Here is a 55,319-nt window from a genome sequence, read left to right as displayed (position 1 = left end):
TGACCCGGCGACCATCCTCGGCGCCGTTACGCCGGTGCCCGACAGCCTGTCCGAGTACGCTTTCGCCGGCCTGTTGCGCGGTAACCGCACCGAGTTGGTGAAGTGCCGCGGCAATGACCTGCAAGTGCCGGCCACCGCTGAAATCATCCTTGAAGGGGTGATTCATCCCGGCGAGATGGCTGATGAAGGCCCCTACGGCGACCACACTGGCTACTACAACGAAGTCGACAGCTTCCCGGTGTTCACTGTCGAGCGCATCACCCACCGGATCAAGCCGATCTACCACAGCACCTACACCGGCCGGCCGCCCGATGAGCCGGCGATCCTCGGCGTGGCATTGAACGAAGTGTTTGTGCCGATCCTGCAAAAGCAGTTTCCGGAAATCACCGACTTCTACCTGCCGCCCGAAGGTTGCTCGTACCGCATGGCCATCGTGACGATGAAGAAGTCGTACCCGGGCCACGCCAAGCGGGTAATGCTGGGTGTGTGGTCGTTTTTGCGACAGTTCATGTACACCAAGTTCGTTATTGTCACCGACGACGACATCAACGCCCGGGACTGGAACGACGTGATCTGGGCCATCACCACGCGCATGGACCCCAAGCGCGACACGGTGATGATCGATAACACGCCGATCGACTACCTCGACTTTGCCTCGCCGGTATCGGGCCTCGGCTCGAAAATGGGCCTGGATGCCACCCATAAATGGCCGGGTGAAACCACCCGCGAATGGGGCCGCGTGATCGTCAAGGACGAAGCGGTCACTGCCCGTGTGGATGCGCTCTGGAAAGAATTAGGAATAGATTGATGCGTGTAACCCTGCAGCCTTCCGGTGCGGTACTTGAACTGACGCCTGGCGAGCGGATTCTCGAGGGCGCGCGCCGCCTGGGCTACGATTGCCCCCAGGCGTGCCGCAATGGTGTGTGCCACGTATGTGCAGCGCTGCTGGTAGAAGGCCGGGTGCAGCAAGCCGGTGAGGTGCGTGACCATGGCGAGTTCTATACCTGCATTGCCGAACCGCTGGAAGATTGCATTGTGTTGTGGGATGGCGTGCTGGCGCCGGGAGAATTGCCGGTGCGCAAATTGTCTTGCCAACTGAGTGAGTGCGTTGAAGTGGGCGGTGACGTGTGGCGCGTGCGCCTGCGGGCTCCGGCCGGCAAGGCCGTGCGCTACCACGCCGGGCAATACCTGATGATCGAACGGGAAAACGGCGAGAAGTCGGCGTTCTCCCTGGCCTCCGCACCCCATGCCGGGCGCGAGCTGGAACTGCACGTACTGGCCCGGGAAGACAGTGCCCGCAGCCTGCTGGAGCAGTTGCAGCGTAACCAGATGGCCCGCATCGAGATGCCGTTTGGCGACACCCACCTGGCCGAACTGCCCGACGGGCCGCTGGTGCTGATCGCCGCCGGTACCGGCATGGCCCAGATGCACAGCCTGATCGAGCATTGCCGCGCCAGTGGTTTCAAGCACCCGGTGCACCTGTATTGGGGTGTACGTCGACCGGAAGACTTCTACGACATCGAGCACTGGGACCAGTGGCTGCAACTGCCCAACCTGTTCCTGCACAAAGTGGTCAGCGACCTGTGCGGGTGGGAAGGGCGCTGCGGGTTGCTGCATGAAGCGGTGTGCGAAGACATCAGCGACCTCAAGGCCGTGCACGTCTACGCCAGCGGTTCACCGGCGATGATCTACGGCACCCTGGATGCGCTGGTCGAAGCCGGCATGGATGCACACCAGATGCGTGCCGATGTGTTTGCCTACGCACCCCGCCCGTAACGTGTGGCGAGGGAGCTTGCTCCCGCTGGGCTGCGCAGCAGCCCCAAAACAGTCGCTGGGTTCTATCTCAAAGACCGCAAGAACTTCAGGGGCCGCTTCGCGACCCAGCGGGAGCAAGCTCCCTCGCCACAGCAGCCCTTCAGCGGCTCAATCAGAAACGAACGCCTGTCGTCACCATCGCCGCATTGAACCCCAGTAACACCAACTCGGCGGCGACCGGCCCGTAGTGAGTACCCACGGACGGGATGATTACCGGCGCCACTCCCAGTCCATTCAGTGGAATCTTGTCGCGGTACTTGCCGCGATAGCCCTGGATCAAGCCGCCCGTCAGCTTCAAGTACACCGGGTAATCGGTCATGTCGTAGCGTTTGCCGGCATAGGCGTAGTACGAACGCTGGCTGAACGAGTTGCGAAACGTCGCCCCGCCATACACCAGGCCTGACGCTTCATTGCGCTCCAGGCCGATCAGGTCCTGATTGTTGTTGTGGTCCTTGTCCGGCGAAAAATGCCGGGTGTAGACGCTCGTCTGGGCGTACCAGAAGCCTTTTTCGTCCTGGGGCGGCGCTTCCACCGCCAGGGCGGTGGTGGCCTGTGCCAGGAACAACAGGCTGGGAAGTCGGTATTTCATGGTGTGACCTCGATAGTCGGTTCGGTTGGCGGCTAAGTGGGTCGTGACAGGCGCCTAGTTTGAAGGCTCAGCGTGCCTCCAGGCTGAACCTGCGCTGAAACTACAGGGATTGAGGCGGCCAATCCTGATGAGCGGAGCGGCCCGGGCTTATGCATTCGCTTATTCTTTAAAGGTATTTAATTTGTTACGTAAATATCATTAGGCTATATGACAACGGACTACCGACTTTTTGCCAATAACCAACAAATGACCGCCACCGTCCGCCACACGGATCGATCGTATGAGCTCAGAGCATTGACGTTCTGGCTTTTGATTCCAAGGGGAGCGGTATGGGGAGCAACAAGCAGCACCTGCTGTACACGGCGATTTTGTCGGCTAATTTGCTGACCGCGGTGGGATTCAGTTCAGTGGCAGCCGCCGAAACGGCCACTGCCGATGTACCCAAACTCGATACAGTCATCGTGACCGGCACCCGCGCCCAAGAGCGCACCGCCAGTGCTTCACTGTCACCCATCGATGTGATTTCCGGCGACACCTTGCGCAGCACCGGCTCGGATGAATTGGGCGCGGTACTTGCCCGTTTGATTCCGTCCATCAACTTTCCACGCCCCAGCCTGGTAGACGGCGCCGAACTGGTACGCCCGGCCCAGCTGCGCGGCCTTTCGCCGGACCAGGTATTGGTGCTGGTCAATGGCAAGCGCCGCCACACCAGCGCCTTCGTCAATCTCGGCGGTGCGGTTGGGCGTGGCTCGGCGCCGGCGGATTTGAATGCCATCCCGTTGTCGGCGGTGGACCACATCGAAGTGCTGCGTGACGGCGCGTCGGCCCGCTACGGCTCCGATGCGATTGCCGGGGTGATCAACGTGATCCTCAAGCATGACGACCACGGCGGCTCGATCACCAGCAAGTTCGGTGAGTACAAGAAGGGCGACGGTATCCAGCGCAACCTCAGCGGCAACACCGGTGTGGCGCTGGGGGATAACGGCTTTATCAACCTCTCTGCAGAAGGTGCCGACAACGATTACACCAACCGCGCCGGCAAGGATTTCCGTCCGGGCAGCGTCGGGTCGACGACCTACGGCCAGCGGGTATTCCGCCAGGGCGAACCCGCTACCGACCAGGGCAAGCTGTTTCTCAACTCGGCCTATTCCTTCAACGAAGCGGCTGAATTCTACGCGTTCGGCGGCTACAGCAAGACCCGCGGCGAGACGGCGGCGTTCTACCGGGCCAGCAACGCGAGCAACAATATTCCTGCGCTCAACCCCAACGGTTACCTGCCGCTGATTCGCGGCGACGTGGAAGACACGTCCCTGGCGGTCGGTCTGCGCGGCCTGTTGGCCTATGACTGGCACTACGATGTGTCGGTCAACTACGGCAAGAACCAGTACCAGATCGGTACCGAAACCATCAACACTTCGCTGGGCCTGGCGACGCCGCGCAAGTTCGACAACGGCACCCTGGTCAATGACCAGAAGCAACTCAGCCTGGACCTGTCGCGGGAATTCAGCCTGGGCTGGTTGCCGTATCCGGTGTCGGTGGCGTTCGGTGGCGAGTACCTGGACCAGGGTTACCAGATCAAGGCGGGTGACCCGGCGTCCTACTACCAGACCGGCAGTTCGGGCCTGGGTGGCTTCCGTGATTCCGACGCCGGCACCAGCACGCGCCACAACTGGGCCCAGTACCTGGACCTGGAAACCAACTTCACCGAAAAACTCAGTGCCTCCGCCGCCGTGCGTCACGAGGACTACAGTGATTTTGGCTCCAACGTCAGCGGCTCGCTCTCGGCCCGCTACGACTTCACCCCGCAAGTGGCGTTGCGCGGCAGTGTTTCCAACGGTTTCCGCGCGCCGTCCCTGGCGCAGCAAAACTTCGCCTACACCTCGTCGCAACTGATCGGCAACACCATCCAGGAAGCCGGTACGTTCCCGGCCAACAGCCAGGTGGCGCGCCTGCTCGGTGCGCAGGACCTGAAAGCCGAGAAGTCCCGCAACTACAGCCTCGGCCTGGTACTGGAGCCGACCGACAACCTGACCGTGACCGCCGACGTCTACCGTATCGACATCAGCGACCGCATCAGCTTGTCTTCCAACCTGGACCTGAGCAAGAACCCTGCCGCGCTCGCGTATCTGCAGGCCAATGGCGTCGGCAACATCAACTACACCACCGTGCGCTACTTCACCAACGCCACCGACACCACCACCAATGGCGTCGACCTGGTGGCCAACTATCGCTACCAGCTGGATAACGGGGTGCGCTGGAACAGCACCGTGGGCTACAACTACAACCACACCAAGGTCACCGACGTAAAAGCCAACCCGGCTGTACTGAATAGCCTGGGGGCGAGCCTGGTTCGGGTGGACCGTCGCGAGCGCATCGGCCTGCTGGGCGACACCACGCCCCAGCACAAGTTGAGCCTGGGCAATGACCTGAGCTTCGGTCACTGGGCGTTGCACAGCAACTTGGTGCGCTATGGTTCATTCACCAGCTACCAGGCCGACCCGACCAACGACCAGAGCTTCAAGGCCGCCTGGCTGTTGGACCTGTCAGCCGACTACACGCTGAAAAACTGGACCTTCACCGTCGGCGGCGACAACGTCACCGACAAGTACCCGGAAAAACTCAATGCCTACGCCAGCAGTGGTGGCAATTTGGCCTATAGCACTTTTTCGCCGTACGGTTACAGCGGCGCGTTCTATTACGGTAAAGTTGCTTACAACTGGTAACAGCTTCTCGTAACAACAAAGGAGACCTAAGCGATTTGCCATGACCGCCATTGAATCTGATCTTTTGCAATTGGCTTACCCTCCGCGGCTCGATCTGGGGCCGCAACTCACTCACGAACAGTTGATGAGCTCGATGCAAGCCACCATGGCTCTGCATAAGGGGGGGCCGGTCTGGCTATTCGCTTATGGCTCGCTGATCTGGCGGCCTGAATGTTCGTCGACCCAACGGATGCGGGCACGGGTCCACGGTTATCACCGCGGCTTGTACTTGTGGTCCCATGAGCACCGGGGCACGCCGGAAACACCGGGGTTGGTGTTTGGCCTGGATCGCGGTGGTTCGTGCAGCGGGTTTGCCTACCGCTTGCCGGAAGATCAACTGGAGGCCTCGCTTTATGCCCTGTGGCAGCGCGAGATGCCTTACCCGTCCTACCGGCCACACTGGCTCAGCTGTCGTCTGGAAGATGGCAGTCAGGTGCAGGCATTGGGATTTGTCCTTGAGCGGCACCTGCCCAGCTATGCCGGTAACTTGCCCGACATCGTGCTGAATCACGTGTTGCAAAGCGCTTGCGGGCGTTACGGTACCACTCGCGATTATGTCGAGCAGACCGTCAACGCCCTGCGTAGCCACGCCATGCCAGACAAGAATCTGGAGGCGCGGCTCAAGCGGTGTTCCAAAGGCTGTGCCGACGATTAACGCGCAGCACTGACGCTATTGGTGTGCCACAAGGTGGGGATCAGGAACGCGATTGCCAGCAGGCACGCGCCGATCAGCAGCACGAAACCACCGTCCCAACCGAAATGGTCAACGGTGTAGCCCATGGCCGCACTCGCTGCCACTGAACCACCCAGGTAACCGAACAGGCCCGTAAAGCCCGCGGCAGTGCCGGCGGCTTTCTTCGGCGCCAGTTCCAGCGCCTGCAGGCCGATCAGCATCACCGGGCCGTAGATCAGGAAGCCGATGGAGAACAGCGCGATCATGTCGATCATCGGGTTGCCCGGCGGGTTGAGCCAGTAAACCAGGGTCGCGACCGTGACCAAGCCCATGAACACAATGCCCGTCAGGCCACGGTTGCCACGGAAGATCTTGTCCGACATCCAGCCGCAGAGCAGCGTGCCCGGAATGCCTGCCCACTCGTAGAAGAAGTACGCCCACGAGGTTTTATCCACGTCGAAGTGCTTGGCTTCCTTGAGGTACGTCGGTGCCCAGTCCAGCACGCCGTAGCGCAGCAGGTAGACGAAGACGTTGGCGAAGGCGATGTACCACAGCATTTTGTTGCGCAGCACGTACTTGACGAAGATTTCCTTGGCGCTGAATTCGTCTTCGTGGCTGGCGTCGTAGCCTTCCGGGTAATCGTTCTTGTACTGCTCGATTGGCGGCAGGCCCACCGATTGCGGGGTGTCGCGCATGGTGATGAAGGCAAATGCCGCCACCAGCAGGGCCACGGTGGCCGGGACGTAGAACGCCGCGTGCCAGTCGTTGAACCAGGCCATGCCCAGCAGGAACAGCGGGCCGATCAAGCCGCCGCCGACGTTATGCGCCACGTTCCATACGGAAACCACGCCGCCGCGTTCCTTCTGCGACCACCAGTGCACCATGGTGCGCCCACTTGGCGGCCAACCCATGCCCTGGGCCCAGCCGTTGATGAACAGCAGAATGAACATCATGGTCACGCTGGACGTGGCCCAAGGTGCGAAACCGAAAATGAACATCACCCCGGCGGACACCAGCAGGCCGAAGGGCAGGAAGTAGCGCGGGTTGGAGCGGTCGGACACCAGGCCCATGAGGAACTTGGACAGGCCGTAGGCAATTGCAATCGCCGACATCGCCAGGCCCAGCTGGCCGCGGGTGTAACCCTCGTCGATCAGGTACGGCATGGCCAGGGAGAAGTTCTTGCGCAGCAGGTAGTACCCGGCGTAACCGAAGAAAATACCGGCGAAGATCTGCCAGCGCAGGCGTCGATACGTGCTGTCTATTTTTTCTTCAGGCAGGGGCGCCTGGTGTGCGGCAGGGCGGAAGAAAGCAAACATTCAAGAGCTCCAAATTTCTTGTTTTGACTGCGGATGCGAATGTTACAGTTTCGTTACCGAAAATAGCACCGCCTCTTATCTGCGGGCATAGGAATTGAGTGCAATTGCATGTTCTTTTACGAACATGTCGCTTGGAGGCAAGTGAGGGGCGTTTTCAGGCGGGGTATCACGAACGTGTGGCGAGGGAGCTTGCTCCCGCTGGACTGCGCAGCAGGCCCATCTTTAGGGGCCGCTTCGCGACCCAGCGGGAGCAAGCTCCCTCGCCACAGACAGTGATTCGGTTCAGTTGCCGTTGGCGGCAGCGATATCGCCCGGAAGCAGGTGTTCCTGGACTTTCTGGCTGCGGGACTCCACCAGTTGGCCTTGTTCGTCGAAGCGCAACACGATCAGCCAGTCATACACATTTTCCGGCCATTTCTTCATGCCGGTGAGCGCCGGGCCGTCACCGCCAAAGGCTTCGATCAGCTTGTCGATATGCCCGTGGTGCCAGGCGATCAATACGGTCTGGGCTTGGTTGGACTTGCGCAGGGACTTCACCAGCTTGCCGACTTGATCGTCGGAGTAGGGTGTTTCAAGCGGGAGCTGCAGGCGCTGGGCCAGCGGTGTGAGGGTCAGGCGAGGGCGGGAGCTGTCCTTGCTGTCGCTGGTAGCGATCAGCCGCTGGGGCACCACGGAGATGCCGTTCAACAGCAGCGGGTCGAAATAGCTGGCATAGGCTGCCGCCCTTTGTTCACCTTTGGGGCTTAGCAACGGGCCTTCATCGGGTTTTTCCGCGTGGCGCACGATCAGCACCGTCACATTGCTCAGCCCACGTACATCCTTGTCTTCTTTATGGGCGAGGGCTTGGGCCGACACCACCATCAAGACTCCCAGAAACAGTGCGCGCAGCCGTGTGACCATTTTTCTTCCTGCCAATCAATGAGTGCCTCGGCCGATCATGGGCCCAGGCACCTCGCGGACAAAATGAAACAATCGTCAGCGTAGCTGCACCACGACCTTGCCGACAGCCTTGCGCTGGCCCAGGTCATTAATCGCCTGCGCGGCCTGCTCCAGCGGGTACACCTGGGACACCAACGGCTTCAGCTTGCCTTCGGCAAACCAGCCGAACAGTTGCTGGAAGTTGGCGGCATTGTCCTGCGGCTGGCGCTGGGCAAACGAGCCCCAGAACACCCCGACCACCGCCGCGCCCTTGAGCAGCGCCAGGTTCACCGGCAACTCCGGAATGCGCCCGCTGGCAAAGCCCACCACCAGCAGCCGGCCATTCCAGGCGATGCCGCGAATGGCCTGGTCAAACAGGTCGCCGCCCACCGGGTCGTAGATCACATCCACGCCGTTGCCGCCGGTCAGGCGTTTGATTTCGTCCTTGAGGCTGGCTTCGCTGTAGTTGATCAACTCATCGGCACCCGCCGCCTTGGCCACCGCCAGCTTGTCGGCGCTGCTGGCTGCGGCGATCACCCGGGCGCCCATGGCCTTGCCGATCTCCACTGCGGCCAGGCCGACACCGCCGGAAGCACCGAGCACCAGCAAGGTTTCCCCGGGTTGCAGGTTGGCCCGTTGCTTCAGGGCGTGCATCGATGTGCCGTAGGTCATGCTGAACGCAGCGGCGGTGTTGAAGTCCATGCTCGGCGGGATCGGCAGCACGTTGTAGCCCGGCACCGCGACCTGCTCAGCGAAGCTGCCCCAGCCGGTCAACGCCATCACGCGGTCACCGACGTTCAGGTGGCTGACGTTCTCACCGACTTGGCTGATCACGCCTGCCGCTTCACCGCCCGGCGAAAACGGGAAAGGTGGCTTGAATTGGTACTTGCCCTCGATGATCAGGGTGTCCGGGAAATTGACCCCGGCGGCATGCACGTCCAACAGGATTTCGTTCTTCTTGATCGCCGGGCTTTCGACGTCTTCCAGCACCAGGGTTTCGGCGGGGCCGAAGGCTTTGCACAGCACAGCTTTCATCGGACTATTCCTTTTGGCGTGTTGGCCGATAAGTGTAGGTGGGCAGGGCGACGGGTCAACGAGCATGCCCCGGCCTGATAAGTCGCCATAAGCTTGTGCTCAGGGCTGCTAGCGTTATGCTACTGGGCAACCGAATTGAGGAATGAACTGTGAAAGCGTGGATCCTGTTGATGCTGGCCCTGACACTGCCGACGGCAGCCCTGGCCGAAGAAGCCAAAGAAGGCGAAGCGCCGAAGGTCAGCTATATCAGCCTGACCCCGCCGTTTGTCGGTAACTACGGCCTGGATGGCACCGCGAAGCTGAAGGTATTCAAGGCGGATATCGCCCTGCGTGTCACCGGCCCCGAGGCGGCGGCCGCCGTCAAAGCCAACGATGCGTTGATTCGCAACCAGTTGGTGGCGCTGTTTACTCAGCAAACCAGCGACGCTATGAGCAGCGTCGACGGCAAGGAAAAGCTGCGCCAGGAAGCCCTGAAGCAGACCCAGCAAGTAATGAACGACGAGACCGGCAAGCCGCAGGTTGAGGATCTGTTGTTCAACAACCTGATCATCCAGTAAGCCGGTCGCTTCGCGCCCTTCGCGAGCAAGCCCGCTCCCACACTTGACCGAGTTCTAACATGAGAATGCGGTTGAATGTGGGAGCGGGCTTGCTCGCGAAGAGGCCCTGACAGGCACCTCAGGAAGCCAGGCTCTTCCTGAACCGCGCCAACGCCACCGCAAAGAACAACAACCCGATCCCCGCCAGCGCCAGCAAGTCCGGCCACACCACGCTCACGCCTGCATCCCGGAACAGAATCGCGGCACTCAGGCTCACAAAGTGCGTCGACGGCGAGCCCTGCATCACCCACTGCAACCACTGCGGCATGCTGTCCAGAGGCGTGCTGCCGCCGGACAACAGCAGCATCGGGATAATCACCGGGATCGCCAGCAGGCCGAACTGCGGCGTTGAGCGGGCGAGGGTGGCGAGGAAAATGCCCAAGGCGGTGCTGGCAAACAGGTACAACGCCGTCACCAGCAAAAACAAAGTCAGCGACCCGGCCAGCGGCACACCGAGCAGACCTTTCACCACCACTTCCAGCGACAGCCAGGTGCACAGCACCACCACCAGCATGTTGCTCCAGATTTTCGCCAGCATGATTTCCAGCGCCGTCAGTGGCAGCACCAGCAGATGGTCGAGGGTGCCGTGTTCCCGCTCACGCAGCAGCGCGGTGCCGGTCAGCACGATGGCGAGAATGGTGATGTTGTTGACGATCTGGATTACGGCGAGAAACCAGCCGCCTTCCAGGTTGGTGTTGAACAGCGCCCGGGTGGTCAGCAGTGCAGGGGCCTTTTGGGCGGCATCAGCCTGGCCGGCATAGGTCAGCAGTTCTCGCTGGAAAATCCGCCCGATATACCCGGCGCCCATGAATGCCTGGCTCATGGCCGTGGCATCGACGTTGACCTGCACCCCCGGCTGGCGCCCGGCCAACAGGTCGGCCTGGAAGTTCGCCGGCACGTTGATCACGAAGGTGTACTGGCCGCTGTCCATCACCTTGTCCAACTGGTCATAGGGCAATGGTACCGCCGCCTGGAACTCCGGCGGTTGCAGGGCTTCGGCCAGTTGCCGGGACAGCGCGCTGTGGTCTTCATCCACAAAGGCCACGCTGGCGTTGTGCACGCCGATCACCGAACCGGCGGCGGGCATATAGATGGCGACGGTGAAGGCGTAGAACAGGAACAGCAGCAACACGCTGTCGTGGCGCAGGCTGGTCAGTTCCTTGATGCCGAGGCGCAGGATATGGGCGAACTTGTGCATCAGGCCTCCTGCTTCTTGAGCATGATCAGGCTAAGCCCGGTGAACCCCAGGAAGAACCCGAACAGCGCCAGGCACTGCGGCCACAACTGGCGCAGGTCGAGGGCCTTGGTAAAGGTGCCCACCGCAATGTCGAGGAAGTAGCCCGCCGGGAACAGCATGCCCATCAACGCGGCGGCGCCTTCCAGGGACGAGCGCGGCACGATCAGCCCGGAGAACTGGATGGTAGGCAGGCTGGTGATGATCATGGTGCCGAGGATCGCCGCGATCTGGGTGCGGGTGAACGCGGAAATCAGCAGGCCCATGCTGGTGGTGGCCAGCACATACAACAGGCCGCCGAAGGCCAGGGTCACACCGCTGCCCTTGAACGGCACGCCGAACAGCCAGCGGTTCATCGCCACCAGCAACCCCAGGTTGACCAGGCTCACGGCCAGATACGGCGCCTGCTTGCCCAGCAGGAATTCCAGGCGGGTCAGCGGCGTGGCGTAGAAGTTGGTGATCGAGCCCAGTTCCTTTTCGCGCACGATCCCCAGGGCCGTGAGCATCGCCGGGATGAAGGCGAGGATCAGCGCCATCACGCCCGGGCCGATGGCGTTCACGCTGACCACGTCCTGGTTGTAGCGAAAGCGGGTTTCCAGCTTGGCGGCGGCTTGCTGATTCAGTGGCGTGCTGTTCAGTTCGGCCAGTTGTTGGAGATTGGCTTGGTGCACGGCCTCGACATAATTGCGGCTGGTTTCCGCACGGAACGGCATGCCGCCATCGAGCCAGGCGGCCACGGCGGGTTGGCGACCGGCGTAGAGGTCACGGCCGAAACCCGGCGGAATCTCCAGCGCCAGTTTGATTTCCGAGCGTTGCAGACGTTTGTGCAGCTCGCTGGAATCGGTGATCGGCGGCTGTTCGGCGAAATAACGCGAACTGCGAAAGGCTTCCAGGTAGGCGCGGCTTTGCGGCGTTTGATCCTGGTCGTAGACAGCGAAGGCGAGCTTTTCCACGTCCAGGGAAATGCCGTAGCCGAAGATCACCATCATGAAAATCGCGCCCAGCAGGGCGAAGGCCATGCGCACTTTGTCCCGCAGCAGCTCCTTGCCTTCGCGGCTGGCGACGGCCAACAGGCGGGCGACGCTGAACCCGCGCTTGCTGACGGGCGGCGTCATGGGTTCGCTGACGGTTCCGGTGGGCGCGGTGGCCGCTTCGGGCGCGCCTTGGGCCTGTTCCAGGCAGGTGACGAACGCTGCTTCCAGGGTCTCGCCATGGAATTGCTGTTGCAGCGCGTCCGGCGTGTCGCAGGCCAGTACCTTGCCCGCGTGCATCAGCGAGATCCGGTCGCAGCGCTGGGCCTCGTTCATGAAGTGCGTGGACAGGAAGATCGTCACGCCCTGTTCCCGGGACAGCTCGATCAGCAACCGCCAGAAATCATCCCGCGCGGCCGGGTCGACGCCGGAGGTCGGCTCATCGAGGATCAGCACTTCCGGGCGGTGCAGCACCGCCACCGCCAGGGACAAGCGCTGGCGCAAACCCAGGGGCAATTCGCCGGAAGGCTGTTCGGCAACGTCCCCCAGGTCAAAACGCTTGATCAACTCATCAATGCGCTGGCCGCTTTCAGCCTTCGGCAGGTCGAACAACTGCGCATGCAACACCAGGTTCTGGCGCACGCTGAGCTCGCCGTACAGCGAGAAGCTTTGCGACATGAAACCCACGCGCTTGCGGGTGGCCAGGTCCTTGGCGTTGACCGGGTTGCCGAGCAGGGTCGCGGTACCCTCGGTGGCCGGCATCAGGCCGGTGAGGACTTTCATGGTGGTGGTCTTGCCGCAGCCGTTGGAGCCGAGGAAGCCAAAGATCTCGCCCCGGCCAATGGCGAAGCTGACCTTGTCCACCGCCGTGAAATCGCCGAAGCGCAGGGTCAGGTCGTGGGCTTCGATGGCGATGTCGGTGCTATCGCTTTCCCGTGGCGGAATCACCAACGGTTCGTTGTTATGGGCGCTGTCGCCCTGGAAATGGGTGAAGGCTTCGTCCAGTTTGCCGCTGGGCGTTGCGGCGGCGAGTTCGCTGCTCAGGCCGTCGGCGATCAGCTTGCCGCGGTCGAGCATCAGGCAGTGTTCGAACTGCTCGGCTTCTTCCATGTAGGCCGTGGCCACCAGCAGTGTCAGTTGCGGGCGTTCACTGCGTACGGTTTCCACCAGTTCCCAGAAGCGCCGACGGGACAGGGGGTCGACGCCGGTGGTGGGTTCGTCGAGGATCAACAAATCCGGGTCGTGGATCAGTGCGCAGCACAGGCCGAGTTTCTGTTTCATGCCGCCGGAGAGTTTGCCGGCGGGGCGCTCGGCGAAGCGCGCGAGGTCGGTGGCCAGCAGCAGGTTGTGCATGCGCTGGTCGCAATCGGCTTTCGACAGGCCGAACAGTGTGGCGAAGAAGCGGATGTTCTCGCTGATGGACAGCTCGGGGTACAGGTTACCGCCCAGGCCTTGGGGCATGAAGGCGATGCGCGGGTACAGGCTGTTGCGATGGCGGCGGTCTTCGATGGAGCCGCCGAGCACCTCCAGTTGACCTTGCTGAAGCTTTTTAACCCCGGCAATCAAGCCCAGCAAACTCGACTTGCCGGCGCCGTCCGGGCCGATCAGACCGCAGCGGGTGCCGGCGGGCAGGCTGAAGGCGATGTCGATCAGCGCCTGCTGCTTGCCGTAGCGGTGGTTGATGCCTGTGGCGTGCAGCGCCAGGCCGCTCATTGCAGGTTGGCCGGCCAGTCCAGGTCAGCGGTGCGCACGTAACCGGCACCGGGCATGCCCGGTTTGGCTTGGGGCACGGCGCTCGGTTGGGTCAGCCGCAGTTTGACCCGGAACACCAGCTTCTGGCGCTCGTCGCGGGTTTCCACTTCCTTGGGGGTGAACTGCGACTTGGCCGCGACAAAACTGATTTTCGCCGGCAGCGGTTGCTTCGGCAGGGCGTCGAGGACAATCCGCGCCTCACTGCCGACGGTCAACGCGCCGGTTACCGAAGCGGGCAGATACAGGTTCATGTATTGGTCGTTGGGGTCGATCAGCAGTAACACGCGGCCACCGGCACCGAGCACTTCGCCGGGTTCGGCCAGGCGTAGCTGGATGATGCCGTCGATGGGCGCCCGCAGGCTGCTGTCTTCGATTTCGCTGGTGAGCTGGGCGACCTGGGCCTGGGCGGCGCCAATGGCGGCCTTTACCGAGTTGACCTGGGCTTGGGCGGCGACCACGGCAGCGTTGCCGGTGTTTTGCCGCGCCTGTTGCTGGTCGATCAACTGGCCGCTGGCGAAGCCGCGCTTGTACAGTTCCTGGGTGCGCCTGAGTTCCTGGCTGGCCAGCAGTTGTTCGCTCTGGCGCAGTTGCACATTGGCTTGGGCGGCGGCGAAATTTTCCCTGGCCCGCAGCACTTCGGCTTCGGCCTGGGCGCGTTGGGCTTCCAGGGTGCGGGTGTCCATGCGTGCCAGCAGTTGGCCCTTGAGCACCTTGTCGCCTTCGTCCACCCGCACTTCGGCGAGGCGCCCGGGGATCTTGGCGGCGATCTGCACTTCAGTCGATTCCAGCCGGCCATTGCCCATGCTCAAGCCTTCGGGCAGGCGGTCCTGAGTGGATTTCCAGTAGCCAAAGCCGCCGGCGGCCAGCAGCAAGACAATCAATGGAATGGCGAAAAGATGAGAGGTGCGGTGATTCGTCGACATGGGTGCATCCTGCGGCGTTAGCGTCCTAGTTTGACCGATCCTGCCCGAAGGCCCTTGATGCGGGTCAAATGAAGCGCCAGCCTAACCCGGTTGACGCGCAGATGCATGCGCCATGGGCGTGACCGCAGGGTTCTGCTGTTCAGCGCAGGCCGAGTACGGCGGCCCACTGCTCGGCGGTGACCGGCATCACCGAAAGACGACTGCCTTTTTGCACCAGGGGCAGTTCGGCGAGGGCGGTTTGCTGTTTCAGATAGCCCAGCCCCAGGACCTTCGGGAAGGTCTCGACGTGGGCGACGTTGATCGCGCTCCACGGGTTTTTTTCAGGGCTGGCCTTGGCGTCAAAGTAATGGCTCTCAGGCTCCAGTGCGGTCGGGTCCGGGTACGCCGCCTCGAGGATTTTACCGATGCCGGCAATCCCCGGCTCCGGGCAGCTGGAGTGATAAAAGAAGAACTGGTCACCCACTGCCATCGCGCGCAGGAAGTTACGCGCCTGATAGTTGCGCACCCCGTCCCAACGGGCTTTGCCGAGCTTTTCCAGGCCCTTGATGGACAGTTCATCGGGCTCGGATTTCATCAGCCAATAGGCCATGTTTTCGCTCCTCAAAAGTCGATTGGGAAAGTTGTCCGGCAATTTTATGACAAACCGACGGTCGGTTGGCGTCAAGGTTTGCGTGTTGGTTCACGTTAACGCAGAATGCCGGGGTTTTGAGCTTGACGCAGCTGGCACGGACTACTTATGGAACGTTGCTGTCATCGTGTGCAAGATGCCTGAAGGGGGGCAATCGATGAAACGCAAACCGGATTTACTATGGATATTGGTTATTTTGTTTGGCCTTGGTGTCGTGACCACCGGCTATGCGCAGAGCTTGTGGTCGAACAAGACTGACGCACCGATTGAACTCGCACAGCAACAGCCGCAACCGTTCAAGCGCTGACCCGTCTTCAAGGCGCTGCTGATTCCAGTAGCGTCTCTGCTATATACCAATCCTTATCGGTGACTGTGCCCTCAAGCGGTACATCCCAGCTTGCCTGCGCCAATCGTTCGACCTTCTGGCATTCATGGGCCAGGCCCAATAGCGTCGGCTTGCGCCAGGATTTCCGGCGGGCCATGTAGGCCAGGCTGCGGTCATAGAAACCGCCGCCCATGCCCAGCCGTCCCCCCACGTCATCGAATCCCACCAGCGGCAGCAGTACCAGGTCCAGCGCCCAGACCTTGCGTTGCCGGCTGACATTCACCTGTGGCTCGAGGATGCGAAATCGGTTGGGGATTAGCTTCTCGCCGGGCCGTACCCGTTGGAACACCATCTTGGTTCGCGGCCACGCGCTGAGCACCGGCAGGTACGTCGCCTTGCCCCGGCGCTGTGCAGCGCGCAGCAGCAGGCGCGGATCGATTTCACCGTCCGTCGGTAGATACAAGGAGATGTGTTTGGCCCGGCGAAACAGCGGGTGCTGTGCCAGTTGCCGATACAGGCCCAGGGCGGCCTGGCGTTGCTCGCTGGGCGTCAGGGCGCGGCGGGCTTTGCGCAGCATGCGTCGAAGTTGCGGGCGAGAAAGCGGCGCAGGTTCGGTCATGGTTTTCGGCTCATAAAACAATGCCAGTCCTAGGACTGGCATTGGATTTGGGAATCAGGCTCCCCGACAGAACCGCTGTCGACTTAGCCCTTGAACCCGAAAGTTCAAGGTGGAAGAAACAGTAGGCTTTAAGGCTTTCCGTCTAGCGGACATGCACACCAGCCCAACGTGTAACTTCCAGGGTAGTGCGAATCGGCTCAGGGACATCGCCGACTGGCAAGCACGCCAGGGAGTGGGGCGAGTATACCCGAAACCGACGCTGCAATCAGCCCTTGGGTGGCTCTGGATCGGTAGAAAGTACCAGATCGACCCGCTCCAGCAGGTCGCGCACCTGCTCGCGCGTCGAGCCGCTGGCCTGCACGTCAGGCCGTTCCTGCTTATGCAGCAAATCGTGGGTAATGTTCAGGGCGGCCATCACCGCGATGCGATCGGCGCCGATGACTTTGCCGCTGCTGCGGATTTCACGCATCTTGCCGTCCAGGTAGCGGGCAGCGCTCACCAGGTTGCTGCGTTCTTCCTGTGGGCAGATGATCGAATATTCTTTGTCGAGAATCTGCACGGTGACGCTATTGCTTGAACTCATGAGTCTTGCTCCAGGGCCTTCAGGCGCGAAATCATCGATTCGACCTTACGCCGGGCGATTTCGTTTTTTTCAATGAGGTGAGCGCGTTCCTCGCGCCAGGTCTTTTCCTGAGCTAATAGGAGTCCGTTTTGGCTCTTAAGTTGCTCGACCCGGTTAATTAGCAGCTCGAGTCTGGCCATCAGCGCTTGCAGGTCGGTGTCTTCCATTGGGTTCCACTGGATTTGTCTGATGAATGGCAACTGCTGGATAAACGATCTGACGCCCTCGATAGTCTTGGTACGTCTGCCGATGCTAGGATACAGCGCTTCATTCTAGACATTGCGCCGCCTGGCGCCTAGCTCACCATGCCCATTCAGAATTCCCCGTACGATGCTTTTTCCAAACTGCTGAGCGCCAGCGGTCATCCTTGTTCGCCTGCCGAGTTGCACGGCGTGCTGCTGGGTCGCAGTTGCACCGGTGTCGGCTTTGATGCCGACAACTGGCTGGCCGACGTCGCCGAACTGCTGGAAACCGAGCCCACCGAAAACGTGCGCAACGCCCTTATCGGCTTGCAAGAGATGGTCAAAGGCGAGCTGACCGGTGATGACGTCACCGTCGTGTTGCTGCTGCCGACCGATGACGCGCCGCTCACCGAGCGCGCCGCCGCGCTGGGCCAATGGTGCCAAGGCTTCCTCCACGGGTTCGGCGTGAACGCCGGCGGCCTGGACCTGAGCACCGATGCCCAGGAAGTGCTGCAAGACCTGGCCGCCATCTCCCAGGTGCAAGACGCCCTGGAAGAGTCCGAAGACGGTGAAAGCGACTACATGGAAGTCATGGAATACCTGCGCGTCGCGCCGCTGCTGCTGTTCACCGAGACCCGTAAATCGGCTGAGCCCGCTGCACCCAAGCCGTCGCTGCACTAAGAAAGGAAGCCCATCTGCCCATGATCCATATCCCCAAAGCGGAATACACCCGGCGCCGCAAGGCGCTCATGGCGCAGATGGAACCCAACAGCATCGCCATCCTGCCGGCGGCTGCGGTGGCCATCCGCAACCGTGACGTCGAGCACGTCTACCGCCAGGACAGCGACTTCCAGTACCTGAGCGGCTTCCCCGAACCGGAAGCGGTGATCGTGCTGATGCCCGGCCGCCAGCATGGCGAGTACGTGTTGTTCTGCCGCGAGCGCAATGCCGAGCGTGAACTGTGGGACGGCCTGCGAGCGGGCACTGAAGGCGCGATCCGCGATTTTGGCGCCGATGATGCTTTCCCGATTACCGATATCGACGACATCCTGCCCGGCCTGATCGAAGGCCGCGACCGGGTGTACTCAGCCATGGGCAGCAATGCCGAATTCGACCGGCACCTGATGGAGTGGATCAACGTGATCCGCTCTAAAGCGCACCTCGGCGCCCAGCCGCCGAATGAATTTGTTGCCCTGGATCATCTGCTTCACGACATGCGCCTGTATAAATCGGCGGCAGAAGTGAAGGTGATGCGCGAGGCGGCACGGATTTCCTGTGCGGCCCATGTGCGGGCAATGCAGGCCAGCCGCGCCGGTTTGTATGAGTTCAGCCTTGAGGCGGAGCTCGACTACGAGTTTCGCAAAGGCGGGGCGAAGATGCCGGCCTATGGTTCCATCGTCGCCTCGGGGCGCAACAGCTGCATCCTGCATTACCAGCAGAATGACGCGGTGCTCAAGGACGGCGACCTGGTGCTTATCGATGCCGGTTGCGAGATTGACTGCTACGCCAGCGACATCACCCGCACCTGGCCGGTGAGTGGCAAGTTTTCGGCTGAGCAAAAGGCGATTTACGAAATCGTGCTGGCTTCCCAGGAAGCTGCCTTTGCCGAAATCGCCCCGAACAAGCATTGGAACCAGGCCCACGAGGCGACGGTGCAAGTGATCACTGCCGGGCTGGTGAAGCTGGGATTGTTGCAGGGTGACGTCGACGAGTTGATTGCCAGCGAAGCCTATAAAGCCTTCTACATGCACCGCGCCGGCCACTGGCTGGGGATGGATGTGCACGATGTAGGCGAATACAAGGTTGGCGGCGAGTGGCGGGTGCTGGAAGTCGGCATGGCGCTGACGGTGGAGCCGGGCATTTACATCTCGTCCGACAACCAGAACGTGGCGAAGAAATGGCGTGGCATTGGCGTACGCATCGAGGACGACGTAGTGGTGACCAAGCAAGGCTGTGAAATTCTGACCGGTGGCGTGCCCAAGTCCGTCGCCGAGATCGAAGCGCTGATGGCGGGTGCCCGATGAGCCGGGTCAATCTGGCGATTATCGGCGGCGGCCTGGTGGGCGCCAGCCTCGCGTTGGCGTTGCAGGCCGGCGCCAAGGCCCGCGGCTGGAAGATCGTGCTGATCGAGCCGTTTGCGCCTGGCGACAGTTACCAGCCGAGCTATGACGCGCGTTCTTCAGCGCTGTCCTTTGGCGCGCGGCAGATTTATCAACGGTTGGGTGTCTGGCAGGACATTTCCCGTCGCGCCGAGCCGATCAAGCAGATTCATGTGTCGGACCGTGGCCGCTTCTCCACTGCGCGCCTGTCGGCGATGGAAGAAGGCGTGCCCGCCCTCGGCTACGTGGTGGAAAACGCCTGGCTGGGCCAATGCCTGTGGCAAGGCCTGGACAAGGAAGTCGTCAGCTGGCGTTGCCCGGCGGAAGTCACCCGCATGGAGCCGCTTGCCGATGGCTATCGCCTGACCCTCAATGACGAAACCGTGCTGGAGTGCGACCTCGCGGTGCTGGCCGATGGCGGCCGCTCCGGCTTGCGCGAACAACTGGGCATCGGCGTTAAAAAGCGGCCGTACAACCAGAGCGCGCTGATCGCCAACATCACCCCAAGCGAAGCCCACAACGGCGAGGCGTTCGAGCGGTTCACCGACGAAGGGCCGATGGCCTTGCTGCCGTTGCCGGACAACCGTTGCGCGCTGGTCTGGACCCGCATCGGCATGGACGCCAAGCGCCTGGCCGAGCTGGACGAGCGCAGCTTCCTCAGTGAGTTGCAGGGCGTGTTCGGCTACCGCCTGGGCACCCTCAAGCAGGTCGGTGCGCGTCACTTGTACCCGTTGACCCTCGTGGAGGCGGAAGAACAAGTGCGCTCCCATCTGGCGGTGCTCGGTAATGCTGCCCACAGCCTGCACCCGATTGCCGGTCAGGGGTTCAACCTGTCCCTGCGGGATGCCTACGCGTTGGCCGAGGCGCTGCTGGCCGGGCCTGAGATCCCGGGCGACCTGGCGACACTGCAGGCGTACCGCGAGCGTCAGCGCATGGACCAGAAACTCACCGTCGGCTTTTCCGACCAAGTCACCCGCCTGTTTGGCAGTGCGCAACCGTTGGTCGCGCTGGGCCGCAACATGGGCTTGCTGGGCCTCGACTTGCTGCCGCCGGCCAAGCGCTGGTTCGCGCGCCAGGCCATGGGCCTGGGCACTCGTCCCGATGCGTGAGTGGCTGACCCAACGCCTGGGCAAGGCGCGGCTGTTGCGCTGGATCATGACCCTGTACCCGCCGTACCTCGGGGCCGGGGTTCGTGTGTTGCACATCGGCAGCGATTTCCGCGAGGTCAAGGTGCGCATGGGCCTGGGCTGGTACAACCGTAATTACGTCGGTACGCAGTTTGGCGGCAGCCTGTATTCGATGGTCGACCCGTTCTACATGCTGATGCTGATGGAGAATCTGGGGCGCGACTACATTGTCTGGGACAAGGCTGCCGCTATCGACTTTATCTCGCCGGGCAAAGGCCCGGTGTTCGCCGAATTTTCCATCGACCAAGCGTTGCTGGACGAGATTCGCCAGCACACCGCCAGCGGCGACAAGTATTTACCGCAGCTCAAGGTACAGATTCATGACGGCTCCGGCACCCTGGTGGCGCGGGTCGACAAAACCCTTTACGTGCGGCGCAAGCCGCAAGCGAGACAGGCTTAAAGCATGGACATGCGCGCAGATGTGCTGATTGTCGGGGCCGGAATGGTCGGAAGCGCCCTGGCGCTGGCGTTGCAGGGCAGTGGCCTGCAGGTGCTGCTGCTGGACGGCAGCCCGCTGAGCGTCAAACCGTTCGATCCTCATGCTGCGTTCGAGCCGCGGGTCAGCGCCTTGTCGGCCGCCAGCCAGCGCATCCTCGAACGTCTTGGCGTGTGGGACGGCATTGTCGAGCGGCGTGCCAGCCCTTACGGCGAGATGCAGGTATGGGACGGCAGCGGCACCGGGCAGATCCACTTCTCGGCAGCCAGTGTGCATGCCGAGGTGCTGGGGCATATCGTCGAAAACCGTGTGGTTCAGGACGCCTTGCTCGATCGCCTGCACGACTGCGACCTCGGCCTGCTGGCCAATGCGCGCCTGGAGCAGATGCGCCGCTCCGGCGATGACTGGCTGCTGACCCTGGCTGATGGCCGCACCTTGCGCGCGCCGCTGGTGATCGCGGCGGACGGTGCCAACTCGGCCGTGCGCCGCCTGACCGGCACCGTCACCCGTGAGTGGGATTATTTGCACAACGCCATCGTCACCAGTGTGCGCAGCAGTCAGTCCCATCAGCGCACGGCCTGGCAGCGTTTTACCGACAACGGGCCGCTGGCGTTCCTGCCGCTGGTGCGGGACGGACAGGAAGACTGGTGTTCGATCGTCTGGTCGACCACCCCAAGTGAGTCCGAGCGCTTGATGGCGCTGGACGATGAAAGCTTCTGCCGTGAACTGGAACTCGCCTTCGAAGGGCGCCTGGGCACGGTGTTAAGTGCTGATCCACGGGTGTGTGTGCCGTTGCGTCAGCGCCATGCCAAACGTTACGTGGCCGAAGGCCTGGCATTGATTGGCGACGCGGCCCACGTCATTCATCCGCTGGCGGGGCAGGGCGTGAACCTGGGCTTCCTCGATGCGGCGGTGCTGGCCGAAGTACTGCTGGCGGCCAACGAGCGTGGCGAGCGCCTGGCGGATGCGAAGGTGCTCAGCCGTTACGAGCGCCGGCGCATGCCGCACAACCTGGCGCTGATGGCGGCGATGGAGGGCTTTGAACGGTTGTTCCAGGCCGATCAACTGCCGTTGCGTTGGCTGCGCAATGCCGGGCTGAAGGTGGTTGAGCAGATGCCGGAAGCCAAGGCGTTGTTTGTGCGTCAGGCCTTGGGCTTGTCCGGAGATTTGCCGGAGTTGGCCAAGGCCTGAGGGGCTGCGCAACATTTGGTAACGGCTCCGTCGAGCGTTACTAAATGTGAGTCCTTATCATTTGCCCTCTTTTCGCAAATGAGAGACCGCACCCATGTTGGCACCCAAGCGCCTCCTGACTGCCCTGGCACTCACTCTGATCGGCAGCACCACCGTGCAGGCGGCCGACGAAGTCGTGGTCTACTCCTCGCGCATCGACGAACTGATCAAACCGGTGTTCGACGCCTACACCCAGAAGACCGGCGTGCAGGTGAAGTTCATCACCGACAAGGAAGCGCCGCTGATGCAGCGCATCAAGGCCGAAGGTGAAAACGCCACCGCCGACCTGCTGCTCACCGTCGATGCCGGCAACCTCTGGCAGGCCGAGCAGATGGGCATCCTGCAACCGTTCACCTCTGCGGTGATCGACAAGAACATCCCCCTTCAATACCGTTCTTCGGCCCATGCCTGGACCGGGTTGAGCCTGCGTGCGCGGACCATCGCCTATTCCACCGATCGCGTGAAGCCGGGCGACCTGACCACCTACGAAGCCCTGGCTGACAAGCAATGGGAAGGCCGCCTGTGCCTGCGCACTGCGAAGAAGGTCTACAACCAGTCGCTGACCGCCACCCTGATCGAAACCCACGGCGCGGCCAAGACCGAAGAAATCGTCAAGGGCTGGGTCAACAACCTGTCCACCGACGTGTTCTCCGATGACATCGCCGTGCTGGAAGCGATCAACGCCGGGCAGTGCGACGTCGGTATCGTCAACACCTACTACTACGGCCGCCTGCACAAGCAGAAGCCAGACCTGGCGGTGAAACTGTTCTGGCCTAACCAGGGCGACCGCGGGGTGCACGTCAATCTGTCGGGCATCGGCCTGACCAAGCACGCCCCGCACCCGGAAGCAGCCAAGGCATTGGTTGAATGGATGACCACGCCGCAAGCGCAGAAAATCTTTGCGGATGTGAACCAGGAGTTCCCGGCCAACCCGGCCGTGCCGCCGTCGGCGGAAGTCGCGACCTGGGGCAAGTTTGTGGCCGATACACTGCCGGTGGAAGTGGCGGGCAAGCGCCAGGCTGAGGCTATTCGCTTGATGGATCGGGCTGGCTGGAACTAAGTGCACGTTTAAAAACACCGCAACACAGTGTGGGAGCTGGCTTGCCTGCGATAGCATCACCGCGGTGTGACTGACACACCGAGGTGCGTGCATCGCGGGCAAGCCCGGCTCCCACACTGTTTTGTGGCGAGTTAAAAATATTATCCCCAGAGATCTGTTCCTTGGCCCATCCCGCCCAACGCCGCTGGTACCTGCCGGTCTTCACCGTCGCCGCCCTGGTGCTGCTGCCGCTGAGCGTGCTGTTGCTGTCGTGGCAGAGCATCGACCACCAGATCTGGTCCCACCTGTGGGAAACCCAGATGCCGCGCCTGCTGGGCAACACCTTGACCCTGGTGCTGGGCGTCGGTGTGGGCGTTACGCTGCTGGGTGTCAGCCTGGCCTGGCTGACCAGCCTCTGCGAATTTCCCGGCCGGCGCTGGCTGGACTGGGCGTTGATGCTGCCTTTCGCGATTCCTGCCTATGTGCTCGCCTTCGTCTTCGTTGGCTTGCTGGACTTCTCCGGCCCCGTCCAAACCCTGCTGCGTGACTGGTTCGGCATGGGGCTGCGCCTGCCTCGCGTACGGTCCACCAGCGGCGTGATCATCGTGCTGGTGCTGGTGTTCTACCCCTACGTTTACCTGCTGGCGCGCACCGCGTTTCTCGCCCAAGGCAAGGGCCTGATGGAGGCGGCGCGGGTATTGGGGCAGTCGCCGTGGCAAGCGTTCTGGCGTGTGGCCTTGCCCATGGCGCGCCCCGCTATCGGTGCGGGCGTGGCCCTGGCGCTGATGGAAACCCTGGCGGATTTCGGTGCCGTCTCGGTGTTCAACTTCGACACCTTCACCACTGCCATCTACAAGACCTGGTATGGCTTTTTCAGCCTCTCCAGTGCTGCGCAGCTGGCCAGCCTGTTGCTGCTGGTGGTGATGCTGGTGCTGTACGGCGAACGCCGTGCCCGAGGCGCCAGCCGACCCAGCAATGAGCGACCTCGCGGCAAGGCGCTGTACCACCTGCGCGGCTTCAAGGCAGCGGCGGCCAGCGGTTGGTGCGGGTTGGTGTTCGCCTGCGCGTTCGTGATTCCGATGCTGCAACTGGTGGCCTGGTTCTGGCAGCGTGGTCGTTTCGATCTGGACGAGCGCTACGCCGGTTTGATCGTCCATACCCTCTACCTGGGTAGCATGGCGGCCCTGATCACCGTCTGCGTGGCCCTGGTGCTGGCGTTCGCCCATCGTTTGGCGCCCACCCGGGCCATCCGCTCCGGCATCAGCCTGGCCAACCTGGGTTACGCGCTGCCGGGCTCGGTGCTGGCGGTGTCGATCATGTTGGCGTTCAGCTATCTGGATCGGGAACTGGTGATCCCGGTATCAGGCTGGCTGGGGGGCGCCGGCAAACCGCTGTTACTGGGCAGTTTGTCGGCCTTGCTGCTGGCGTATCTGGTGCGCTTCATTGCGGTGGCCTACGGGCCGCTGGAAAACAGCCTGGCGCGAATCCGACCGTCCTTGCCGGAAGCCGCCCGCAGCCTGGGCGTCAGCGGGCCGCGACTGTTTTGCAAAGTGTATCTGCCGCTTTTGCTGCCGGGTACCCTGAGTGCGGCGCTGCTGGTGTTTGTCGATGTGCTCAAGGAAATGCCGGCGACCCTGCTGATGCGCCCGTTCGGCTGGGACACGCTGGCGGTGCGGATTTTCGAGATGACCAGCGAAGGGGAGTGGGCGCGGGCTTCGCTGCCGGCCTTGACCCTGGTGTTGGTCGGCCTGTTACCGGTCATCGGGTTGATCCGACGTTCGGCGAGACGAATCGGTTAGGTGCCAGTCCTACGGCTTGAGGCTACAATGCGCGGCATTCGGTGCGGTCGATCTTTCAGATCGGGTTGCTGAACGCGGCTACAGGCCTTGTATTTCAAGGCGTGCGGCCCGTACGGCGACCGTCCGCACCTTCGCCACGCCCGGAAGGAGAAACCCATGGGACAGCGCACGCCTCTGTATGACCTGCATCTCGCCCTTGGCGCGAAAATGGTCGATTTTGGCGGTTGGGATATGCCGTTGCATTACGGCTCGCAGGTTGAGGAGCACCATCAGGTGCGACGCGACTGCGGGGTGTTTGATGTATCCCATATGACCGTGATCGATATCACAGGCCCCCAGGCCAAGGAATGGCTCCAGCATTTGCTGGCCAATGATGTTGACCGATTGCACAGCTGCGGCCGTGCGTTGTACAGCGCCATGCTCAACGAGCAGGGCGGCGTGGTGGACGACATGATCGTGTACCGCACCGAGAGCGGTTACCGGCTGGTAGTCAACGCCGCCACCCGTGACCAGGACATGGCCTGGATGCAGGCCCGGCTCGGCAGCTTTCAGGCGCAGATCCACGAGCGACCAGAATTGGCCATGCTCGCTATTCAGGGCCCCCATGCCCGGCAGAAGATCGCCGAGTTGGTCACCCAATCACGCGCCACCTTGATTCACCAGCTCAAGCCCTTTGAAGGCCTGGCTGACGGCGACTGGTTTATTGCGCGAACCGGTTATACCGGCGAAGACGGCCTGGAAATTGTCCTCCCGGCCAACCAGGCCCCGGCGTTTTTCAACGATCTGGTGGGCGCAGGTATTTCGCCCATCGGCCTCGGCGCCCGCGACACGCTGCGCCTTGAGGCTGGCATGAACCTCTACGGTCAGGATATTCATCAGGACGTTTCGCCCCTGGCAGCCAACATGGCGTGGAGCATCGCCTGGGAACCGGCCGAGCGCGATTTCATCGGCCGCGCCGCCCTGGAGGCCGAAAAGGCTGCCGGTGTGAAGTTCAAGCTGGTCGGCCTGGTACTGGAGGAACGCGGGGTTTTACGCGCTCATCAGGTGGTTCGTATCGCCAATGTTGGCGAAGGAGAGATCACCAGTGGTAGTTTCTCTCCTACGCTAAGCAAATCCATTGCCCTGGCGCGCGTGCCGTCGGCGACTGCTGACCGGGCCGAGGTGGAAATCCGCGGCAAGTGGTACCCGGTTCGGGTGGTCAAACCGACGTTCGTGCGTCATGGCAAAACATTGATCTAACTTTTCCGGCGGGCCAATGGCCGCTGACATTTTTCCTTGAGGACACAGACTATGAGCGATATCCCTGCCGAACTGCGTTTTGCCGAAAGTCACGAATGGGCCCGACTGGAAGCTGATGGCACCGTGACCGTCGGGATCTCGGACCATGCCCAGGAAGCATTGGGGGATGTGGTGTTCGTTGAGTTGACCGAAGTCGGCAACGTGTTCAAGGCGGCTGACCAGGCCGGGGTGGTTGAATCGGTGAAAGCCGCTTCGGATATCTACTCGCCAATTGCTGGCGAAGTGATCGCGGTGAACGACGCCTTGAGCGGTGAGCCAGAGCTGTTGAACTCCGACCCTTACGGCGCCTGGATCTTCAAGCTCAAGCCAAGCAACCCGGATGAACTGGAAAAATTGCTGGACGCTGCCGGCTACAAGGCTGCCATCGGCGAGTGATCCCGCTGCGGGAGCCGGCAACCGGCTCCCGCAAAGGTTTTGTCAGCGCTTCAACACCGCTTTTACCGCCGCTACCGAACGCTCTACGTCCGCTTTCGTCATCGCCGTGAACATCGGCAACGACACAATCAAACGCCCCACTTTTTCCGCTACCGGGAACATGCCTTCCTTGAATCCCTGCGCCTTGTACAAGCTCAGCAGGTGGATCGGCGGGTAGTGATAGCCAATGCCGACGCCATGGGCCTGCATCTGCTCCATGAACGTGGCGCGTGCCGGCAAACCGTCCTGGCGCTCCGGCAGTACCAGTTGGAACAGGTGCCAGTTGCTGTTTTCGAAGTCTGCCGGTGGCAATTGCGCACCGTACTGCTCTTCGAAATCACTGCCGAAACATTCGAAATAGTGCCGCGCCAGTTCCTGGCGATGGGCGGTGATCTTCTCGATATGGGCAAATTGGCCCAAGCCGATGGCCGCTGCGATGTCGGTCATGTTGAACTTGCCGCCGAGCACATCCACGTCCAGGCCGTCGAAGCCGGTACGGGTCACGCCTTGCAGGCGATATTTTTCCGCCAAGCGCGCTTCTTCAGCGTTGTTCAACACCAGGCAGCCGCCTTCGGAGGACGTGATGTTCTTGTTCGCCTGGAAGCTGAACGACACGAAATCGCCGGTAGCACCAATGCGCTGACCATCCCAGCTGGAACCCAGGGCCTGGGCCGCATCTTCGACGATGCGCAGGTTGTACTTGTTGGCCAGCGCGTAGAGCAAAGGCATGTCCAGCGGCAGACCGGCCAGGTATACCGGGATGATTGCCTTGGTGCGCGGCGTGATCGCGGCTTCCACCTGTGCCAGGTCGATGTTGCGGGTTACCGGGTCGATATCGGCGAATACCGGCGTGGCGCCGACTTCCAGAATCACGTTGGCTGTGGCTACCCACGAAATCGGGGTGGTGATGACTTCGTCCCCTGGCCCGATACCGGCGATGCGCAACGCGATCTCCATGGTGCAGGTGCCGGAGTTGAAGGTGCGTACCGGACGGCCGCCAAAATATTCCGACAGCTGCGCTTCGAACGCCTGCACTTTGGGCCCGCTGGTGATCCAGCCGGAGCGCAGTACGTCGCCCACCGCCGAGATAGTGGCTTCATCAATGGTGGGCTTGGAGAACGGCAGAAAGGGCAGTTGGCTCATGACGTTGAAGGCATCCGTTTCAGAAGGCGATGAGAAAAAAGCATATCAATGCCGGGCATGGTTGCACGGCTCGACTGAATATAGCCTGTCATCTGTGAATGAATCGTCCCCCCTTAAACAAAAATGCCGCCTTGGGAGCGGCATTTTCAGCATCGGTGTCAGAAGGCGACGCGGGCCTCAAGAAACACGTTCTGTTCCTTGAGCTTGCCTTTGAGCTGTTCGTCCCGGGCGTTTATCCGATTGGCGAACGTGTTGTAGCCGGTCTCGATCCCGCCCATGTCCACGTAACGCCAGCCGGTGCCCAGGGTCAGGGTTTCGCTGACCTTGGCATCCAGCCCCAGGCCAACGCTGTAGGCGAAGTTGTATTGGCGATTGCTGGCGAAACGGCGGGTGTCGTTGGTCTGGTAACCCTCGGCGTCAACCTGGGCCACGCCGACTCCCGCCATGCCGTAGAACGACAGCCATTCATTGATCGGGATGTTTTTATAACCATTGAGCATCAGGCGCTGGCTGTCGGTGCGCAGGCTGTTGACGTTGGCATTGAACGGTGCCCAATGGGATTTGAAGTTCGAGTGGCTGGGCATCGTGTATTCCCCTTCCAGGCGCCAGCCATCGGCAAAGGCATAGCCCACGGCGAATGAGCCGGTGAATGTCTTGCTGCTGTCGGGCGCGTCTACCCGGTGGGTTACCCGTGGGCTGGTCAACAGGGAACTTGAGAGATTCTGGCGGGCGCTGTTGAGCTTTGCCGACCCGTACCAGCCTTCTGCCTGGGCATACGGGGCGGCAATGGCGGCGAGTATCAGGGCGTAGGAGAGTTTTTGCATGGTTGTCGATTCACTCAGTCTGAAGGGAATCGATAGCTTGTTGCGGGGCGCGCTGGCGGCTCGACAGGACTTTTCCTGTTTTAATGTTGAATCGCCAGTCTTGTGTGTAGGAAGACTGGGCAAAAAAATGCCGCTCTCGAAGAGCGGCATTTTTTACGCGACGTTATTACTCGGAAGCAATGGCGTTTTTCGCCAGGATTGCGTTGGCCAGGTCCATGTCCGTGGCCTTGAGGCCAGGGTTATCGGCGCGGACCTTCTGCATCGCAGCTTCCAGGTAAGGGCCACGGATGCTGCCGTCGCTGGCGACGAAGCTACCGGCGTCGTCTTGGGCGGCGACCACCATTTTGTGGTCCTTGAAGGTCAGGTACGTCGAGCCGGTCGTGGCACCCGATGAGATGACATTACGCCAGAAGCTGTCGGCCATGGCTGAACCGACAGGGAGGGAAAGCACGGCGAGGGTTGCGACAGCATATTTTAGACGCATGATGGGTGACTCCGACTGGGTTATCTGAACAGTTTGATTGTAGATAGCCCAGCCGAGTTCCATGGATGACTAAACAGTTTCAACCTGCAAAATCACGCCTTCCTGACCAATGACACGTACGTGTGCCCCAACTGGCGCGTCAGGCCCGGAAGCCATCCACACGCCGTCGCCCACCTTGATCTTGCCCCGGCCCTCGATAATTGCCTGATGCACCACAAAGGTGCGGCCGATCAGCTCAGAACCGCGCATGTTCAGCCCCGGCTGGTCGCTGACCTTGGCGCTGCTGCGCTGGCGTCGCCACCAGTACACCGCCGTCAGGATCGACAACACAGCGAACAACAGCAGTTGCCATTCAAGGCCCAAGTTCGGGATCAGGAACTTGATCACGCCCACGGCGGCGGCGGCGATGCCCATCCACAGCAGATAACCACCGGCACCGAACACTTCAAGGATCAACAGCACCGTGCCCAGTGCCAGCCAGTCCCAAAACGACAGGTGCTGCAGGAATTCCCACATGGTGCGTGCCTCAGGCTTTCTTGTTGTCGAAGGTTGCCTTGACGATCTCGCCGATGCCGCCGACGGCACCAATCACCTGGCTGGCTTCCAGCGGCATCAGGATCACCTTGCTGTTGTTGGCTGAGGCCAGTTTGCCCAGTGCGTCGATGTATTTCTGGGCGACAAAGTAGTTGATGGCTTGCACATTACCGGTGGCGATCGCTTCCGATACCACTTGAGTGGCGCGGGCTTCAGCTTCGGCCTGACGTTCGCGGGCTTCGGATTCCAGGAAGGCGGCCTGACGACCACCTTCCGCTTCCAGGATCTGCGCCTGCTTCTTGCCTTCGGCAGTCAGGATTGCGGAGGCTCGCAGGCCTTCGGCTTCGAGGATCTGTGCACGCTTGATCCGCTCGGCCTTCATCTGGCCGGACATGGCGGCCATCAGGTCGGCAGGCGGGCTGATGTCCTTGATCTCGATCCGGGTGATCTTGATGCCCCACGGTGCGGTGGCTTCATCGACGGTGCGCAGCAGTTTTTCGTTGATGCCGTCACGCTGGCTGAGCATTGCATCCAGCTCCATGGAGCCGAGGACGGTACGGATGTTGGTTTGCAGCAGGTTGCGGATGGCGTGTTCGAGGTTGTTCACCTCGTAGGCAGCCTGGGCGGTATTGACCACCTGGAAGAAGCACACGGCGTCGATCTGCACCGTGGCGTTGTCGGCGGTGATGACTTCCTGGGGGGGAATATCCAGCACGCTTTCCATCACGTTGATCTTGCGACCGATGCGGTCCATGACCGGAATGATGATGTTCAGGCCCGGCTTGAGGGTGTTGGTATAACGGCCAAAGCGCTCGACCGTCCACTGGTAACCCTGGGGGACCACTTTGAAACCCATGAAGAGGATGGCGACGGCCAAGCCTACGAAAAGAAGCAGTACGGTTCCGATCTGCATAACGATTCCCTGTCTGGTGTTGGCGGTAACGCGAGGTTTAACCGATTGTAACGGTGTTGTCAGGGATAAGGACGGTTTACCGGCCCATCAAATCAAAGGATTTGTTTCTGAATCCCCAGGCGTCACTCGCAGTACTTCTTCCAGGGTTGTCAGCCCTGCCATTACCTTGCGTGTACCGGCAGACCGCAAGCTGCACATTCCTTGGCCAAGGGCTGCATGACGCAGGGCCTGAAGATCGGTGCCCGGGGTGACCAGCGCCTTGAGGCGGTCGTTCATCAGCATGATCTCGTAGATCCCGGCTCGCCCTCGGTAACCACTTTCCCGACAGTCGCCGCAACCCACTGCCTGATAGAACTGCCCGCTGGGTCGCTTGCAGTGCGGGCATAACAGCCGCACCAGGCGCTGGGCCATCACCCCCAGCAATGTCGCATTGATCAGGTAATGGGGAATGCCCAGTTCCTGCAGGCGGCTGATGGCGCCGGGTGCGTCGTTGGTGTGGAGTGTCGACAGCACCAGGTGCCCGGTCAGGGCGGCCTGGATCGCCATTTCTGCGGTCTCCAGGTCGCGAATCTCGCCGATCATGATGATGTCCGGATCCTGGCGCATCAGGGCGCGGATGCCGCTGGCGAAGGTCAGGTCGATGTTGTGCTGGACCTGCATCTGGTTGAAGGCCGGCTCGACCATCTCGATCGGGTCTTCGACGGTGCACAGGTTGACCTCGCGGGTGGCCAGTTGCTTGAGCGTGGTGTACAGGGTGCTGGTCTTGCCCGAGCCCGTGGGGCCCGTGACCAGAATGATGCCGTTGGCCTGGCCGGTCATGGATTGCCAGCGGTGCAGGTCGTCGTCCGAGAGCCCCAATTGCTGGAAATCCTTGTGTAGCACCTGAGGGTCGAATATGCGCATCACCAGTTTTTCACCGAAGGCCGTGGGCAAGGTCGAAAGGCGCAGTTCCACTTCGCCGCCCGCCGGGCTCTTGGTCTTCACCCGGCCGTCCTGGGGTTTGCGTTTTTCCGCCACGTTCATCCGGCCGAGACTTTTCAGGCGGCTGACCACCGCCATCATGACCTGGGATGGGAACTGATAGACGTCGTGCAGCAGTCCATCAATACGGAAACGCACATGGCCCTGATCGCGTCCGGGTTCGATATGGATATCACTGGCCCGTTGGCCGAAGGCGTATTGCAGCAGCCAGTCGACGATGTTGACGATGTGCGCGTCGTTGGCGTCGGGCTCCTGGTCGCTGGCGCCGAGGTTGAGCAGTTGCTCGATGTTGGGAGCGCCGGATGTTTTTTGATCAACCGCACCGCTGACCGATTTCGCCAGCCGGTAAAACTCCACTGTGCAGCGCTGGATATCCTGGGGGTTGGCCACCACCCGCCTGATGGAGCGCTTCAACACTTGAGCCAGGCCCGCTTCCCAACTGCTCACGTAAGGCTGGGCACTGGCGACGGTAACGCTGTGGGCGTCGACCGCAACCGCCAGGATCTTGTGGCGCTGGGCAAAGGCGTAGGACATCAGCGGCACCACCGCCGCGACATCGATTTTCAACGGGTCGATACGCAGGTAGGGCTGGCCGCAGTGACGGGCGAGCCATTCGGTCAGTATTTCCAGCGGCGGGCCCGAGCTGGCAATGCATTCCAGGGGATGCAGCCCGCTGTTCGCCGGTACGGTCAGGTCGGTGGGCACCAGGCCCTGGTCGATCAAGGCAGGTAGCAGTTGGTGGATTTCCAGCCAGCGATCCTGGGTATTTGGCGCAACGGGCATGGTGACGTTCCTGGGCGACGATTAGGCGTAGTCCTCAGGCTAGTCACCCTTTGCACTTCGGCCTCCAGGGTTTATTGCAGGCTTTTACTGACCGGCCGCCTGCACCGCCAGAGGCCGCGCAGCATCAGCCGGGCGCAGTTCCAGCGAGCACACGCTGATCAGGTTACGAAGTTTTTCGCCGATCACCTGGGCCCGGTGCCAGCTCAGGCCATCCATCACGATATCGATTGCCAGCAGGTCGTCTGCGCGCTGCACGTTCACCTGGCGAGGAACCAGGAATTGCAGGGCAAAATAGTTGAGCACCCGGCACAACACGTCGGGTTCAGCCTCGGCGAGGATTTGATAGTGCGCCTGGCAGTGAGCGTTGCTGACGGCCCAGGCATCGACACGTGGGGCGGGGTTGGTGGATTCGACGACGTGCATGATGATTCTCCGGATTCGACTGGAGAAATTTTTACATTCGGGGCGGGAGATTTCTTATCTAAAAAAGCCCGTATTGGCTTATAAGAGAATCATCTGATTCCAGAAAGAACGATTAACGGGAATTTCTATGCACAGTGAGTTGGACGTGTACGACCGGCGCATCCTCGCGCTGTTGCAGGAAGACGCTTCGCTTTCCAGCGCGCAGATTGCCGAACAGGTCGGCCTGTCGCAATCGCCGTGCTGGCGCAGGATTCAGCGCCTGAAAGAGGAGGGTGTGATTCGCGGCCAGGTCACCCTGCTGGATCGCAAGAAGATCGGCCTCAATACGCAGATTTTCGCCGAGGTGAAACTCAACGCCCACGGCCGTTCCAACTTCACTGAGTTCACCGAGGCGATTCGCGGTTTTCCGGAAGTGTTGGAATGCTATGTGCTGATGGGGGCGGTGGACTTTTTACTGCGGATCGTCACGTCGGACATTGAAGCGTATGAGCGGTTTTTCTTCGAAAAACTCTCGATGGTGCCGGGGATTCAGGAGGTCAACTCGATAGTGGCCTTGTCGGAGATCAAGTCCACCACGAGTTTGCCGGTGTTGCGCTGATAGTTGCCATGGCCTGATTTTAGTGGCGAGGGAGCGTGCTCCCGCTGGACCGGGCTGGCGCTCCAGTGCGCAGCGCTTCCAGGATTAGGGGCCGCTACGCAGCCCAGCGGGAGCAAGCTCCCTCGCCACAAGGGGTTTACAGGCGCAGCAGGGTCTTCCAGGCGCGATTCTGATACACCGCAATCGCCTGATGCATCCGCGCATCCAGCGACTCATCGGTAATCGGCTGGTTGGCCAGGTGCGCCAGCTTGTTCAACTCGCCATACAGACGGTCCAGCTCGGCGATATCCAGTACCTGGCGTGCATGGTGCAGCCAGGCCAGGATGCGCTCGATACGCGGCAGTTGCTCGGCCAGGTCTTCCGGCTGTTGCTGGTAGCGCGGCAGTTGCAGGGCGACGGCGTCGTCGGCCAGCAGGCGCGGCAGCCAGTTGGCGAGCTGTGCCGCGCCCTGGCGATTGCCACGCACGTTGCGATCCGCCGCCCAGGTACGAGCCAGCAGCCAGCGGGAAGTGGTCAGCGAGAACAGGCCCCAGCGCACGTCTTCCAGTTCTTCGGCGAACTGTTCCGGCGCGGCTTTGCGGATGTCTTCATCGTCGTCACCGGCCTGAACCAGCGGACGCCAGTCTTCCAGCAAGGCGTCCAGTGCGGCGCGCAGTTCGCTGGTGGATTGGCGTGGCGCGGCCTGGCCGAGACTGCCGAGCAGGGCACGCAGTTCGCCGAGGTTTTCCACCCAGTCCTGCAGCAGACGCCAGTGGCCATTGAAACGGTATTGCTCGGCCAGGCGCTGGCTGCTGCCCAACAGGTGCCACATCACGGCGGCAAACGCGTCGTCCAGCGGCATTTCGGCGTGCAGCACAGGTGCCGGCAAGCTCAAGGAATAGCTGTTGGCGTCAAACAGGCGATAGCCACGCTCGGCCTTGCTGATATCGCATGGCATCAGTGCCAGGGTCGCGGCCAGTTCTGCGGCCAACTCCAGCAGGGCGGCCGGATCGCCTTCGCGCAGTTCCAGTTCCAGCTCGCAGATTTCTTCTTTCTGCTTGCCGGCGACCACGTGGCCCAGGTCCAGGGCGGCTTCGATCACGACCTTGGCCTTGCCGCGGCCCCAGGCGATTTCGGCGCGTTCGCGAACGAAATCGGTGGTGAAGATCGGCTTGAGGGTCTTTTTGTCCAGCTCGGCCAGTTGCTCGGGCCAGCATTCGCCGTCGAGTTTCTTCACGTCGAGCTTGGCTTTGGCCAGGTCCCAGTTGTACTCATTGCGTTCCGACAAGCCGGCGACGCTCTGGCCACGGGTCTTGAGGGTCTGGATCACTTCGTCGCCGTCTTTGCGCAGGCGCAGGGCGACTTTGGCCTGGGCCAGGTCGCGTTCCGGGGTGTCGAAGTACTGGTTCATCAACTCACGGCGTTCCCAGCCACTTTTGTTGCGTTTTTTCAGTAACGGGTGCTCGCGCAGCGCGGCGAGGGTTTCGCGGCTGACGCGGAGCTTGATTTCGGTTTCTTTCTGCATGGCCGGAAAATCCAGGATCGGGAGCGCAGCCGGGGAAAAGAGTGGCTGCCAAGGTCGTGCAGTGTACAGGACTGAGCCCGGCAACGCGCCGCAACGGTTTATTGTGTCACTCAGATAGCTCTATGATGGGCTTCGTCCGGGAAGTTGAGAGACCGCGCATGCCTTTACCGTCCATGAAAGAACAATTCGCCGCGCTGATTGCCGCGCCTTCGGTCAGTTGTACCCAGGCCTCTCTCGACCAATCCAACCGCCCGGTCATCGATTTGCTCGCCACCTGGCTGGGGGACCTGGGATTTGCCTGCGACATCCAGCCGGTCAGCCCCGGCAAATTCAACTTGCTGGCCAGTTTCGGCAGCGGCCCTGGCGGCCTGGTGTTGGCGGGCCACAGTGACACCGTGCCCTACGATGGCGCCCTATGGCAGACCGATCCGCTCAAGTTGACGGAAGTCGACGGCCGCTGGGTAGGACTGGGCAGCTGCGACATGAAGGGCTTTTTCGCCCTGGTGATCGAAGCCGTGCAGCCGCTGCTGGACCAGCCCTTCAAGCAACCGCTGCTGATTCTTGCCACCTGCGATGAAGAAAGCTCCATGGCCGGCGCCCGGGCGCTGGCCGAGGCGGGTCGTCCTTTAGGTCGCGCAGCGGTGATTGGAGAGCCGACCGGCCTCAAGCCCATCCGCCTGCACAAGGGCGTGATGATGGAGCGCATCGATATTCTTGGGCGCAGCGGCCATTCGTCGGATCCAAGCCTGGGCCACAGTGCCCTCGAAGCCATGCACGACGCCATCGGCGAGCTGCGTGGCCTGCGCCTGGCCTGGCAGCGCGAATACCGCAACCCACAATTCAGCGTGCCGCAACCGACCATGAACTTCGGCTGTATCCACGGTGGCGACAATCCCAATCGCATCTGCGGCCAGTGTTCCCTGGAATTCGACCTGCGGCCCTTGCCGGGCATGGATCCCCAGGTGCTGCGCGCGGCCATCCGGCAGAAGCTTGAGCCCTTGGCCGAGCGTCATCAGGTGAAGATCGATTATGCGCCGTTGTTCCCCGAAGTGCCGCCGTTCGAGCAGGCCGAGGACGCCGAGTTGGTGCGGGTAGCTGAACGACTTACCGGTCATCGCGCCGAAGCAGTGGCGTTTGGCACCGAAGCGCCTTATCTTCAGCGCCTTGGTTGCGAGACCCTGGTGCTCGGCCCTGGCGATATCGCCTGCGCCCACCAGCCCGGCGAGTACCTTGAAATGTCACGCTTGACGCCTACAGTGCGTCTATTGCGGGAACTGATTCAACATTACTGCCTGACACCTGCATAAATTAACCCCTGCCCATCCGTACATAGATAGAAGGAGAGTGAGCGTGTCGCCAAGCCTGTTCCGACGATAACCAACAGCCCGCTGTGCGTTTCCACGATTCATCCTTTATTTGGCTGCTTTTTATTACAGGCCCAGGTTTTATGCCCGAATACGTCAATTGGCTTCGTCACGCTTCGCCTTACATCAATGCCCACCGGGATTGCACCTTTGTCGTCATGCTGCCAGGCGACGGTGTGGAGCACCCGAACTTCGGCAATATCGTCCACGACCTGGTGCTGCTCCACAGCCTGGGCGTGCGGCTGGTACTGGTCCACGGGTCGCGCCCACAAATTGAAACCCGCCTCGCCGCCCGCGGCCTGACCCCGGCTTACCACGAAGGCTTGCGCATCACCGATGCCGCGACCCTGGAGTGTGTGATCGACGCGGTCGGCCATCTGCGTATCGCCATTGAAGCGCGGTTGTCCATGGACATGGCGTCTTCGCCGATGCAGGGCTCGCGCCTGCGGGTGGCCAGCGGCAACCTGGTGACGGCGCGCCCGATCGGCGTGCTTGAAGGCGTCGACTATCACCACACCGGCGAAGTGCGCCGGGTCGACCGCAAGGGCATCAACCGCCTGCTGGACGAGCGCTCCATCGTGCTGCTGTCGCCGCTGGGCTACTCGCCCACCGGGGAAATCTTCAACCTCGCCTGCGAAGACGTCGCCACTCGCGCCGCCATTGACCTGGGCGCGGACAAATTGCTGCTGTTTGGCGCCGACCTTGGTTTGATTGATGAACACGGACGGCTGGTGCGTGAGCTGCGGCCGCAACAGGTGCCCGCACACCTGCAACGCCTGGGCAGTAATTACCAGGCTGAGCTGCTGGACGCGGCGGCTGAAGCTTGCCGAGGCGGCGTAGGCCGCAGCCATATTGTCAGTTATGCCGAAGACGGTGCCTTGCTGACCGAACTGTTCACCCGGGATGGCGGCGGTACGCTGGTAGCCCAGGAGCAGTTCGAACTGGTGCGCGAAGCGGCGATTGAAGACGTCGGCGGTTTGCTGGACCTGATCAGCCCGCTGGAAGAGCAGGGAATTCTGGTGCGTCGGTCCCGGGAAGTGCTGGAGCGGGAAATCGAGCAGTTCAGCGTGGTGGAGCGTGAAGGCATGATCATCGCCTGCGCGGCGCTGTATCAGATCGCCGACTCGGACGCAGGGGAGCTGGCGTGCCTGGCAGTGAACCCGGAGTACCGTCATGGCGGTCGCGGTGATGAACTGCTGGAACGCATCGAGACCCGTGCTCGGGCCCAGGGTTTGAAAACGTTGTTCGTGCTGACGACCCGCACTGCCCACTGGTTCCGCGAGCGCGGGTTTGTGCCGAGTACCGTGGATCGCCTGCCGTCGGCGCGGGCGTCGCTGTACAACTATCAGCGTAATTCGAAGATTTTCGAAAAGGCGTTGTAAGCCTAACCGGACGAGAGGGCAAACCTCTCGTCTGTCAGTTCTGCGTGTTTTTCAATCGCGACTATGCTGACGGGTCTTCCGGCCGGATTGTCGATGTGTCGATACGATCGACATTAAAGTGACATCATTTCTGCCGATACTCTGAAACATGCCGATACGGTAACCGTCATGATCGCCCGTTAGGGTGAGGTGGTTCGGTGAAATGACAAAAGAAAGTTTCATCGATACAAAAACTGTAACAAATTGACGAGACGATAGGCATTTGGCCATGATGGCGTCGCGTTTTTGATCGCGCATGACGTATGACCCGTCTGGGGAATACAAAACGATCTAAAAAAGCGTAGAGAAATACTCTTCAGGAATATCCCAATGGAGTTTTACCGCCTCGTCGGCTTGATGGCCCATGGACAGTCTTATTCCTGAATCGTATGAAAAAGGATGAAACAATTCTTTTTGGGTGTATGAAAAACTCATTACCCTGCAAGGACCAAATCAACTGCGGTTAGACGAAGGTAGTAGACACACAAGGTTACGATTGACTTGTCAGTCACTATCTGGCGCTAATCGCGCATCTGTGGATCGAGGGCGTCAGACCCGAGACCTAAGAAATACAAAAATTAGAAATGAGAGGAGCGGTACATGAAGAAGTCGACATTGGCGTTGGCTGTGACCCTGGGTGCAATCGCCCAGCAAGCAGGCGCCGCAGGTTTCATCGAAGACAGCAAGGCAACACTGGGTCTGCGTAACTTCTACATCAACACGGATAACCGTGATGGTGCTCCAACAGCCAGCAGCCGCAGCAAAAACGCCGAATGGGGCCAAGGCTTCGACCTGCGTTTCATCTCGGGTTTCACCCAAGGCACTGTTCAGTTCGGTGTTGACGCTATTGGCCTGTACGGCATGCGTCTGGACTCCAGCCGCGCAAATCACGGTAACTACAGCGGCACCGCTTCGGGCGGCACTGTGTTCCCGAGCGACGGCAATAAGGCAGTCAGTGATTTCGCCAGCCTGGGTGTGACCGGCAAGGTCAAAATCTCCCAGACCGTGGCAAAATTGGGCACCCTGCAGCCAAACAACCCGGTGATCAAGACCAACGACGGTCGCCTGTTGCCTCAGACCTTCCAGGGCGGCGAGATCGTTTCTAACGAAATCAAAGACTTGACTCTGACTGCTGGCCAAATCGAGTCCGCCAAGGGCCGTAACTCCAGCAACAACGAAAACCTGTCGATTGCTGGCGCGAACAAAAGCTCCAACTATGACACCGGCAAATTCAGCAACAAGTTCTACTACGCCGGTGCTGACTACAAGATCACCAAGGATCTGACCGCTTCGTACTACTTTGGCGAGCTGAAAGACTTCTACTCCCAGAACTTCCTGGGTCTGGTACACAACTGGGCAATCGGCCCGGGCGTGCTGAAAAGCGACCTGCGTTACTACCGCAGCCGCGATAACGGCGCGAATGCCAATACCGCCGGCTACTACACCTCGGGTTACTACACCGACGGTGCCCGCCCTGCGACCAGCGGCAAGGTTGACAACGACCTGTACAGCTACCTGGCACTGTATTCGGTTAACGGCCACACCTTTGGTGGCGGTTACCAGTACACCAAGGGCGACAGTGACTTCCCTTGGCTGAACCAAGGTGACGGTTCGTCGAACAGCACCACCACCGACATGCAAATCCAGAAGTTTGCCCGTGCTGGCGAACGCACCTGGCAAGCTCGTTACGCGTATGACTTCGCCAAAGTCGGCCTGCCAGGCCTGACCGCTGGTGTTGTCTACCTCAAGGGCAGCAACATCCAGACGACCACCGGTGACAAAACCGAGTGGGAGCGCGACTTGACTCTGGCTTACGTTGTTCCAGAAGGCCCGCTGAAAAACCTCGGCGTTGCGTGGAAAAACGCAATGTGGCGTACCGATGTTGCGACTCGCGACCAGGACGAAAACCGCCTGATCGTCAGCTACTCGATCCCGCTGTTGTAAGAGCGTAAAACCTTGCCCGGCGCAATGCCGGGCAGGGTGCTTTACTTTTCAAGTCGGGCTCAACCCCCGCAAGCCCGTCCTGAACCCCTCTTTGTACAGCGTCTCAAGGCCTTCTCGAACCTTGAAGCCGATGTTGATCCTCGCCTGTCGCCAAGTCCAATGAACAGATTTTTAATATTCCTTTATCGTCTAGATAAATCGATATTTATTCTTTTTAAATAATCCGCGACGCAGGCACAGTGGGCTCCATAAGCACTCATCAGGAGCCACACCATGAGCCTCAGACTGGGCGACGTCGCCCCCGACTTTGAACAGGATTCCAGCGCCGGCAAGATTCGCTTCCACGAGTGGCTGGGCGATAGCTGGGGCGTGCTGTTTTCCCACCCGGCGGACTTCACCCCGGTGTGCACCACCGAACTGGGTTTCACCGCCAAGCTCAAAGATGAATTCGCCAAGCGCGGCGTCAAGGCCATTGCCCTGTCGGTGGACCCGGTGGACTCCCACCACAAGTGGATCGAAGACATCAACGAAACCCAGAACACCGTCGTCAACTTCCCGATCCTGGCCGACGCAGACCGCAAGGTCTCCGACCTGTATGACCTGATCCACCCGAACGCCAGTGACACCCTCACCGTGCGTTCGTTGTTCGTGATTGATCCGAACAAAAAGATTCGCCTGACCATCACCTACCCGGCCAGCACCGGGCGCAACTTCCACGAAATCCTGCGGGTGATCGACTCGCTGCAACTGACCGACAACCACAAAGTCGCGACCCCGGCCAACTGGCAGGACGGTGATGAGGTGGTGATCGTGCCGTCGCTCAAGGATGAGGAAGAGATCAAGAAACGCTTTCCGAAGGGTTACCGGGCGGTGAAGCCGTACCTGCGGCTCACCCCTCAACCGAATCGCTGAGGCTGATATCGCCATCGCGGGCAAGCCCGCTCCCACAGTTGACCGCATTCTCCTGTGGGAGCGGGCTTGCCCGCGATAGCGGCCTGACAGCAACAGAGAGTTCAAGTTGTAAGCCGTCTCACAAAGCAGGGGTTTTAAGGCCGTTTCGACGGCCTTTTTTTACGCCTGCGATTTAGTCGGCAGCATATGCATTTAAAGAATAAACAAATGAAAAAATAAGATTTATAGATATATAAATTGGCTGATATGGTCTGTCCCATCTTGGCGCCATCGCCACATAGCGAACCGCCGACACTTTCCAAAGGAATTGCCTACATGCTGGTCGTAACACTTGGTGGTAGCCCCAGCCAACGTTCCCGGTCCGGGGTCTTGCTGGATCACACCCGCAACTGGTTGCAGCAACAAGGCGTGGAAGTGGTGAGTTATCAGATACGGGACTTCCCGGCCGAAGACTTGCTGCACGCGCGGTTCGACAGCCCGAAAATCATCGACCTGCTGCAGCAAGTGGCAAACGCCGATGGCCTGGTGATCGCCACGCCGGTGTACAAGGCTTCGTTTTCCGGTGCGTTGAAAACCATCCTCGACCTGCTGCCCGAACGCGCCCTGGCCCACAAAGTGGTATTGCCGATGGCCACCGGCGGCAGCATCGCCCACATGCTCGCGGTGGACTACGCCTTGAAGCCGGTGCTGTCGGCCCTGAAAGCCCAGGAATTGCTCCACGGGATTTTCGCCGAAGACAGCCAGATCGCTTACGGCGAAGGCAGTGCCCAGGCGCAACTGGTGCCGGTGCTGGAGCAACGTCTGAGCGAGGCCCTGGAAACCTTCTACAGCGCCATGGCCCGCCGCCCGAAACCCCTTGATCCCAATGTGTTGAATGAACGTTTGTTGAGTGCTCGCTGGAGCATTTAAGCCTCACCCAGCTTTACCTGGATTCAAGTACTACTCACCTTACTCAGCCGCCAACGGCCAAGCAGGTGCAGCCAACCCCCTAAACGTATTTTGGAGAGAGCGCCATGCGCACTGTCATCTTGCGTCGTGGTCTGGTCGCACTGTTTGCTGCGGCTGTGTCCTTCGGCGCCATTGTTCAAGCCCAGGCCGCCGAGACCCTGCGGATCGGCTATCAGAAGTACGGCACCCTGGTGCTGCTCAAGGCCAAGGGCTCGCTGGAAAAGCGCCTGGCCGAGCAGGGCGTGCAAGTGCAGTGGACGGAGTTTCCCGGCGGCCCGCAGTTGCTGGAAGGGTTGAACGTCGGCTCCATCGACTTCGGCGTGACGGGTGAAACGCCACCGGTGTTCGCCCAGGCCGCCGGTGCCGATCTGGTCTACGTCGCCTACGAACCACCTGCGCCGACCAGCGAAGCGATCCTCGTACCGAAAGATTCGCCGATCAAATCGGTGCAAGACCTCAAGGGCAAGAAAGTCGTCCTCAATAAAGGCTCCAACGTGCACTACCTGCTGGTGCGTGCCCTGGAAGATGCCGGCCTGAAATACACCGACGTGCAGACCGTATTCCTGCCGCCCGCCGATGCTCGCGCCGCGTTCGAGCGTGGCAGCGTCGATGCCTGGGTGATCTGGGACCCTTACCAGGCGGCGGCCGAAAAACAACTGCAAGCCCGCACCCTGCGTGACGGCACCGGCATCGCCGACAACCATCAGTTCTACCTGGCCACCAAGCCCTACGCTGAAAAACACCCAGAAGTGATCAAGGCATTGGTGGAAGAAGTACGCGCCGTGGGCGAATGGTCCAAGGCCAACCCGGAGCAAGTCACCGAACAAGTCGCACCGCTGCTGGGCCTACCGGCCGACATCACCCTGACTTCGGTAAAACGCCAGGGCTACGGCGCGCTGTTCCTGACCCCGGAAGTGGTCGCCGCGCAGCAGAAAATCGCCGACAGCTTCTACCAACTCAAATTGATCCCCAAACCCTTGAGCATCAAGGACGTGATCTGGACGCCACCCGCCGCCGTTGCCAAAGCGCCGTAATCCGACTTCTTCAGGAGACAACTCCATGAGCCTCAATATTTTCTGGTTCCTGCCTACCCACGGCGACGGCCATTACCTTGGCACCGCCGAAGGCGCTCGCGCCGTTGATCACGGTTACTTGCAGCAAGTGGCCCAGGCGGCCGACCGCCTTGGCTTCGGCGGGGTGCTGATTCCTACCGGCCGCTCCTGCGAAGACTCGTGGCTGGTGGCCGCGTCGCTGATCCCGGTGACCCAGCGCTTGAAATTCCTGGTCGCGCTGCGCCCCGGGATCATTTCCCCGACGGTGGCGGCGCGTCAGGCGGCAACCCTGGATCGTCTGTCCGGCGGCCGGGCGTTGTTCAACCTGGTGACCGGCGGTGATCCGGAAGAATTGGCCGGCGACGGGTTGTTCCTGAGCCATGAAGAGCGTTACCAGGCGTCGGTGGAATTCACCCGCATTTGGCGCCGCGTGCTGGAAGGCGAAACCGTCGATTACGACGGCCAGCACATCAGCGTCAAAGGCGCCAAGTTGCTCTATCCGCCGATCCAGCAACCGCGTCCGCCGCTGTATTTCGGGGGCTCCTCCGAAGCGGCCCAGGACCTGGCAGCCGAACAAGTGGAAATGGTCCTGACCTGGGGCGAGCCGCCGGCTGCGGTGGCGGAAAAGATCGCCCAGGTTCGCGCCAAGGCCGCCAAGCTCGGGCGTACCGTGCGCTTCGGCATTCGCCTGCATGTGATCGTGCGTGAAACCAACGCCGAAGCCTGGCAGGCCGCCGACAAACTGATCTCCCACGTGGACGATGAAACCATCGCCCGCGCCCAGGCCTCGTTGTCGCGTTTTGATTCCGTAGGCCAGCAACGCATGGCCGCCTTGCACGGCGGTAGTCGCGACAACCTGGAAGTCAGCCCCAACCTGTGGGCCGGTGTAGGCCTGGTACGTGGCGGAGCCGGCACTGCCTTGGTGGGCGATGGCCCGACCGTGGCCGCACGGGTGAAGGAATACGCTGACCTGGGCATCGACACCTTTATCTTCTCCGGTTATCCACACCTGGAAGAGTCGTATCGCGTGGCCGAGCTGCTGTTCCCGCACCTGGACATCGAGCGTCCCGAGCTGCCCAAAGGCGCCGGCTACGTCAGCCCGTTCGGCGAAATGGTCGCCAACGATATTCTTCCAAAAGCTGCGTCCCAGAGCTGAGGCGCCGCCATGAACCTTGAAAAGTTAAGTCATCGATTGGCGCCTTGGGCGCTGCCGGTCCTGTTGCTGGCGGTGTGGCAGTTGTCCGTGTCGGCGGGTTGGTTGTCGACACGTATTCTGCCGGCGCCCAGCGCGGTGATCGAAGCGGGTATCAGCCTGGTGCGCAGTGGTGAAATCTGGACCCACCTGGCTATCAGTGGCTGGCGTGCAGGCCTGGGGTTTGTGATCGGCGGCAGTATCGGCCTGGCCCTGGGCTTTATCACCGGTCTGTCGACCTGGGGTGAGCGCCTGCTGGACAGCTCGGTGCAGATGATTCGCAACGTGCCGCACCTGGCGCTGATCCCGCTGGTGATCCTGTGGTTCGGCATCGACGAGACCGCGAAGATATTCCTGGTCGCCCTCGGCACGCTGTTCCCGATCTACCTCAACACTTACCACGGCATCCGCAACGTCGACCCGGCGCTGGTGGAAATGGCCCGCAGTTATGGCCTGTCCGGTTTCAGCCTGTTTCGCCAAGTGATCTTGCCGGGCGCCTTGCCTTCGATTCTGGTGGGCGTGCGCTTCGCGCTGGGCTTTATGTGGCTGACGTTGATCGTCGCGGAAACCATCTCCGCCAGTTCCGGTATCGGCTACCTGGCGATGAACGCCCGGGAATTCCTGCAGACCGACGTGGTGGTGCTGGCGATCGTGCTCTACGCGGTCCTCGGCAAGCTGGCAGATCTGGCGGCGCGTGGCCTGGAACGTGTCTGGCTGCGCTGGCACCCGGCTTATCAAGTGAATAAAGGAGGTGCGGCATGACCGCTCAACAACCTCCACGCCTGCTGCGGGGCATTCCCCTGGCAGTGCGCAAGTTGCGCAAGGCTTTTGGTTCGCGGGAAGTGCTGAAGGACATCGACCTGCATATTCCTGCCGGTCAATTCGTGGCGGTCGTGGGCCGCAGTGGCTGCGGCAAAAGTACCTTGCTGCGTCTGCTGGCCGGCCTGGATAAAGCCAGCGGCGGCGAATTGCTCGCCGGTTCCGCGCCGCTGAGCGAGGCGATTGAAGACACGCGGTTGATGTTCCAGGAAGCGCGCCTGCTGCCGTGGAAAAAGATCATCGATAACGTGGGCCTGGGCCTCAAGGGCAACTGGCGCCCACAGGCGTTGGAAGCGCTGGAAGCGGTCGGCCTGGCCGAGCGCGCCAATGAGTGGCCGGCGGCGTTGTCCGGTGGCCAGAAGCAACGCGTGGCCCTGGCCCGCGCCTTGATCCACCAGCCACGCCTGTTGCTGCTGGACGAACCGCTGGGGGCCCTGGATGCCCTGACCCGGATCGAGATGCAGCAACTGATCGAGAACCTCTGGCAGAAGCACGGCTTCACCGTGTTGCTGGTGACCCACGACATCAGCGAAGCCGTGGCCATTGCCGACCGGGTGATCCTGATCGAAGACGGCGAAATCGGCCTCGACCTGCACGTGGAACTCCCACGCCCGCGGGTGCGTGGCTCCCACCGCCTGGCGGCGTTGGAAACCGAAGTGCTTAACCGTGTGTTGTCGCTGCCCGGCACTCCGCCGGAACCCGAACCTGTTTCACCGCTGCCTACGCAATTGCGTTGGGCTCAATAACTCACTTGTCTTACACAGGAAGAACGACCATGACTATCAAAGCCATCAACGTACGTAACCAGTTCAAAGGCACCATCAAGGAAATCGTCGAAGGCGACGTGCTGTCGGAAATCGACGTGCAGACCGCGTCCGGCATCGTCACCTCCGTGATCACCACCCGCTCGGTGAAAGAGCTGGAACTGGTGATCGGCAGTGAAGTGATTGCCTTCGTGAAATCCACCGAGGTATCGATCGCCAAGCTGTGATCGTTCCCACGCTCTGCGATCGTTCCCACGCTCTGCGTGGGAATGCATCCCGTGACGCTCCGCGTCACCCATGAGACATTCCCACGCAGAGCGTGGGAATGGTCATGTAAGTGTGCGCTTGGGCAAGAACGCCGGCAGATAAAGCCCCACATACGCATCAAACACCCGCATGCCTTCCTCGGCCATGCGCGGGGTGATTTGCCCGTGCTGATGCACCGAGCGCGCGTAGACGCGGTCGCTCAGTTCCAGGGCCAGGGCAAACACGTCGACATCGGCGGGCAGGCTCGGCACCTCGAAGTGCCGGTTGAACACCTCATGCATCAGGTTTCCCAACTCCAGGTCGTGCTGGCGGTCGGCCTGTGTCACTTCGGTCAACCCGTGCTGGGCCAGGATCAATTGCCGGGCGGCGGCGTCGTGGCTGTAGATGCTGAGCATGCGCTGCTCAATCACGCAGGACAGGTCGCGCCAATGCTTGAGTGACGGGTGATCGATCGGTGCCTGAATGGCCGCGCGAAAGGCCGCATGGACATCAGCGGTCAGCGCCTCCAGCAGGGCAGGCACGCTGGCGAAGAAGTGATACACCGACGACGGCGGAATCTGCGCCCGCTCGGCCACGCTGTAGATCGACAAGCTGGCCACGCCTTCGGCGGCCAGCAAGGTACGGGCGGCGTCGAGGATCGCGTCGATCCGGGCCTGGCTGCGGGCGCGGGGTTTGCGAGGGGTGGCAGGGCGATTCATTGAAGTCTCCTACAGGGCAGCGGGCATTGTACGCAGAGCCACTGGATGATCCATACCTTGTGGCGAGGGAGCTTGCTCCCGCTGGACTGCGCAGCAGGCCCAACACCTGCGCCTCGGTTCTGCCTGAGAGAACCCGGCGTTCTTATTGGGGCCGCTTCGCAGCCCGGCGGGAGCAAGCTCCCTCGCCACAACAGGCATAAAAAAACGCCGCAAGCCAAAAGCCTGCGGCGTTCTTTTTAACCCGGCAACCGCTTACACGGTATGCAGGTACCAGTTGTACTCAAGGTCGGAGATGGAGTGTTCAAACTCTTCCAGCTCACTTTCCTTACAGGCGACGAAGATATCGATGTATTTAGGATCGATGTACTTGGCCATCACCTCGCTGTCGTCCAACTCACGCAGGGCATCACGCAGGTTGTTCGGCAGGCTCTGTTCGTTCTGCTCGTAGCTGTTGCCTTCCACGGGTGCGCCAGGCTCGATCTTGTTGGTCAGGCCGTGATGCACGCCCGCCAGGACCGAAGCCATCAGCAGGTAAGGGTTGGCGTCGGCGCCGGCCACACGGTGTTCGATACGTACGGCGTCGGACGAGCCGGTCGGTACGCGAATCGCCACGGTGCGGTTATCCAGGCCCCAGCACGGCGAGTTCGGCACGTAGAACTGTGCGCCGAAACGACGGTAGGAGTTGACGTTAGGGCACAGGAACGCCATTTGGGCGGGTAGGGTCTCCAGCACACCGCCGATCGCGTGACGCAATGCGGCGTTCTGCTCGGGATCCTCGCTGGCAAAGATGTTCTTGCCGTCCTTGTCCAGGATCGAAATGTGTACGTGCAAGCCGTTGCCTGCCTGGCCCGGGTAAGGCTTGGCCATGAAGGTGGTATCCATCTCATGGTCGTAGGCGATGTTCTTGATCAAGCGCTTGAGCAGTACCGCGTAGTCGCAGGCCTTTATAGGGTCGGCAACGTGGTGCAGGTTCACTTCGAACTGCGCCGGGGCACTTTCCTTGACGATGGCGTCGGCAGGGATGCCTTGCTCTTTTGCACCTTCCAGAATGTCCTGGAGGCAGTCGACGTATTCGTCGAGGTCGTCGATCAGGTAGACCTGTGTCGAGTGCGGGCGTTTGCCGGAGATCGGCGAGCGGGGCGGTTGTGGCCGGCCATTCACGTTCTCCTGGTCAATGAGGTAGAACTCCAGCTCGAATGCGGCGCAGATGGTCAGACCGAGGTCGTCAAACTTGCTGACAACTTGGCGGAGTACTTCGCGAGGATCGGCGAAGAAAGGTTCACCTTCGAGTTCGTGCATGGTCATCAGCAGTTGCGCGGTTGGGCGCTTTTGCCAAGGTTCATTGCACAGGGTGTCGGGGATTGGATAACAGATTCGGTCAGCATCACCGATGTCCAGACCCAGGCCGGTGCTTTCCACCGTTGAGCCATTGATATCCAGGGCAAATAGAGAGGCAGGCAGGTTAATGCCCTTCTCGTAAACCTTGTGGAGGCTGGTGCGTTCGATGCGCTTGCCGCGCACCACACCATTCATATCCGCAATTAGAAGGTCTACGTACAGAACCTCAGGATGATCCTTAAGGAACGCGTTCGCTTCGTTAAGCTGAACGGCACGCGGGGGTACCGACATGATGCAACACCTTTGTTGTTAAAAATATCAATCATTGATCTCTTCGGGTTTCAGTCAACCCGAACGGCATGCCGAAGTCAAGCGAGGCCTTTTTTGCCCTAAAAAAGCGCCGTGAGGGCTTTTTTGGGGCTTTTTGGGGCAATTTTTTGGGATTGGGGCTCTTGGAGCCAGCACGTTTGAGCGGGCCGTGTTGTATTTTTTACGGGGGTGTTGTGTAAAAAAATGAACAAGGCTAAGCTCGATTCAAACCCATAACAGCAATAATACCGGGGTGCTTCATGTCTCGCCTGCCGTTAATCGGCGTCACCGCCTGCTCCAAACAGGTCGGTCTGCATGCTTATCACATCAGTGGCGACAAATACGTCCGTGCAGTGGCCACCGCTGCCAAGGGCTTGCCGTTGATTATTCCGTCCCTGGCGGATCTGCTCGACCCGGCCAATATTCTTGACGGCCTGGACGGCATTCTTTTTACCGGCTCACCGTCCAATATCGAACCCTTTCACTACGACGGTCCGGCCAGCGCGCCCGGCACTGCTCATGATTCTGCACGGGACCAAACCACCTTGCCGCTGCTGCGTGCCGCGATTGCGGCAGGCGTTCCGGTGCTGGGGATTTGCCGTGGCTTCCAGGAAATGAACGTGGCGTTTGGCGGCAGCCTGCACCAGAAGGTTCACGAAGTGCCGGGCATGATGGATCACCGCGAAGACGACACCCAGCCGCTGGATATCCAGTATGGCCCGGCACATCCGGTAACCATCTCCCCGAATGGGGTATTGGCAAGCCTGGGCTTGCCGTCGACGATCCAGGTCAACTCGATTCATTCACAGGGCATCGATCGCCTGGCGCCAGGTTTTCAGGTCGAGGCCACCGCGCCGGACGGCCTGATCGAAGGCTTTTCGGTCCCCGCGGGCAAGGCTTTTGCTTTAGGAGTGCAATGGCACCCCGAATGGCAGGTAAGCTCTAACCCGCACTACCTCGCAATCTTCCAGGCATTTGGCAATGCCTGTCGAAAGCGGGTGATGCAACGCGACGCGGATGCTGCGTCAACTTACGCCTGACCTTTAATGGATGTCAGGAAACACAGCCCAGAGGCATTTATGAGTAACAACCTCGACCAGCTCACCGATTGGTTGAAAGACCACAAGATCACAGAAGTCGAATGCATGATTGGCGACCTCACCGGCATCACCCGGGGCAAGATCTCGCCGACCAACAAGTTCATCGCCGAAAAAGGCATGCGCCTGCCCGAAAGCGTTCTGTTGCAGACCGTGACCGGCGACTATGTCGAAGACGACATCTATTACGAATTGCTCGACCCGGCCGACATCGACATGATCTGCCGCCCGGACGAGAACGCGGTGTACCTCGTGCCCTGGGCCATAGAACCTACGGCCCAGGTGATCCACGACACCTACGACAAGCAAGGCAACCCGATCGAACTGTCGCCGCGCAACGTGCTCAAGAAAGTCCTCAAGCTCTACGCCGATAAAGGCTGGCAGCCCATCGTGGCGCCGGAGATGGAGTTCTACCTGACCAAGCGCTGCGAAGACCCGGACTTCCCGCTGCAACCGCCGATTGGCCGTTCCGGTCGCCCGGAGACTGGCCGCCAGTCCTTCTCTATAGAAGCGGCCAACGAATTCGACCCGTTGTTCGAAGACGTCTACGACTGGTGCGAGCTGCAGGAGCTGGACCTCGATACGCTGATCCACGAAGACGGCACGGCGCAGATGGAAATCAACTTCCGTCACGGCGACGCCCTGTCCCTGGCCGACCAGATCCTGGTGTTCAAGCGCACCATGCGCGAGGCGGCGCTCAAGCACAACGTGGCGGCTACCTTTATGGCCAAGCCCATGACCGGCGAGCCCGGCAGCGCGATGCACCTGCACCAGAGCATCATCGACATCGCCACCGGCAAGAACGTGTTCTCCAATGAAGACGGGACCAAGAGCGAGCTGTTCCTGCACCACATCGGTGGCCTGCAGAAGTTCATCCCCGAGCTGTTGCCGCTGTTCGCGCCTAACGTCAACTCGTTCCGCCGCTTCCTGCCCGACACCTCGGCGCCGGTCAACGTGGAGTGGGGCGAAGAAAACCGCACCGTAGGCCTGCGGGTACCGGACGCCGGGCCACAAAACCGTCGGGTGGAAAACCGCCTGCCGGGTGCCGACGCCAACCCGTACCTGGCGATTGCCGCCAGCTTGCTGTGCGGCTACATCGGCATGGTCGAAGGCATCAGCCCAAGCGCGCCGGTGGTGGGCCGTGGTTACGAGCGCCGCAACCTGCGCCTGCCGCTGACCATCGAAGACGCCCTGGAACGCATGGAAAACAGCAAGACCATCGAGAAATACCTGGGTCAAAAATTCATCACAGGCTACGTCGCGGTCAAGCGGGCCGAGCATGAAAACTTCAAGCGCGTGATCAGTTCGTGGGAGCGGGAATTCCTGCTCTTTGCCGTCTGATGCGCCGGGCGCGCCCTTCAAACGGCGCGCCCTCACCTGAAACACTAGGAGATTGGTATGTCCAGCAACAACCCGCAAACCCGTGAATGGCAAGCCTTGAGCAGCGATCACCACCTGGCGCCGTTCAGCGACTTCAAGCAATTGAAAGAGAAAGGCCCACGGATCATCACCAAAGCCCACGGCGTTTACCTGTGGGACAGCGAAGGCAACAAGATTCTCGACGGCATGGCCGGCCTGTGGTGCGTGGCGATCGGTTACGGTCGCGATGAACTGGCTGATGCGGCTGCCAAGCAGATGAAAGAGCTGCCTTACTACAACCTGTTCTTCCAGACTGCCCACCCGCCGGTGCTGGAACTGGCCAAAGCCATCTCCGATATCGCCCCGCAAGGCATGAACCATGTGTTTTTCACGGGTTCCGGCTCCGAAGGCAACGACACCATGCTGCGTATGGTCCGCCACTACTGGGCGATCAAAGGCCAGCCGAACAAGAAGACCATCATCAGCCGCAAGAATGGCTACCACGGCTCAACCGTGGCCGGCGCCAGCCTGGGCGGCATGACCTATATGCATGAACAGGGCGACTTGCCGATCCCGGGCATCGTCCACATCGCCCAGCCGTACTGGTTCGGCGAAGGCGGCGACATGAGCCCGGAAGAGTTCGGCGTGTGGGCCGCCAACCAGCTGGAAGAGAAGATTCTGGAGCTGGGCGTGGACAACGTCGGCGCCTTTATTGCCGAGCCGATCCAGGGTGCCGGTGGCGTGATCGTGCCGCCCGACAGCTACTGGCCGCGCATCAAGGAAATCCTCGCCAAGTACGACATCCTGTTCGTGGCCGATGAAGTGATCTGCGGCTTTGGCCGTACAGGTGAGTGGTTCGGTAGCGATTTCTTCGGTCTCAAGCCCGACATGATGACCATCGCCAAGGGCCTGACCTCGGGCTACATCCCGATGGGCGGCCTGATCGTGCGCGATGAAGTGGTTGCCGTGCTGAACGAAGGCGGTGATTTCAACCACGGCTTCACCTATTCCGGCCACCCGGTGGCGGCGGCAGTCGCCCTGGAAAACATCCGCATCATGCGCGATGAACAAATTGTTAAGCGTGTGCACGACGAAACGGCACCCTATTTGCAAAAGCGTTTGAGGGAACTGGCTGATCACCCGTTGGTGGGTGAAGTTCGCGGTGTGGGCATGCTCGGTGCGATCGAGTTGGTTCAGGACAAGGCAACGCGCAAGCGTTATGAAGGCCGTGGTGTTGGCATGATCTGCCGCACGTTCTGCTTCGAGAATGGCCTGATCATGCGCGCCGTGGGCGACACCATGATCATTTCGCCGCCGCTGGTGATCAGCAAGGCCGAGATAGACGAGTTGGTGACCAAGGCGCGGCACTGCCTGGACCTGACTTTGGCGGCATTGCAGGGCTAAATGCTAGGCTCAGAACGCAGCGCCTGTCGGGCGCTGCTTCTGGGGTGTTAGAAAAGCGGGGCATTGGTTGAAAGCCGGCCCCTGAACTTGCCAGACTGTCGCCCTGTTTTGTTGCCCCTTAGACGGGCTGCGAAACACGTTGTACTTAAAGAACGAACGTGGCCCAAAAAAGAAAAAATTGGAGCATGACCGAATGAAGGCATTAGGTTTGAAGAACGCTGGCAAGACCCTCCTGGCCTTGTCCCTGATGGGGGCCATGGCAGGCGCGGCGCACGCCGACGATAAAGTGCTGCACGTTTATAACTGGTCCGACTACATCGCACCGGACACCATCGCGAACTTTGAAAAAGAGTCCGGGATCAAGGTGGTCTATGACGTGTTCGACTCCAACGAAACCCTGGAAGCCAAGTTGCTGGCAGGCAAGTCCGGTTACGACATCGTCGTGCCGTCGAACAACTTCCTCGCCAAGCAGATCAAGGCCGGTGTTTACCAGGAACTGGACAAGTCCAAGCTGTCAAACTACGACAACCTGAACAAATCCCTGCTTAAAGCCGTGTCCATCAGTGACCCGGGCAACAAGCACGCCTTCCCGTACATGTGGGGCTCGATCGGCATCGGCTACAACCCGGAGAAGGTCAAGGCTGCACTGGGCATCGACAAGATCGACTCGTGGGACACCATCCTCAAGCCGGAAAACCTCGCCAAGCTGAAAGGCTGCGGTGTGAGCTTCCTCGATTCGCCAACCGAAATGCTGCCAGTGGCACTGCATTACCTGGGCCTGCCGACCGACACCCAGAAGAAAGAGGACCTCAAGCAAGCCGAGGCCCTGTTCCTCAAACTGCGTCCTTCGATTGGCTACTTCCACTCGTCCAAGTACATCTCCGACCTGGCCAACGGCAACATCTGCGTAGCCGTGGGTTATTCGGGTGACGTGCAACAGGCCAAGTCCCGCGCGGCTGAAGCCGGTGGCAAGGTCAAGGTTGCGTACGACATTCCGAAAGAAGGCGCCGGCAGCTTCTATGACATGGTCGCCATCCCTAAAGATGCCGAAAACGTCGACGCCGCCTACAAGTTCATGAACTACCTGCTCAAGCCGGAAGTCATGGCGGGCATTACCAACAGCGTACGTTTCCCGAACGGTAACGAGAAAGCGACCGCATTGGTCGACAAAGACATCACCAGCGACCCAGGCATTTATCCGCCAGCGGACGTGCAAGCCAAGCTGTATGCCATTGCTGACTTGCCGGCTGCTACCCAGCGGGAAATGACCCGCAGCTGGACCAAGATCAAATCGGGCAAATAATCCGCTTTGATACCGGTTTCGCTAACTGCCGCGATGCGCGCGGTGGTTAGCGAAACAATTAAATGACAGAAAGTTTTGCCGGATCGGTTTATCGAGGGTAAGTTGCGCGCCGGTTTTGTTGCCGGGCAACAACTTCGGGCCCAACTATTTAAGAGGACCTCCACTTGCCAATTTCTTTATTTCGCAAAGCCTTGCTGGTGGGTGCAGGTATCACGCTGGCTGTCAGCGTGCAGGCCGCGCCGACTGTGCATATTTATAACTGGTCGGACTACATTGGCCCGGACACCCTGGCCAACTTTGAAAAGGCCACCGGCATCAAGCCGGTCTATGACGTGTTTGACTCCAACGAAACCCTGGAAGGCAAGTTGCTCGCCGGGCGTACCGGGTATGACGTGGTAGTGCCGTCGAACCACTTCCTTGGCAAGCAGATCAAGGCCGGGGCGTTCCAGAAAATCGACAAGTCGCAACTGACCCACTACGCCAACCTCGACCCGGCGCTGCTCAAGCGTCTGGAAAAGAACGACCCGGGCAACCAGTACGCGGTGCCGTACCTGTGGGGCACCAACGGTATTGGTTACAACGTCGACAAGGTCAAGGAAGTGCTGGGCGTCGACAAGATCGACTCCTGGGCCGTGCTGTTCGAGCCGGAAAACATGAAGAAGCTGGCGAGCTGCGGCGTGTCGTTCATGGACTCGGCGGATGAAATGTTGCCGGCGGTGCTCAACTACATGGGCTTGAACCCCAACAGCACCAACCCTGAAGACTATAAGAAGGCTGAAGAGAAACTCCTGAAAGTGCGTCCTTACGTGACCTACTTCCATTCTTCCAAGTACATCTCGGACCTGGCCAACGGCAACATCTGCGTGGCGGCCGGCTTCTCCGGTGATGTGTTCCAGGCCAAGGCTCGTGCAGCCGAGGCGGGTAAGGGCGTGAACATCGCCTATGTGATTCCGATAGAAGGCGGCAACCTGTGGTTTGACGTGCTGGCCATCCCCAAGGATGCGACCAACGTCAAAGAGGCCCTCGCCTTCATCAACTATTTGCTGAAACCTGAAGTGATCGCTCAGGTCAGTGATTACGTCGGTTATGCCAACCCTAACCCAGGGGCGGACAAACTGATGGAGCAATCGATACGCACCGACGAAGCGGTTTACCCACCGCAGGCGGTTCTCGACCGGACTTTTGTCAACTTCGAGCTACCCCCGAAAGTGCAACGTTTGATGACCCGTAGTTGGACCAAGGTCAAGACGGGCAAGTAAAGCTCAAACTATCCAAGGCTGGCCCGTATTGGGCCTGCTGCAAATTTTGTTGGGAGTTTCGTAAATGGCAGTTGCCTCCGGCGCCTATAAGAAAGCCCTCGAGGGCGACCAGACACCGAAAAAGGTGCTGGTCAAAATCGACCGGGTCACGAAGAAATTCGACGAGACGATTGCCGTGGACGATGTGTCCCTGGAAATCAAGAAAGGTGAGATCTTCGCCTTGCTCGGCGGATCGGGTTCGGGCAAATCCACCTTGCTGCGCATGCTCGCAGGCTTCGAGCGCCCAACGGAAGGACGCATTTACCTCGACGGTGTGGACATCACCGACATGCCGCCGTACGAGCGGCCGATCAACATGATGTTCCAGTCCTACGCCCTGTTCCCCCACATGACCGTGGCCCAGAACATCGCGTTTGGCCTGCAACAGGACAAGATCCCCAAGGCTGAGGTCGACGCCCGTGTGGCCGAGATGCTCAAGCTGGTGCAGATGAGCCAGTACGCCAAGCGCAAGCCGCACCAGCTGTCTGGCGGTCAACGCCAGCGGGTGGCCCTGGCGCGCTCCCTGGCCAAGCGTCCGAAACTGCTGTTGCTCGATGAGCCGATGGGCGCATTGGACAAGAAGCTGCGTTCGCAGATGCAGCTGGAACTGGTTGAGATCATCGAGCGCGTCGGCGTGACCTGCGTGATGGTGACCCACGACCAGGAAGAGGCCATGACCATGGCCGAGCGCATCGCGATCATGCACCTGGGCTGGATCGCCCAGATCGGCAGCCCGATCGATATCTATGAAACGCCGACCAGCCGCCTGGTGTGCGAGTTCATCGGCAACGTCAACATCTTCGACACCCAGGTGGTGGACGACGCCGAAGGCCACGCGGTACTCAAGTGCCCGGACCTGGACCGCGACATCTACGTCGGCTACGGCATTGCCACCTCGGTGGAAGACAAATCGGTGACCTACGCCATCCGCCCTGAAAAGCTGCTGGTGACCACCGAAATGCCGACCTGCGAGCACAACTGGTCCAGCGGCAAGGTGCACGACATCGCCTACCTTGGCGGCCACTCGGTGTTCTACGTCGAATTGCCGAGCGGCAAGCTGGTGCAATCCTTCGTGGCCAACGCCGAGCGCCGTGGCCAGCGTCCAACCTGGGGTGACCAGGTGTACGTGTGGTGGGAAGACGACAGCGGCGTGGTACTGCGCTCATGAACATGAAGAAGT

Annotated in this window: 55 protein-coding genes and 1 other RNA gene (2 of these 56 running past the window's edge); 33 read left to right on the top strand and 23 right to left on the bottom strand. The window is 60.8% G+C overall.

Translation table 11 applies throughout. The features are described from left to right. A protein-coding gene (gene ubiD, locus LIY45_RS04775) for a 4-hydroxy-3-polyprenylbenzoate decarboxylase (RefSeq protein WP_017476626.1) crosses the window boundary here: on the top strand, window positions 1–808 show its 3' portion. Its footprint begins 659 nt before the window's first position; 808 of the gene's 1,467 nt are visible here — the last part of the coding sequence; the start codon falls outside the window, past its left edge; the stop codon is at window positions 806–808. After that, on the top strand, window positions 808–1,776 hold the full coding sequence (locus LIY45_RS04770) for a CDP-6-deoxy-delta-3,4-glucoseen reductase (RefSeq protein ID WP_003213981.1): 969 nt from the start codon (window positions 808–810) through the stop codon (window positions 1,774–1,776). Before ubiD ends, LIY45_RS04770 begins: the two co-directional genes overlap by 1 nt. Before the next feature lie 151 nt (window positions 1,777–1,927). Here LIY45_RS04770 and LIY45_RS04765 read toward each other — a convergent pair whose 3' ends face one another. Further along, window positions 1,928–2,404: a sn-glycerol-3-phosphate transporter gene (locus LIY45_RS04765; protein ID WP_226475527.1), complete on the bottom strand. Its 477-nt coding sequence runs from the start codon at window positions 2,402–2,404 to the stop codon at window positions 1,928–1,930. Window positions 2,405–2,733: 329 nt separating this feature from the next. On the opposite strand from LIY45_RS04765, the gene LIY45_RS04760 reads away from it, so the two are divergent. Then, window positions 2,734–5,127, top strand: coding sequence for a TonB-dependent receptor (locus tag LIY45_RS04760; RefSeq protein ID WP_226475526.1), 2,394 nt, complete (start codon window positions 2,734–2,736; stop codon window positions 5,125–5,127). Window positions 5,128–5,167: 40 nt separating this feature from the next. Continuing rightward, complete coding sequence (locus tag LIY45_RS04755; RefSeq protein WP_017476622.1) at window positions 5,168–5,821, top strand: gamma-glutamylcyclotransferase; 654 nt, start codon at window positions 5,168–5,170, stop codon at window positions 5,819–5,821. Here the strand turns inward: LIY45_RS04755 and glpT are convergent. The 3 genes from glpT to LIY45_RS04740 form a co-directional block, all read right to left on the bottom strand. Continuing rightward, window positions 5,818–7,155, bottom strand: a complete 1,338-nt coding sequence (gene glpT, locus LIY45_RS04750) for a glycerol-3-phosphate transporter (RefSeq protein WP_003213972.1) — start codon at window positions 7,153–7,155, stop codon at window positions 5,818–5,820. The genes LIY45_RS04755 and glpT overlap by 4 nt on opposite strands. Before the next feature lie 282 nt (window positions 7,156–7,437). After that, window positions 7,438–8,055 carry a flagellar basal body-associated protein FliL gene (locus tag LIY45_RS04745; RefSeq protein WP_226475525.1) on the bottom strand — a complete coding sequence of 206 codons (618 nt, stop codon included), beginning with the start codon at window positions 8,053–8,055 and terminating at the stop codon, window positions 7,438–7,440. 75 nt (window positions 8,056–8,130) lie between these two features. Continuing rightward, complete coding sequence (locus LIY45_RS04740; RefSeq protein ID WP_226475524.1) at window positions 8,131–9,108, bottom strand: NADPH:quinone oxidoreductase family protein; 978 nt, start codon at window positions 9,106–9,108, stop codon at window positions 8,131–8,133. Between the two features lie 149 nt (window positions 9,109–9,257). Here LIY45_RS04740 and LIY45_RS04735 point away from each other — a divergent pair, with 149 nt between their 5' ends. Continuing rightward, entirely contained in the window at window positions 9,258–9,665 is a 408-nt protein-coding gene (locus LIY45_RS04735; RefSeq protein ID WP_226475523.1) for a flagellar basal body-associated protein FliL, read from the top strand. Between the two features lie 118 nt (window positions 9,666–9,783). On the opposite strand, the gene LIY45_RS04730 is transcribed toward LIY45_RS04735, so the two are convergent. The 4 genes from LIY45_RS04730 to LIY45_RS04715 form a co-directional block, all read right to left on the bottom strand. Then, window positions 9,784–10,902 carry an ABC transporter permease gene (locus LIY45_RS04730; protein ID WP_226475522.1) on the bottom strand — a complete coding sequence of 373 codons (1,119 nt, stop codon included), beginning with the start codon at window positions 10,900–10,902 and terminating at the stop codon, window positions 9,784–9,786. Further along, entirely contained in the window at window positions 10,902–13,622 is a 2,721-nt protein-coding gene (gene rbbA / locus LIY45_RS04725; RefSeq protein WP_226475521.1) for a ribosome-associated ATPase/putative transporter RbbA, read from the bottom strand. The genes LIY45_RS04730 and rbbA overlap by 1 nt, the downstream gene beginning before the upstream one ends. Then, a complete protein-coding gene (locus tag LIY45_RS04720; RefSeq protein WP_226475520.1) occupies window positions 13,619–14,584 on the bottom strand; it encodes an HlyD family efflux transporter periplasmic adaptor subunit in 966 nt (321 codons plus the stop codon). Before LIY45_RS04720 ends, rbbA begins: the two co-directional genes overlap by 4 nt. Before the next feature lie 139 nt (window positions 14,585–14,723). Next, window positions 14,724–15,173 carry an EVE domain-containing protein gene (locus LIY45_RS04715; RefSeq protein ID WP_226475519.1) on the bottom strand — a complete coding sequence of 150 codons (450 nt, stop codon included), beginning with the start codon at window positions 15,171–15,173 and terminating at the stop codon, window positions 14,724–14,726. Window positions 15,174–15,369: 196 nt separating this feature from the next. On the opposite strand from LIY45_RS04715, the gene LIY45_RS04710 reads away from it, so the two are divergent. After that, the gene (locus LIY45_RS04710) at window positions 15,370–15,519 is read left to right on the top strand and encodes a hypothetical protein (RefSeq protein WP_003213959.1); all 150 of its coding nucleotides are present in this window, start codon (window positions 15,370–15,372) and stop codon (window positions 15,517–15,519) included. A 7-nt stretch (window positions 15,520–15,526) separates the two neighbouring features. Here LIY45_RS04710 and LIY45_RS04705 read toward each other — a convergent pair whose 3' ends face one another. The 4 genes from LIY45_RS04705 to LIY45_RS04690 form a co-directional block, all read right to left on the bottom strand. Then, the gene (locus LIY45_RS04705) at window positions 15,527–16,156 is read right to left on the bottom strand and encodes a 5-formyltetrahydrofolate cyclo-ligase (protein ID WP_226475518.1); all 630 of its coding nucleotides are present in this window, start codon (window positions 16,154–16,156) and stop codon (window positions 15,527–15,529) included. A gap of 56 nt (window positions 16,157–16,212) precedes the next feature. Continuing rightward, window positions 16,213–16,391, bottom strand: a non-coding RNA gene (gene ssrS / locus LIY45_RS04700) — 6S RNA. A gap of 30 nt (window positions 16,392–16,421) precedes the next feature. Further along, a complete protein-coding gene (locus LIY45_RS04695) occupies window positions 16,422–16,739 on the bottom strand; it encodes a cell division protein ZapA (RefSeq protein ID WP_003213956.1) in 318 nt (105 codons plus the stop codon). Beyond that, window positions 16,736–16,945 carry a TIGR02449 family protein gene (locus LIY45_RS04690; protein WP_003213954.1) on the bottom strand — a complete coding sequence of 70 codons (210 nt, stop codon included), beginning with the start codon at window positions 16,943–16,945 and terminating at the stop codon, window positions 16,736–16,738. Before LIY45_RS04690 ends, LIY45_RS04695 begins: the two co-directional genes overlap by 4 nt. A 138-nt stretch (window positions 16,946–17,083) precedes the next feature. On the opposite strand from LIY45_RS04690, the gene LIY45_RS04685 reads away from it, so the two are divergent. From LIY45_RS04685 to gcvH, 9 genes are all read left to right on the top strand, one after another. Then, window positions 17,084–17,641, top strand: coding sequence for a YecA family protein (locus LIY45_RS04685; RefSeq protein WP_226475517.1), 558 nt, complete (start codon window positions 17,084–17,086; stop codon window positions 17,639–17,641). Between the two features lie 20 nt (window positions 17,642–17,661). After that, window positions 17,662–18,984 (top strand): Xaa-Pro aminopeptidase, encoded by a 1,323-nt coding sequence (pepP, locus tag LIY45_RS04680; RefSeq protein WP_226475516.1) that lies wholly within the window; start codon window positions 17,662–17,664, stop codon window positions 18,982–18,984. Further along, window positions 18,981–20,168, top strand: a complete 1,188-nt coding sequence (ubiH, locus tag LIY45_RS04675) for a 2-octaprenyl-6-methoxyphenyl hydroxylase (protein ID WP_226475515.1) — start codon at window positions 18,981–18,983, stop codon at window positions 20,166–20,168. The genes pepP and ubiH overlap by 4 nt, the downstream gene beginning before the upstream one ends. Next, the gene (locus LIY45_RS04670) at window positions 20,161–20,646 is read left to right on the top strand and encodes a DUF4442 domain-containing protein (protein WP_226475514.1); all 486 of its coding nucleotides are present in this window, start codon (window positions 20,161–20,163) and stop codon (window positions 20,644–20,646) included. The genes ubiH and LIY45_RS04670 overlap by 8 nt, the downstream gene beginning before the upstream one ends. Before the next feature lie 9 nt (window positions 20,647–20,655). Beyond that, a complete protein-coding gene (locus LIY45_RS04665) occupies window positions 20,656–21,873 on the top strand; it encodes a 2-octaprenyl-3-methyl-6-methoxy-1,4-benzoquinol hydroxylase (protein WP_226475550.1) in 1,218 nt (405 codons plus the stop codon). Window positions 21,874–21,967: 94 nt separating this feature from the next. After that, window positions 21,968–22,972, top strand: coding sequence for an extracellular solute-binding protein (locus LIY45_RS04660; protein WP_226475513.1), 1,005 nt, complete (start codon window positions 21,968–21,970; stop codon window positions 22,970–22,972). Between the two features lie 161 nt (window positions 22,973–23,133). Continuing rightward, entirely contained in the window at window positions 23,134–24,750 is a 1,617-nt protein-coding gene (locus LIY45_RS04655) for an iron ABC transporter permease (RefSeq protein ID WP_226475512.1), read from the top strand. 156 nt (window positions 24,751–24,906) lie between these two features. Further along, window positions 24,907–25,989 carry a glycine cleavage system aminomethyltransferase GcvT gene (gcvT, locus tag LIY45_RS04650; RefSeq protein ID WP_226475511.1) on the top strand — a complete coding sequence of 361 codons (1,083 nt, stop codon included), beginning with the start codon at window positions 24,907–24,909 and terminating at the stop codon, window positions 25,987–25,989. A 51-nt stretch (window positions 25,990–26,040) separates the two neighbouring features. Then, complete coding sequence (gene gcvH / locus LIY45_RS04645) at window positions 26,041–26,424, top strand: glycine cleavage system protein GcvH (RefSeq protein WP_226475510.1); 384 nt, start codon at window positions 26,041–26,043, stop codon at window positions 26,422–26,424. A 42-nt stretch (window positions 26,425–26,466) separates the two neighbouring features. Here gcvH and LIY45_RS04640 read toward each other — a convergent pair whose 3' ends face one another. The 7 genes from LIY45_RS04640 to LIY45_RS04610 form a co-directional block, all read right to left on the bottom strand. Then, a complete protein-coding gene (locus LIY45_RS04640) occupies window positions 26,467–27,606 on the bottom strand; it encodes a DegT/DnrJ/EryC1/StrS aminotransferase family protein (protein ID WP_226475509.1) in 1,140 nt (379 codons plus the stop codon). 158 nt (window positions 27,607–27,764) lie between these two features. Next, on the bottom strand, window positions 27,765–28,430 hold the full coding sequence (locus LIY45_RS04635; RefSeq protein WP_226475508.1) for an outer membrane beta-barrel protein: 666 nt from the start codon (window positions 28,428–28,430) through the stop codon (window positions 27,765–27,767). Between the two features lie 166 nt (window positions 28,431–28,596). Beyond that, window positions 28,597–28,914 (bottom strand): DUF2388 domain-containing protein, encoded by a 318-nt coding sequence (locus tag LIY45_RS04630; protein WP_010167882.1) that lies wholly within the window; start codon window positions 28,912–28,914, stop codon window positions 28,597–28,599. A gap of 69 nt (window positions 28,915–28,983) precedes the next feature. Beyond that, window positions 28,984–29,430: an NfeD family protein gene (locus LIY45_RS04625; protein WP_017476600.1), complete on the bottom strand. Its 447-nt coding sequence runs from the start codon at window positions 29,428–29,430 to the stop codon at window positions 28,984–28,986. A gap of 10 nt (window positions 29,431–29,440) precedes the next feature. Further along, window positions 29,441–30,361 (bottom strand): SPFH domain-containing protein, encoded by a 921-nt coding sequence (locus LIY45_RS04620; protein ID WP_003213925.1) that lies wholly within the window; start codon window positions 30,359–30,361, stop codon window positions 29,441–29,443. Between the two features lie 87 nt (window positions 30,362–30,448). Further along, window positions 30,449–32,125 carry a GspE/PulE family protein gene (locus tag LIY45_RS04615; RefSeq protein WP_226475507.1) on the bottom strand — a complete coding sequence of 559 codons (1,677 nt, stop codon included), beginning with the start codon at window positions 32,123–32,125 and terminating at the stop codon, window positions 30,449–30,451. An 84-nt stretch (window positions 32,126–32,209) separates the two neighbouring features. Further along, window positions 32,210–32,548: a hypothetical protein gene (locus LIY45_RS04610; protein WP_226475506.1), complete on the bottom strand. Its 339-nt coding sequence runs from the start codon at window positions 32,546–32,548 to the stop codon at window positions 32,210–32,212. A 127-nt stretch (window positions 32,549–32,675) separates the two neighbouring features. Between LIY45_RS04610 and LIY45_RS04605 the strand changes: the two genes are divergently transcribed. Continuing rightward, window positions 32,676–33,146, top strand: a complete 471-nt coding sequence (locus LIY45_RS04605; protein ID WP_010167872.1) for an Lrp/AsnC family transcriptional regulator — start codon at window positions 32,676–32,678, stop codon at window positions 33,144–33,146. A gap of 136 nt (window positions 33,147–33,282) precedes the next feature. Here the strand turns inward: LIY45_RS04605 and LIY45_RS04600 are convergent, their stop codons facing one another. Continuing rightward, window positions 33,283–34,650, bottom strand: a complete 1,368-nt coding sequence (locus LIY45_RS04600) for a CYTH domain-containing protein (RefSeq protein ID WP_003213918.1) — start codon at window positions 34,648–34,650, stop codon at window positions 33,283–33,285. 158 nt (window positions 34,651–34,808) lie between these two features. Here LIY45_RS04600 and argE point away from each other — a divergent pair, with 158 nt between their 5' ends. Both argE and argA read left to right on the top strand, forming a co-directional pair. Then, window positions 34,809–35,957, top strand: a complete 1,149-nt coding sequence (gene argE / locus LIY45_RS04595; protein WP_226475505.1) for an acetylornithine deacetylase — start codon at window positions 34,809–34,811, stop codon at window positions 35,955–35,957. 140 nt (window positions 35,958–36,097) lie between these two features. Continuing rightward, entirely contained in the window at window positions 36,098–37,396 is a 1,299-nt protein-coding gene (gene argA / locus LIY45_RS04590; RefSeq protein ID WP_010167865.1) for an amino-acid N-acetyltransferase, read from the top strand. A gap of 51 nt (window positions 37,397–37,447) precedes the next feature. Here argA and LIY45_RS04585 read toward each other — a convergent pair whose 3' ends face one another. Further along, on the bottom strand, window positions 37,448–37,693 hold the full coding sequence (locus LIY45_RS04585; RefSeq protein ID WP_226475504.1) for a hypothetical protein: 246 nt from the start codon (window positions 37,691–37,693) through the stop codon (window positions 37,448–37,450). A 342-nt stretch (window positions 37,694–38,035) separates the two neighbouring features. Here LIY45_RS04585 and LIY45_RS04580 point away from each other — a divergent pair, with 342 nt between their 5' ends. The 8 genes from LIY45_RS04580 to LIY45_RS04545 all read left to right on the top strand — a co-directional run bounded on the left by LIY45_RS04580 (window position 38,036) and on the right by LIY45_RS04545 (window position 45,293). After that, window positions 38,036–39,379, top strand: coding sequence for an OprD family porin (locus LIY45_RS04580; protein ID WP_017476596.1), 1,344 nt, complete (start codon window positions 38,036–38,038; stop codon window positions 39,377–39,379). A 273-nt stretch (window positions 39,380–39,652) separates the two neighbouring features. Then, window positions 39,653–40,291 (top strand): peroxiredoxin, encoded by a 639-nt coding sequence (locus tag LIY45_RS04575; RefSeq protein ID WP_226475503.1) that lies wholly within the window; start codon window positions 39,653–39,655, stop codon window positions 40,289–40,291. 315 nt (window positions 40,292–40,606) lie between these two features. After that, window positions 40,607–41,200, top strand: coding sequence for an NADPH-dependent FMN reductase (ssuE, locus tag LIY45_RS04570; RefSeq protein ID WP_017476595.1), 594 nt, complete (start codon window positions 40,607–40,609; stop codon window positions 41,198–41,200). Between the two features lie 104 nt (window positions 41,201–41,304). Next, complete coding sequence (locus LIY45_RS04565; protein WP_017476594.1) at window positions 41,305–42,273, top strand: sulfonate ABC transporter substrate-binding protein; 969 nt, start codon at window positions 41,305–41,307, stop codon at window positions 42,271–42,273. 25 nt (window positions 42,274–42,298) lie between these two features. Further along, window positions 42,299–43,447, top strand: a complete 1,149-nt coding sequence (ssuD, locus tag LIY45_RS04560) for an FMNH2-dependent alkanesulfonate monooxygenase (protein ID WP_017476593.1) — start codon at window positions 42,299–42,301, stop codon at window positions 43,445–43,447. Window positions 43,448–43,456: 9 nt separating this feature from the next. Beyond that, the gene (ssuC, locus tag LIY45_RS04555) at window positions 43,457–44,245 is read left to right on the top strand and encodes an aliphatic sulfonate ABC transporter permease SsuC (RefSeq protein WP_226475502.1); all 789 of its coding nucleotides are present in this window, start codon (window positions 43,457–43,459) and stop codon (window positions 44,243–44,245) included. Next, a complete protein-coding gene (gene ssuB / locus LIY45_RS04550; RefSeq protein ID WP_226475501.1) occupies window positions 44,242–45,048 on the top strand; it encodes an aliphatic sulfonates ABC transporter ATP-binding protein in 807 nt (268 codons plus the stop codon). Before ssuC ends, ssuB begins: the two co-directional genes overlap by 4 nt. Before the next feature lie 29 nt (window positions 45,049–45,077). Continuing rightward, window positions 45,078–45,293, top strand: a complete 216-nt coding sequence (locus LIY45_RS04545; RefSeq protein ID WP_003213899.1) for a TOBE domain-containing protein — start codon at window positions 45,078–45,080, stop codon at window positions 45,291–45,293. Window positions 45,294–45,395: 102 nt separating this feature from the next. Here LIY45_RS04545 and LIY45_RS04540 read toward each other — a convergent pair whose 3' ends face one another. Together LIY45_RS04540 and LIY45_RS04535 are read right to left on the bottom strand one after the other, a co-directional pair. Beyond that, window positions 45,396–46,031 carry a TetR/AcrR family transcriptional regulator gene (locus LIY45_RS04540; RefSeq protein WP_226475500.1) on the bottom strand — a complete coding sequence of 212 codons (636 nt, stop codon included), beginning with the start codon at window positions 46,029–46,031 and terminating at the stop codon, window positions 45,396–45,398. Window positions 46,032–46,283: 252 nt separating this feature from the next. Continuing rightward, complete coding sequence (locus LIY45_RS04535; RefSeq protein ID WP_003213894.1) at window positions 46,284–47,660, bottom strand: glutamine synthetase family protein; 1,377 nt, start codon at window positions 47,658–47,660, stop codon at window positions 46,284–46,286. A 278-nt stretch (window positions 47,661–47,938) separates the two neighbouring features. Between LIY45_RS04535 and LIY45_RS04530 the strand changes: the two genes are divergently transcribed. From LIY45_RS04530 to LIY45_RS04500, 7 genes are all read left to right on the top strand, one after another. After that, a complete protein-coding gene (locus LIY45_RS04530; RefSeq protein WP_017476588.1) occupies window positions 47,939–48,718 on the top strand; it encodes a gamma-glutamyl-gamma-aminobutyrate hydrolase family protein in 780 nt (259 codons plus the stop codon). A 39-nt stretch (window positions 48,719–48,757) separates the two neighbouring features. After that, window positions 48,758–50,116 (top strand): glutamine synthetase family protein, encoded by a 1,359-nt coding sequence (locus LIY45_RS04525; protein ID WP_201125642.1) that lies wholly within the window; start codon window positions 48,758–48,760, stop codon window positions 50,114–50,116. A gap of 57 nt (window positions 50,117–50,173) precedes the next feature. Next, on the top strand, window positions 50,174–51,538 hold the full coding sequence (locus tag LIY45_RS04520) for an aspartate aminotransferase family protein (RefSeq protein WP_226475499.1): 1,365 nt from the start codon (window positions 50,174–50,176) through the stop codon (window positions 51,536–51,538). Window positions 51,539–51,746: 208 nt separating this feature from the next. Continuing rightward, window positions 51,747–52,841 carry a polyamine ABC transporter substrate-binding protein gene (locus tag LIY45_RS04515; protein WP_026077851.1) on the top strand — a complete coding sequence of 365 codons (1,095 nt, stop codon included), beginning with the start codon at window positions 51,747–51,749 and terminating at the stop codon, window positions 52,839–52,841. Between the two features lie 164 nt (window positions 52,842–53,005). Further along, a complete protein-coding gene (locus LIY45_RS04510) occupies window positions 53,006–54,100 on the top strand; it encodes a polyamine ABC transporter substrate-binding protein (protein ID WP_226475498.1) in 1,095 nt (364 codons plus the stop codon). A 64-nt stretch (window positions 54,101–54,164) separates the two neighbouring features. Next, on the top strand, window positions 54,165–55,307 hold the full coding sequence (gene potA / locus LIY45_RS04505) for a polyamine ABC transporter ATP-binding protein (RefSeq protein WP_003195240.1): 1,143 nt from the start codon (window positions 54,165–54,167) through the stop codon (window positions 55,305–55,307). Then, window positions 55,304–55,319, top strand: the start of a protein-coding gene (locus tag LIY45_RS04500; RefSeq protein ID WP_017476584.1) for an ABC transporter permease subunit. 905 nt of this gene lie beyond the right edge of the window; 16 of the gene's 921 nt are visible here — the first part of the coding sequence; the start codon lies at window positions 55,304–55,306; its stop codon lies beyond the right edge, outside the window. Before potA ends, LIY45_RS04500 begins: the two co-directional genes overlap by 4 nt.

This window comes from Pseudomonas sp. MWU16-30323 (assembly GCF_020515595.1).
Lineage (GTDB): Bacteria > Pseudomonadota > Gammaproteobacteria > Pseudomonadales > Pseudomonadaceae > Aquipseudomonas > Aquipseudomonas yamanorum.
This window is presented reverse-complemented; position numbering and strand designations above follow the sequence as displayed.

Excerpts from the sequence above, each read along its gene's own strand:
- LIY45_RS04770 (WP_003213981.1), top strand. The coding sequence starts at position 808 with ATGCGTGTAACCCTGCAGCCTTCCGGTGCGGTACTTGAACTGACGCCT.
- LIY45_RS04765 (WP_226475527.1), bottom strand. The coding sequence starts at position 2,404 with ATGAAATACCGACTTCCCAGCCTGTTGTTCCTGGCACAGGCCACCACC.
- LIY45_RS04760 (WP_226475526.1), top strand. The coding sequence starts at position 2,734 with ATGGGGAGCAACAAGCAGCACCTGCTGTACACGGCGATTTTGTCGGCT.
- LIY45_RS04755 (WP_017476622.1), top strand. The coding sequence starts at position 5,168 with ATGACCGCCATTGAATCTGATCTTTTGCAATTGGCTTACCCTCCGCGG.
- glpT (WP_003213972.1), bottom strand. The coding sequence starts at position 7,155 with ATGTTTGCTTTCTTCCGCCCTGCCGCACACCAGGCGCCCCTGCCTGAA.
- LIY45_RS04745 (WP_226475525.1), bottom strand. The coding sequence starts at position 8,055 with ATGGTCACACGGCTGCGCGCACTGTTTCTGGGAGTCTTGATGGTGGTG.
- LIY45_RS04740 (WP_226475524.1), bottom strand. The coding sequence starts at position 9,108 with ATGAAAGCTGTGCTGTGCAAAGCCTTCGGCCCCGCCGAAACCCTGGTG.
- LIY45_RS04730 (WP_226475522.1), bottom strand. The coding sequence starts at position 10,902 with ATGCACAAGTTCGCCCATATCCTGCGCCTCGGCATCAAGGAACTGACC.
- rbbA (WP_226475521.1), bottom strand. The coding sequence starts at position 13,622 with ATGAGCGGCCTGGCGCTGCACGCCACAGGCATCAACCACCGCTACGGC.
- LIY45_RS04720 (WP_226475520.1), bottom strand. The coding sequence starts at position 14,584 with ATGTCGACGAATCACCGCACCTCTCATCTTTTCGCCATTCCATTGATT.
- LIY45_RS04715 (WP_226475519.1), bottom strand. The coding sequence starts at position 15,173 with ATGGCCTATTGGCTGATGAAATCCGAGCCCGATGAACTGTCCATCAAG.
- LIY45_RS04710 (WP_003213959.1), top strand. The coding sequence starts at position 15,370 with ATGAAACGCAAACCGGATTTACTATGGATATTGGTTATTTTGTTTGGC.
- LIY45_RS04705 (WP_226475518.1), bottom strand. The coding sequence starts at position 16,156 with ATGACCGAACCTGCGCCGCTTTCTCGCCCGCAACTTCGACGCATGCTG.
- LIY45_RS04695 (WP_003213956.1), bottom strand. The coding sequence starts at position 16,739 with ATGAGTTCAAGCAATAGCGTCACCGTGCAGATTCTCGACAAAGAATAT.
- LIY45_RS04690 (WP_003213954.1), bottom strand. The coding sequence starts at position 16,945 with ATGGAAGACACCGACCTGCAAGCGCTGATGGCCAGACTCGAGCTGCTA.
- LIY45_RS04685 (WP_226475517.1), top strand. The coding sequence starts at position 17,084 with ATGCCCATTCAGAATTCCCCGTACGATGCTTTTTCCAAACTGCTGAGC.
- pepP (WP_226475516.1), top strand. The coding sequence starts at position 17,662 with ATGATCCATATCCCCAAAGCGGAATACACCCGGCGCCGCAAGGCGCTC.
- ubiH (WP_226475515.1), top strand. The coding sequence starts at position 18,981 with ATGAGCCGGGTCAATCTGGCGATTATCGGCGGCGGCCTGGTGGGCGCC.
- LIY45_RS04670 (WP_226475514.1), top strand. The coding sequence starts at position 20,161 with ATGCGTGAGTGGCTGACCCAACGCCTGGGCAAGGCGCGGCTGTTGCGC.
- LIY45_RS04665 (WP_226475550.1), top strand. The coding sequence starts at position 20,656 with ATGCGCGCAGATGTGCTGATTGTCGGGGCCGGAATGGTCGGAAGCGCC.
- LIY45_RS04660 (WP_226475513.1), top strand. The coding sequence starts at position 21,968 with ATGTTGGCACCCAAGCGCCTCCTGACTGCCCTGGCACTCACTCTGATC.
- gcvT (WP_226475511.1), top strand. The coding sequence starts at position 24,907 with ATGGGACAGCGCACGCCTCTGTATGACCTGCATCTCGCCCTTGGCGCG.
- gcvH (WP_226475510.1), top strand. The coding sequence starts at position 26,041 with ATGAGCGATATCCCTGCCGAACTGCGTTTTGCCGAAAGTCACGAATGG.
- LIY45_RS04640 (WP_226475509.1), bottom strand. The coding sequence starts at position 27,606 with ATGAGCCAACTGCCCTTTCTGCCGTTCTCCAAGCCCACCATTGATGAA.
- LIY45_RS04635 (WP_226475508.1), bottom strand. The coding sequence starts at position 28,430 with ATGCAAAAACTCTCCTACGCCCTGATACTCGCCGCCATTGCCGCCCCG.
- LIY45_RS04630 (WP_010167882.1), bottom strand. The coding sequence starts at position 28,914 with ATGCGTCTAAAATATGCTGTCGCAACCCTCGCCGTGCTTTCCCTCCCT.
- LIY45_RS04625 (WP_017476600.1), bottom strand. The coding sequence starts at position 29,430 with ATGTGGGAATTCCTGCAGCACCTGTCGTTTTGGGACTGGCTGGCACTG.
- LIY45_RS04620 (WP_003213925.1), bottom strand. The coding sequence starts at position 30,361 with ATGCAGATCGGAACCGTACTGCTTCTTTTCGTAGGCTTGGCCGTCGCC.
- LIY45_RS04615 (WP_226475507.1), bottom strand. The coding sequence starts at position 32,125 with ATGCCCGTTGCGCCAAATACCCAGGATCGCTGGCTGGAAATCCACCAA.
- LIY45_RS04610 (WP_226475506.1), bottom strand. The coding sequence starts at position 32,548 with ATGCACGTCGTCGAATCCACCAACCCCGCCCCACGTGTCGATGCCTGG.
- LIY45_RS04605 (WP_010167872.1), top strand. The coding sequence starts at position 32,676 with ATGCACAGTGAGTTGGACGTGTACGACCGGCGCATCCTCGCGCTGTTG.
- LIY45_RS04600 (WP_003213918.1), bottom strand. The coding sequence starts at position 34,650 with ATGCAGAAAGAAACCGAAATCAAGCTCCGCGTCAGCCGCGAAACCCTC.
- argE (WP_226475505.1), top strand. The coding sequence starts at position 34,809 with ATGCCTTTACCGTCCATGAAAGAACAATTCGCCGCGCTGATTGCCGCG.
- argA (WP_010167865.1), top strand. The coding sequence starts at position 36,098 with ATGCCCGAATACGTCAATTGGCTTCGTCACGCTTCGCCTTACATCAAT.
- LIY45_RS04585 (WP_226475504.1), bottom strand. The coding sequence starts at position 37,693 with ATGCGCGATCAAAAACGCGACGCCATCATGGCCAAATGCCTATCGTCT.
- LIY45_RS04580 (WP_017476596.1), top strand. The coding sequence starts at position 38,036 with ATGAAGAAGTCGACATTGGCGTTGGCTGTGACCCTGGGTGCAATCGCC.
- LIY45_RS04575 (WP_226475503.1), top strand. The coding sequence starts at position 39,653 with ATGAGCCTCAGACTGGGCGACGTCGCCCCCGACTTTGAACAGGATTCC.
- ssuE (WP_017476595.1), top strand. The coding sequence starts at position 40,607 with ATGCTGGTCGTAACACTTGGTGGTAGCCCCAGCCAACGTTCCCGGTCC.
- LIY45_RS04565 (WP_017476594.1), top strand. The coding sequence starts at position 41,305 with ATGCGCACTGTCATCTTGCGTCGTGGTCTGGTCGCACTGTTTGCTGCG.
- ssuD (WP_017476593.1), top strand. The coding sequence starts at position 42,299 with ATGAGCCTCAATATTTTCTGGTTCCTGCCTACCCACGGCGACGGCCAT.
- ssuC (WP_226475502.1), top strand. The coding sequence starts at position 43,457 with ATGAACCTTGAAAAGTTAAGTCATCGATTGGCGCCTTGGGCGCTGCCG.
- ssuB (WP_226475501.1), top strand. The coding sequence starts at position 44,242 with ATGACCGCTCAACAACCTCCACGCCTGCTGCGGGGCATTCCCCTGGCA.
- LIY45_RS04545 (WP_003213899.1), top strand. The coding sequence starts at position 45,078 with ATGACTATCAAAGCCATCAACGTACGTAACCAGTTCAAAGGCACCATC.
- LIY45_RS04540 (WP_226475500.1), bottom strand. The coding sequence starts at position 46,031 with ATGAATCGCCCTGCCACCCCTCGCAAACCCCGCGCCCGCAGCCAGGCC.
- LIY45_RS04535 (WP_003213894.1), bottom strand. The coding sequence starts at position 47,660 with ATGTCGGTACCCCCGCGTGCCGTTCAGCTTAACGAAGCGAACGCGTTC.
- LIY45_RS04530 (WP_017476588.1), top strand. The coding sequence starts at position 47,939 with ATGTCTCGCCTGCCGTTAATCGGCGTCACCGCCTGCTCCAAACAGGTC.
- LIY45_RS04525 (WP_201125642.1), top strand. The coding sequence starts at position 48,758 with ATGAGTAACAACCTCGACCAGCTCACCGATTGGTTGAAAGACCACAAG.
- LIY45_RS04520 (WP_226475499.1), top strand. The coding sequence starts at position 50,174 with ATGTCCAGCAACAACCCGCAAACCCGTGAATGGCAAGCCTTGAGCAGC.
- potA (WP_003195240.1), top strand. The coding sequence starts at position 54,165 with ATGGCAGTTGCCTCCGGCGCCTATAAGAAAGCCCTCGAGGGCGACCAG.